This is a genomic window from Myxococcus sp. CA056 (assembly GCF_013336715.1).
GTDB classification, from domain to species: domain Bacteria; phylum Myxococcota; class Myxococcia; order Myxococcales; family Myxococcaceae; genus Myxococcus; species Myxococcus llanfairpwllgwyngyllgogerychwyrndrobwllllantysiliogogogochensis.
On record NZ_JABUMT010000004.1, the window covers coordinates 459,395 to 515,562 of the forward strand.

Below are 56,168 nucleotides of genomic sequence, written 5' to 3' on the forward strand. Positions count from 1 at the left end.
CAGGTCGCCAATCTTCGCGACGAGGGTGGACTTGTTCACCGTGTAGGGGATGGACGTGACGATGATCTGCGTGCCGCCGCGCTTGAGCTCCTCGGTGTCCCACTCGCCGCGGATGCGGACGCTGCCCTGGCCCGTCTCGTAGATGTCGCGCAGCTCCTTCTTGTCATTGAGGATCTGCCCGCCGGTGGGGAAGTCCGGGCCCTTGATCCACTTGAGCAGATCCTTGGTGAGCAGCGCCGGGTTCTCGATGAGCGCGACCAGCGCGTCCACCAGCTCGCCCAGGTGGTGGGGCGGGATGTTGGTGGCCATGCCCACGGCGATGCCCGTGGTGCCGTTCATCAGCAACTGCGGCACCCGCGAGGGGATGACGATGGGCTCGTTGCGCGTGCCGTCGTAGGTGGGCCGGAAGTCGACCGTCTTGCGCTCCAGCTCACCCAGCATCTCGGTGGCGAGCTTCTCCAGTCGGCACTCGGTGTAGCGGTAGGCGGCCGCGGAGTCGCCGTCGAGCGAGCCGAAGTTGCCGTGGCCGTCCACCAGCGGGTAGCGCAGGGAGAAGTCCTGCGCCATGCGCACGAGCGCGTCGTAGATGGAGGCGTCGCCGTGCGGGTGGTAGCGACCCATGATGGCGCCGACCACCTGCGCGCACTTCTGGTACTTCGTGTCGAACGACAGGTTCAGGTCGTTCCACATGCCGTACAGGATGCGGCGCTGCACGGGCTTGAGGCCGTCGCGCACGTCCGGCAGGGCGCGCGAGGTGATGACCGACAGGGCGTAGTTGATGTACCGGCGACGCGCCTCGTCAGCGAGCGAGGCGGGGATATATCCATCTCCACCACCCGCCGAGCCCGAGGCTCCACCCCCGCCACCCGCGCCTCCCTGCTTCTTTGGCGTCTTCTTTTCGGCTTCTGCGCGCATGCTCTTCAAACCCAGGTGAGAACGTCTCGTACCCGAACGCGGTGCGTGACTCGCGCACTCCGCGCCATGGAATCTGGAAGCTGTAACAAAGCGGCGGGACTACCATGGCCCCCTGACAATTGGAACGAATTCGGGGGGTTGCGTATCCTCGGAGGTATCCTACCTGAAAGCCCGTCCAGTTCGGTCCCAAGGTGAAACATCCCTGTAACCCCTCGGAATTCCGAGGGCGAGGGCCCGTAGGACTCACCTGGGGACGGGACGGTGGGTGCGGGTAGGAGAGGACGCCCTGTTGGCTCCTGGGAGGCCCTGGGCAGGTAGGACAGGGTGGGCTTGCTCCCTTGCCCGTGCCTCGACGCGGCGTGCTGGAGACGGGGGTATGAAGCGGGGCGAGCGATGACCCAGGTCCATTCCTTCTACCGTGCGCTCGCGCCTCCCGAGCCCCTGCGCCCGTTCATCCAGGCCTTCTGGCTGTACGACGGGTATCGGCCCGGGCATGGGCTGGAGCGGGTGCTGCCCACGGGAACGCTGGAGCTGGTGATTCCTTTGGCGGGGCAGCGACTGGAGTGGAGGGAGCTGGATGGTGAGGCGGGGGCGTGCGCGGAGGCGTTGGTCTCTGGTCCTCGGCGTGCCGCGTTCGACGTTCCCACGGCGCAGCAGTCCATGCTCGCGGGCGTCCACTTCCGCGCGGGGGGCGCCTGGCCCCTCTTGGGCGTTCCCCTGGATGCGCTGGCCGGGCGGCACGTGGAGCTGTCCTCGTTGTGGGGGCCTGTCGCGACGCGGTGGGTGGCGCGACTCTCCGAGGCGTCGAGTGACGAGGAGCGCTTCGCGCTTCTGGGCACGGCGTTCCTTGCCCGGCATGCGTCGCTCCGGTCCGTGCATGAGGCGGTGTGGACGGCGCTGGGGCGACTTCGAGCGAGTACGGCGGACGTGCCTGTCTCTTCGCTCGTCGCGGGCTCGGGCTTGAGTCACCGCAGGTTCATCGAGTTGTTCCGGCGCGAGGTGGGACTGACGCCGCGAGACTTCCTCCGGGTCCGCCGCTTCCAGCAGGCGCTCCAGCGCACGAGAGAGGACGCGACGGCGTCGCTCACCTGGCTGGCGCATGAAGCGGGGTACTGCGACCAGTCCCACTGGTTGCTTGAATGCCGGAAGCTCTCCGGATTGGCTCCGGGGGCCCTGTCAGCGGCCGCTCGCGGCGCCACGGCGCTGCCGCCCGAGGAGCGGGGTCAAATGCTTCCTATCGGGTGAGGCACTGGCGCGCGCATCTTGCCGCGCATGAACGTCATCCTGGGTGCAACGGGAGTGGTGGGAAGCGCGGTCCTCGACGAGCTCGTGAAGCGGGGGGGGCCCACGCGGGCGGCGTTTCGCTCGCGAGTACCGGACCCTCGCGCCACACAGCATGCGCGTGTCGACTTGAGCACGGGCGAAGGACTGGAGGCATGTCTGGACGGTGCGCGGACGGTGTTCCTCGCGACGGGGGACATGGTCGACCAGGTTGGCGCCGAGGTGCGAGTCATCGAGGCCGCGCGCCGCGCGGGGGTGAGCAGGTTGGTGAAGCTCTCGATTCTCTGTGCGGGGAGCGAGGCGTTCTTCCTGGCTCGTGTCCACGGCGCCATCGAGCGTGAGCTGGAGCGCTCGGGAATCCCGAACACCGTGCTCCGGCCCGGGGGCTTCATGCAGAACTTCGTCACGTACTACGGCCACGCGCTGAAAACCGAAGGGGTGCTGCGCCTGCCATGGGGCGATGGAGAGGAGAGTCCCATCGACGCGAGGGACATCGCCCGCGTGGCGGCGGTGTGTCTGACGTCCGAGTCCTTCACGGGGAGGCACCTGGACCTCTGCGGCCCCAAGGCGATGACATACCAAGAGATGACCCGCGTTCTCGGTCAGGCCGCGGGCCGCGAGCTCAGGTACGAGTCCATCCCTGACGGGGTGTTTCGCGAGGCGATGCTGCCGTATGCCGTGAGCCCCGCGCACGTCGAGGGGCTCATCGACATGTTCCGCTTCCACCGAGAGGGCCGGGCACCCAGGGCCAGCGACGCGGTGCTCGAAGTCACGGGCACTCCGCCGCGCTCCTTCGAAGACTTCGCTCGGGAGCATGCCGGGTCATGGCGCGAGGACTGAGGCCCGAGCCGAGGGAGGGCCTTGTCCACGGGCTTCGTTTCAGAGGCAGCCCCGCGCGCGGGTGGGTTCTCCCTTGGGTTGCTGTGGGGGCGCGGCGCTCCCCAGGTCCCAGTCGTCGAGCCGGTCGATGTCGGTGATGGCGCCCGCGAACAGGCCGAGGGCACCGCGGCTCTTTGCGCGAAAGGTGCCTCGCACGATGACATAGCGAGGAGGAGTGCGCTCCTTCGACTCCCACGCCTCGCCGAGCACGAGCCACACCGCGCTCATGGGAACGCCACGCTGATGGTCCTGGGGATTGAAGTAGAGGGCCGTGCCTTCATGTTCGAAGGTCCCATAGCCGACGACCTCGACGCGCTTGCCGTCGTAGGCCTCAGGGGCCGCGAGCAGTCGTACCACTGAGACGGACTCGACAGCCGGAGAGGGGGCGCTAGCGCCTGCGACGGCCAGGTAGGCGACGAATGCGATGGTGACGGGCTTCAGGGGGACTCTCCCGACTGGGTTGCCTCCCGCGTGGAACCATCAGCGTTCCGCGCGAGAGGAGAACGTCTCGGTCGTGATTCCGCTTCAGGGCCGAATCCGCGTGCGGATGGCAATCGGGTGGGGGTACCACCGCCCGATTTCAGCCCCGTTTGCGCGCGAGAGATAGAAGGTCCCTAGGGAACTCGACCACTTCACGCGCGGCGATTCGAGAGAGGAGCTGTGCCCCGTGGGCTCCGCGTCAGCTCAGGGCGTCGCCTTGGGCGCCTTGCCCCAGTTGCCGTCCTTGAAGATGCGCACGCCCCGACCACCGCCGCCGCCAATCATGCCGGGCACGGTGGCCTGGATGGGCTTGCCACCGGGTGGCTGATAGACGACCCGCGCCTTGCGCGCGGACGGAATGGACGCGTGGGTGGTGTCGATCAACAGGTAGACCGTCTTGCCGTCGGACTGGATGCGGTCGGTGTCGTGCTTGTGGCTGAGCTCGGCCAGCAGCTCGCCGTCATCCACGGTGCTCGCCTCGCTGCCCAGCAGTCGTACCTTCACTCGCAGCCACGTCTGGGCACTGCCGCCGCCCTCGGACGCATAGTCGCGCACGCCCTGGATGATGACGGCCAGGTCGGCGCCGTTGCCCGGGGCCCCCTGCGCGAGCCGCAGCCCTGTCTGCTTGCTGGAGTCCGTGTCGATCAACAACGTGGCGTTGGAGCAGCGGCTCTTGCACTCCTCGCCCCAGGGGTCCTTGTCGAAGCGCAACCGCATGGCGAAGTCGCTGCCCTGCGGCGCGATGACGGCGTCGACGATGACCGGCCGCTCCCCGTCCGCGGGCGCGGTGTACTTGAAGGTGGACCGTTCCTTGGCGACGACGCTCGAGCCGGCGAGGAGGGTGCAGACGAGCAACGGCAGAGAGCGCTTCACGGTGGGTGGACCTCCGAGAAAAAGACGCCCATTCAAGAGGGAAGAGGCCGTGGCGGCAAGTCTCAAGCGTTAGAGTCTTCCCGGGAGGTATGAGAGATGCGAATTCCCTACGTGCGTCAGCTCAAGCTGGGGCCCATGGACAACTTCGTCTACCTGGTCGGCGCGGCGGACTCTCCCGACGTCGTGGTGGTGGACCCGGCGTGGGATGTGGAGGCGATTGAGCGCGCGGTGGCGCAGGACGGCAAGCGCCTGGCCGGAGCCTTCGTCTCGCACTGCCACTTCGACCACATCAACGGTCTGCCGGATTTGCTGTCGCGGCATGACGTGCCCGTCTACGCGCAGCGCGCGGAGGTGGAGTTCTCCGCGGAGTTGCGCGAACTGAAGGACGCGCTGCGTCCGCTGGGGCCCGGGGACGCGGTGCCCGTGGGCGCCGAGGTCTTCCAGGCACTGCACACGCCAGGGCACACGCCGGGCTCCCACTGCCTGCTGGCCGGTGACGCGCTCGTGTCCGGGGACACGCTGTTCATCAACGGCTGCGGCCGGTGCGACATGAACGGGGGAGACCCGGAGGCGATGTACCGCTCACTGTCTCAGGTGCTGCTCAAGGTCCCGGACTCGACGCGGCTGTTGCCAGGGCACGACTACGCGGACGTGCCGGTGGCTCCCCTGGGTGACGTGCGTCAGAAGAACCCGTACTTCGCCTTCCCCGACGTGGCGTCGTTCGTCGCGTTCCGAATGCGCCCCCGGAAGTGAGCACTCCGTGAAGCGGGACCGGAGGGGACACGGCCCTCCGGTCCGCTCCGGTGCCGACTACGGACGCTGCTGGGCGAACATCCAGTCCCAGAAGCCCTGCAGGCCGTAGGTCTCGGACCAGCCCATGTGCGCCATGCCCGGGTACAGCACATAGCGAACGATGGAGCTTCCCGTGGAGGTGACGCCGGGTTGCGAGGTCCAGGTCTGCGTCGTCTTGCTGAACAGGTACGTCGTCGTCTGCGTGGATTGGACGAGGGGCGGGAACGCCCAGTAGTTGTAGTTCTTCGTCACGGGGAGCACCCAGGACTGCTCGCCCCACCGGTCCCCGTAGCTGCTGGCGGCCCACACGGGGACGTCCTTCATCTTCGTGAGCGTGTCACCCGGGGCGCCGATGTTGGAGGCGATGGTCGCCAGCGAAGATGAGCGCCTTCTTCTGGCCGTAGTACGTCTTCCATGTGGTGCTGTTGCGGATGTTCCGCAGCGCCCCGTTGCGCGTCACGACCTCGTAGAGCGCCGTCGGGTTCTGCGCGACGCCCAGCTCGCCGATTCCGTTCAGGTGGATGACGACCGGGTACGTCTCCGTCGAGGTGTTGTAGCCCGGAGGGATGTACTCGCCATAGGGAAGCGGCGAGCCCGCGGGACTCGGCATGTGCACCGAAATCTGGTCTTCGACAGGGGTGATGAGCGGGGCAGGGCGGGTATCGAGTTCCTGGGCGGGAGTCTCTTCCTGGCCCGGCCCGCAGGCCGTGAGGACCGCTACGAAGACGGCGAGCGCAACGCTTCTCATGAATCCACCTCGAGGTGTGGGAGGAGTGCGGCCCTGTCTGTCTATATCTGGATTCACAAGCCCACCAGTTTCTGTTGTTTCTTGAGTTGCAATTGCATGTCCGTGGATGGAGCGTTGACAGAGGCGCGAAGGGGCCGAGCGAGGAGGAGATGGCGTGCCCGACGCCCATGTCGTAAATGTCCTGTCTGGTCGAATCCTTGTGGCGCCACACGTCGGAGAGTTCTCGGACATGAGTGGGTTGACGGATGCGGAGTTCCTGCGCGACGCCTACATCCAAGAGGGCCTGAGCCCCGTTCCTGGGGTGGTCATCGCCGCATGCACGGTGGGGGATGACTACGACAACCCCGGCAATCGCATCGGCGTGCGCAGGGACGGCGCGTGGCTGGAGTTCGAAGTGTTCGGTGAGGCGGTCCTCTCCGTGGATGCCACGGAGGCGGGACTGGCGTACGTCCTCGGAGAGAACGGGACGGTGATTCGCTTCGACTGGAAGACGCCGAGGACACGGGATGCGCTGAAGGCCTCTCGCAAGGTGTTCAAGAACGCGGCCGTCGAGGACCTCGGGCCGCTGCGTCGACTCCGCGTGCTGGGGAACGACGTCGTCTGTGTGGGCTCGGTGGGGCAGGCCTACGTGCTGGGCAAGGCACGTTTCAGCACGCTGCCCCAGCTCACCATCGACGGGGAGGACGTCACCCTCGAAGCCCTCGCGGGCCACGGCCGCGACGACTTCATGGCCGCCACCTCCGAGGGGCATCTGGCGCACTTCGACGGAAAGCGCTGGCGCCGCATCTCGCTTCCGCTGGAGACGGGCTTCAATGGCGTATGCACGCTGAAGAGCGGCTATGCCCTCTGCGGTGGCGAAGGCGCCGTCCTGCTGGGAAGCGGCGACGACTGGCGCGTCATCCGGCCTCCCGACACCGAGCGCGACTACTACGGAATCGCGACGTTCCAGGACCACGTCTACGTGGCGCATCTGGGAGGCATCGACCGGGTGGTCGGCGACAGGCTGAAGCCCGTGGCCATTTCCAAGGCGGACTCGCTGCGCTTCACCGGGCTGCGCGGCGCCGGTGATGGCGTGTGGGCGCTCGCGGACCGGACCGTCGGCTGGATTCACGACGACCGGTGGCACACGGTGGCGGCCGAGCCTCCCTCCGAGTGAGCACGGTCCCGGTTCCTTGACGCGGGACCGGAGGCGACAGCGGCCTCCGGCCCACTCACGTCACCCTGCGACTACCAGTAGACGGCGACCGACGAGACGCGGTCGTTCCACGAGTGCCAGCGGCGGAACGGCCACCAGCCCGTGTACCAGCCGTAGCTGCCCATGTTGCCGACGGCCCAGGCGCGCGCGACCCAGAGTTGGTGACCGCCGAAATAATGGTGCTCGGTCATCACCGTCCAACGGCCACACTGGGTGCTCCACATGGAGGAGATGCGGTCGTTCCACCAGCCCAGCGTGTTGTAGCCCCAGCCCGGATAGACGGAGAAGTTGGCGCCGCCGTACCACGAGTGCTCGAAGAAGACCGACCAGGGGTTGCACGGCCCAAGCTCCGCGCCCGTGGGCTGCTCGGAGGGAAACTGGCCCGTCTGGTTGAAGTACTTCGTCACGTCCGCCGTGGTGCGGAAGCCCTGCACCACCGCCTGCTCGGCGGAGCGGGCGTCCAGCACGTAGTGCGACAGGTGGATGTCCTTCTCCTGGATCTGCTTCGCGGTGTACTTCACACCGTCGACCAGGATGGGGAGCTCCGGAAGGAAGCCCTCCACGGGGGCCTGCTCGATGTCCTCACGCGCCGAGTCCTTGAGCACCTTGCTCAACGGAACGCGCACCATCTCTCCATCCCTGCTGGGAATCTCGCCCGTCTCGTGCGGGGGCACCGGCTCGATGTTCTGGGCCACGGCCGTGCCACCGGTCAGCAGCGTCGCCAGCGTCAGCGAGCCAATCAACGTCTTGAGCTTCATGTCTGCTCCTGGGGGTATGGGATTGCCCGTAGCCGGAAATAGCTACATGGCCCGCACGTATAGTCCGTCTGTTTTGCACAAGACAAATCCGTGAAATTCCGTTTAGCGGATAAGTCTTGACCCACGTTCGGACGGACGCGGGTGCGTGCGGAATGGCAATCCCTCGCAACCTCCTGGCCCCTGGTGGAGGGCGACAGTCGCCACGGAGGATGACCGTCGCCTTGGAATGAGCAGGCCTTCGCTCAGGGGGTCAATTCAGGCGCGGATGGAAGAATCCAGCCTGTCTTTGCTGGGCGAACATCCAATCCCAGAAGGCGAGGTTCTCGTACGTGGGCGTGCCGAAGTCGGTGCCCTGGGGGTGCACGGTGAAGCGCAGGGGAGAGGTCCCCGCGCCATGGGCTCCCGTCTGGGTGGACCAGGTGTCGTTGGTGGCGTTGAACACGTACGTGAGCGTCGCGGCGGGCGCGGCGAAGGTCAGGTACTGGTCCCAGCCATACGCCTTCGTCAGGCCGCGCAACCAGGAGTGCTGGGCCGTCCACGCGTCGGCCGTCTGCCAGGCGTCCACCATCCACACAGGGACGTTGACCAACTGGGTGAGCGCGGGGCCGGGGCCGCCCAGGTTCGCGCCCACGGGCGCGAGCGCGGCGATGCGGTTGCCGTGGCTGTGGCCATAATTCCACGCACCGGAGCCGCCGAGGACGCGGCCCGTGACGTAGATGCGCGACGGGTCCACGCGGTAGTTGGCGATGAGGAAGTCGACGAGGGCGTTGAGCTGCGTGGCGTCCCAGTTCGCGGAGGCGCGCGGTGCGAAGACCATGGCCTGCTTCGTGCCGAAGTATGTCTTCCAGGTGGCGTTGTCGCGGATGAGCTTGAGCGGGCCGTAGCGGGACACCATCTCCACCAACTGGGCCTCGGTGCTCGTGGTGCCCATCTCCCCGGAGTCGTGGAGCTGGAGCACCAGCGGATAGGTCGTCGTCGGAGACGTCAGGTAGCCCGGAGGCAGGTACTCCGCGTAGGCGTACGGCGCGCCCGTGGCGCTCGTCAGCCGGCCGACGAGCTGGTCCTCGGTGGTGATGGGCAGGCCCGACGAGGACACGCGATAGGTCGCGGTGACGGTGGTGGCCGCCGCGGGCATCGTCAGGGTCGTGGTCGCGGACGTCAGGTTCGCCACCGTGGCCCCGGTCCACTGGTCGAACACGTAGCCAGAGGCCGGAGCGTCGGCGGTGAGGGTGACCTGCGTGCCGCTCGTGTACTGGCCGTCTCCCGAGCCGCTGTTGACGGTGAGGGTGTACTGCGTGGGCGAGGACACGCGGTAGGTCGCGGTGACGGTGGTGGCCGCCGCGGGCATCGTCAGGGTCGTGGTGGCGGACGTGGTGCTCGCCACCGTGGCACCGGTCCACTGGTCGAACACGTAGCCAGGGGCCGGAGCGTCGGCGGTGAGGGTGACCTGCGTGCCGCTCACATACTGGCCGTCACCCGCGCCGCTGTTGACGGTGAGCGTGTACTGGGTGGGTGGAGGCGGCGTCGTGCCGCGCTGCTGCGCCAGCATCCAGTCCCAGAACGCCTGCGTGCCGTAGGACTCCGACCAACCGGTGTGGTCCGAGCCGGGAATCACGATGAACCGGGCGATGGCCGTCCCCGTGCTCACGGCGCCCGCCTGCGACGTCCACTGCTTCGTCGTCTTGTCGAACAGGTACGTCAGCTTCTGCGAGGTGTTGGAGATGTTCACCACCTGCGACACGTCGTAGTTCTTGGTGTAGCTGACCAGCCAGGCCTGCTGCGCGGCGATTTCGTTGTAGCTGCTGGAGGCCCAGATGGGCACGTCCTTGAGCGTGGTGAGCGTGTTGCCCGGCGCTCCGATGTTGGTGGCGAAGGGGGCGATGGCCGCCAGCTCCGCGCCATACAGGTTCGCGTACCGCCACGTCCCCCAGCCGCCCATGCTCAGGCCCGTCAGGTACACGCGCGTGGGGTCCACCCGGTAGTTGGCGACGATGAACTGCACGAACGGACGAAGCTCCGTGGGCGAGTAGTTGTCCAGGCTCTGCGGCGTGAAGACCATCACCTGCTTGTTGCCGAAGTACGTCTTCCACGTGGCGCTCGCGCGGATGTTGGCGAGCGCGCCGTGCCTCGTGGTGATGGCGTACAGCTCCGCCTCCGTCGTCGCCCGACCCAGCTCCCCCATGCCGTTGAGGTGGATGATGACCGGGTAGCTCTGGGTCGACGTCAGATAGCCCGGAGGCAGGTACTCGGAATACCCGAGGGTGGCTCCCGAGGCGCTCGGCAGGCGGGTGACAATCTGGTCCTCCACGGTGATGTTGACCGCGGAGCGCTGGACGTCGAGCGCCTGGGCAGTCGTCTCTTCGGGGCCCGTGCCACACGCGGCCAGGAACGCCACGACGACGCTGAGTACGACGCTTCTCATGGAACACCTCTCGAGCGGGAGTACGACCCGACTCACTCTAGTAGGCGTTCTGTAATTGTTTCAATGTTGCGTTTGCCACGGAGTATGAAGTGGCGGCTCAGGCCCGGCGGGCCCGGGTGCCCACCGGGGGCATCTGGATGCCCCGGGGCCGAGCGTGGAGGGACCAGTACGCGGCGACGACCAGCAGGCCCACGGCCAGTAGCGTCCACAAGGCGGCCCACACGATGGAGGGCACGTAGGTGACGTCGGCGAGCAGCGCCGCGTCGCTCTGCGCGCGCACGGTGCTGTTCCAGAGGTCATCGCGAAGGTCGAACACCGCGTACAGCGCGGTGAAGGCGGCGATGAAGAGGTTCAGGAGGTCCACCGCGCCATCCGGCAGCCACTTCGCGCATGCGCCCATCACCACCGCGGTGCCCACGCAGAAGGCCAGGGTGAACATGTCGCCCGCGTACAGCAGGCCCATGATGACGAGCCACGCGGAGGCGGCCACGAGGACGCCCCGGCGGAGCTGGAACCGGAAGGTGGCAATCAGCAGCCCGGCCCCGGCCACCGCGCTCCCCAGGTAGCCTCCCGAGTACAGGACGACCTGTCGCAGCACGCCCGGTGGGAGGCGGGACATACACAGGCCCCCCTGGTCGGCCATCAGGTGGATGCGGTCCACGGACCCACCCAGCAGCAGGGTGGCGAGCGCGTGCCCGCTCTCGTGCATCATCACCACCAGCACCTTGAGGGGCCACAGGACGGGCGAGTCCCAGAAATACCAACCCACTCCCAGCATGGCGAGCAGGAGGGCCAGGCGGCCGAGGTCGAGCTTTGCTCCGCTGGCGGTCCTCATCGTTTTCCGGGCCTCCCCTCCATCAGACACCCCAACACTTAAGCTCGGTCCCTCTTCCCGGGAAACTCCTGGCTTGCCGCGAAGCGTCGGACCCTCCGAGGGGGTCGCCTCCGGGCGCCGGACGGGGTAGGGAGTTCTCCATGAAGAAAGCGCTGCTCCTGCTCTCGCTCGTGGCTGCCCCGGCTCTGGCCGGGGAAGGGAAGTGGACCCCCCAGCAGGTGCTGGACCTGGACCCGGCGTGGCTTCGCGCCCAGGGGCTCCAGGTCTCTCCCCGGAAGCTCTGGGACCCCAAGCGTGGCACCGGCCTGCTCGCGGGCGCGGTGAACGTGGGTGGGTGTACCGGCGCCTTCATCTCCTCCACGGGCCTGGTCATCACCAACCACCACTGTGCCTTCGGCGTCATTCAGGAGCACAGCACGCCCCAGAGGGACCTCATCACCCAGGGGTTCCTGGCCTCGGAGCGCAAGGACGAGCTGCCCGGAAAGGGCGCGCGGGTGCAGGTGCCCCGCAGCTTCACGGACGTGACGGCGCAGGTGCTCGCCGCGGTGCCCCAGGGCGCGGACGACCTGGTCCGCTACAAGGCCATCGAGCGCAAGCAGAAGGAGCTGGTGGCCGAGTGCGAGAAGCGCCCCGCCACGCGCTGCCAGGTGTCCACGTTCGACGGCGGCGTCAACTACACGCTGGTGGACGCGGTGGAGCTGGTGGACGTGCGGCTCGTCTACGCGCCGCCGCGCGCGGTGGGTGAGTACGGCGGCGAGGAGGACAACTGGATGTGGCCGCGCCACACTGGTGACTTCGCCATCGTCCGCGCGTACACCGCGCCGGATGGGGCCTCGGCGCCGTACAGCGAGAAGAACGTGCCGTTCAAGGCGGAGTTCTTCTTCCCGCTGGCCACCGAGGGCGTGAAGCCGGGCGACTTCGTGATGGTGCTCGGCTACCCGGGCCGCACCTACCGCGCGCTGCTCGCGGAGGAGATGGCGGAGCGCCAGTCGCGGCTCTACCCGCGCATGCGCGACGTGTTCGGCGAAGCCATCCGCATCCTGGAGGAAGAAGGTGACAAGGACCCGGCCGGGAAGATCGCCGTCGCGTCCACCGTCAAGAGCCTGCACAACGTGCACAAGAACGCGGGCGGGCAGCTCGCGGGTCTCAAGCGCGGGAAGCTGGTGGAGAAGCAGCACCAGTCCGAAGCGGACGTGGCGGCCTGGGCCGGCAAGAACAGCGCGAAGTGGGCGAGCGCCCTGACGGCCCGCGACGCGCTGCTGGCCGAGCAGAAGGCGAACACGAAGGTGTTCGAGCGCGAGTTCCTGCTCGGGTCGACTCCTCGGCTGGCCCGAGGCCCCGCGCTGGCGGTGACGCTGTCGCGGCTGGCCGCGGAGCGCGCGAAGCCGGACCTGGAGCGCCGCCCGGAGTACATGGAGCGCGAGCAGGCCCGCATCAAGGACCGCCTGGAGCGCGAGCAGAAGAACGTGTTCCTGCCCGCGGAGAAGCGGCTGCTCATGGCCTATGTGCGGCGCGCGCAGGCGCTGGGCGCGGACGAGCGCATCGCCGCCGTGGACAAGCACTTCGGCAAGGTGTTCGTGGAGAAGGACGTCGCCGCGAAGGTGGACGCGCTCTATGCCGTCACCCAGGTGCTGACGCTGTCCGAGCGCATGAAGATGGCGACGGAGACGGCCGCGCAGTTGGAGGCGCGCAAGGACCCGATGCTGGCGTTCGGCGCGGACCTGGCGCGGGAGCTGGAGGCGCTGGACGACGTGGGAGACCGTCGCCAGGGCATGTCGCTGCGGCTGCGTCCGGACTGGCGCAAGGCGGTGCTGGCGCATGCGGGCAAGCCCGTGGCGCCGGATGCGAACGGGACGCTGCGCGTGACGTTCGCCAAGGTGCAGGGCTACTCGCCGAGAGACGGCGCGGTGTACACGCCGCAAACGACGCTCGCGGGCATGCTCGCCAAGCACACCGGCGAGGAGCCCTTCGACGTGCCGGAGCGCGTGTCGAAGGTCGCCGAGTCCAAGCGGTTTGGCGCGTGGGCGGACAAGAAGCTGAAGGACGTGCCGGTGAACTTCCTGGCGGACGCGGACACGACGGGTGGCAACTCCGGCAGCCCCACGGTGAACGGCAAGGGGCAGTTGGTGGGCGTCAACTTCGACCGCGTCTGGGAGAACGTGGCCAACGACTTCGGCTACAACCCGGACGTGGCCCGCAACGTCAACGTGGACGTGCGGTATGTCTTGTGGATGTTGGACCAGGTGGAGAACGCGGACACGCTCTTGAGGGAGCTGGGCGTGCGCAAGGGCCCGCCCGTTGCGGGGGAGACGCGCTGATGACAGACCCGGCGGACGCCGCTCCGCCCCTGCCCACCTTCCGGCCGGAAGAGCAGGTGTGCGGCAACTGCAAGCTGTGGAGCCCTCACTCGGTGGATGAGCGCCGGGGCTGGGTGGGGCCGTGTCGGCTCCAGTCCTCGCGGGGCATGTTCCCTCCGTCCGCCCCCATCTGTGACAAGTACGCGCCCCGAGGCACGGCCGTGGCCCCGGCGGCGCATTCTCCTTCGCGCGAGCGGACCGCGCGCAGCGTGGCCCCGGTGGTCATTCGCCGCCGGGTGGACCCCAACGAAGTCGTGGACCTGGAAGGGCTGAACATGACGCGTGAAGAGTTGATGGACATCTTCCGGGAGGCGTCCGGCCTGACCGACGCGCCCCCGCTCGCTGGCAAGTGGGAGGGCGGCATGGTGCGCCTGGTTCCGGGCAACCCGGAGCTGCAGGCCAAGGACCTGCCCATCGACAGCCTGTTCCACAAGGTCGTCATGGTGCGCGACAGGCTTCGCGTGCTCGAGCAGAAGCTCAATGCCCACCCGAAGCTGTCCGATGCGGAGAAGGTGGAGATGCAGAGCTACATCACCCGCGTCTACGGCTCGCTCACCAACTTCAACGTCCTCTTCAAGGACAAGGGTGACCAGTTCGTCGGCGCGAAGGGTGACGAGTAGTCGAATAGTGTCGATTTGACACGAAGGTGGCGCCGGGTGTTGACTGGCGCCATGTCCTCGACTGGCAGACCGGCGGACCACGCGGAGCGGATGTCGCGAGCCCTGTTGTCGTTGGAGGGGCTCTCCGTGGGGGATGGCTTTGGCGAGCGGTTCTTCGCGGCGCGGAGCCTGGTGGCGGAGTGGGTGGAGGCGCGCAGGCCGCCTTCCCCTCCGTGGCCGTACACGGACGACACGGAGATGGCGCTCTCCATCGTCCAGGTGCTCGACGAGCATGGGCAGGTGGAGCAGGAGCGGCTCGCGCAGCTCTTCGGCAAGCGCTACCGCGCCAACCGCTACCGGGGTTATGGCGGCACGGCGCTGGATATCCTCGAGCGCATCCACCTGGGGATGCACTGGCTGCCCGCGTCGTCCCAGGTCTTCGACGGCACGGGGTCCAAGGGCAACGGCGCGGCGATGCGCGTGGCGCCGTTGGGTGCCTACTTCGCGGGCGACTTGCGGCGCGCGGCGGACGAGGCGCGGCTCTCCGCGGAGGTGACGCACTACCATCCGGATGGACATGCGGGCGCCGTGGCCGTCGCGGTGGCGGCGGCGTGGGCGTGTCAGGACGCGGCGACGCGCGGGCGTGCGCGCAACCTCTTCGACGTGGTGCTGGAGTACACGCCGAACGGTGCCACGCGGCGCGGGCTGGAGAAGGCTCGGGGCTGGTCTCTGGAGACGACGCCGACGGCGGCCGCGAAGGAGATGGGCAGTGGCTTCCAGGTGTTGTCGGAGGACACGGTGCCGTTCGTGGTGTGGTGCGCGGTGCGGCACCTGGAGCACTACGAGGACGCGTTGTGGTCCACGGTGTCCGGGCGGGGCGACATGGACACGACGTGCGCCATGGTGGGCGGCATCGTCGTGCTCGTCACGGGCAGGGCGGCGATTCCCGCGTCGTGGCTGGAGGCTCGGGAGAAGCTCCAGCTTCGGGCGCTGGAGTAGCGCCGTGGGCCTCAGGGGTGGTGGCCGCGCTCTTCCATGAGGCCGAAGGTGCGCTGCCGGGCGCGGTGCAGGGTGCTCTTCACGGTGCCTTCGGGGATGCGCAGCAGGCGGGCGATTTCGGGGTAGCTGAGGCCGCGCACCTCGCGCAGGTGGAGGACCTGGCGCTGCTGCTCGTTGATTTCCTGCATGGCGTCGGTGAAGTGGCGCTGCAGCTCCGCGCCCACGGCCTGGACTTCGGGCGTGAGGGGCTCGGATGGCTCCAGGCTGAGTCGCTCGCGGCGCTTGCGTGCGCGCAGCCAGTTGATGCTGCTGTTGACCATGACGCGGTGGAGCCACGTGGTCCAGGCCGCGCGTCCGCCGTAGCCAGGAGACTTCCAGGCGAGTCGGGCGAAGACGTCCTGCACCACGTCCTCCGCATCGTCCGCGTCGCCGACGATGCGGCGGGCGATGGCGAGGGCGCGGGCACGGTGCTCGTTGTAGAGCTGGGTCAGTGGCGGAAGGTCGATGACTGCGGCGTGCATCACGGGTGGGCTCCTGAACACCCCAGCGGGGACCTCCTTTGGAACGAACCGGTCGCGAAAAGGGTCTATCGGCCCGTGGCGGTGGGATTTTTCCACCGCGCATCTATCGGTACGGACAGGAGCCCGGCGCCGGGTTTCCGCTCGTACTTCAGGGCATGAAGGTGGGTAGGCTCACGGTGTCCTGGGGCCGCGTGGCGCGGGACGTGGGCGGGGTTCACGGGGGGGCTGACGGCCGGGTCGAACGCCGCCTGGCTCCGTGTCATCCACGGAGGAAGGTCGTGGATGGACAAGAAGATGAGGCTGGGTGGTGGGCGGGGACTCGTTCCGGATTCCGCCCCTCGAGGTCGATCTCGCGACGGCTTCGACGGACATCGTCATCGTCGCCGACTCGGGGTTGGGCGTCGTCAAACGGGAACGGTTCCACACGCACGTCGATGCGGCGCCGCGGTCCGAGCGATTCGCGGTGTTGATGCTCGACGGGCCCCGCGACACGGTGCGCCCGCCCTTCATGACGCCTGAAGGGCGGGGCTGTCGCGGGCGCTACTCCTGCTCGTCCTGCTTCGTCAGGCCCCAGTCCTTCAGGCGCTTGAACAGGGTGGAGCGAGCCACGCCCAGCTCGCGAGCCACGCGCTCGCGGTTGTTGTTGTACCGGCGCAGCGCGGCCTCGACGATCTGCCGCTCCAGCTTCTCCAGCATCTGCTCCAGCGTCATCCCAGGAGGCAGCTCCGGCACCGCGATGCCAGTCTCCTTGTTCATCTCCTGGTCGAACGTCAGGTCCGCCGCGTCGATGACCGGGCCCTTGCGGAACAACAACGCGCGGTGCACCACGTTGCGCAGCTCGCGGATGTTGCCCGGCCACATGTGTCCGCGGAGCCGCTCCACCGCCGCCGCCGAGAAGCTCACCGTCTGCCCTCGCGGCGCGTACACCTTCACGAAGTGCTCGGCCAGCGCGGGCAAATCACTCTTGCGGCTGCGCAGGGGCGGCAGGTGCAACGGAATCACGCAGAGGCGGTAGTACAAATCCTCGCGGAACTTGCCCTCGCGAGCCGCCGCCAGCAGGTCCAGGTTCGTCGCCGCCACCACCCGCACGTCCACGTGCATGGGCCGGCTGGCGCCCACGCGCTTGATTTCTCCGCTCTCCAGCGCGCGCAGCAGCTTCGCCTGCAGGTCCAGCGGCAGCTCGCCAATCTCGTCCAGGAAGAGGGTGCCGCCGTCGGCCTCCTCGAAGGCGCCCTTGCGCGCGTTCGCCGCGCCCGTGAAGGAGCCCTTCTCGTGGCCGAACAGCTCGCTCTCGATGAGCTCCTTGGAGATGGCCGCGCAGTTCACTGGCACCAGCGGCTTGTTCGCCCGCTGTGAGCACTGGTGGATGGCCTTCGCCACCAGCTCCTTGCCAGTGCCGGACTCGCCCAGAATCGTCACGGCCGCCGTGGAGGGCGCCACGCGCTCGATGAGGTCCGCCAGCCCCTTCACCGCCGTGTCGTTGCCGATGATGCCGTGGAAGGAGGCCACTTCCTTCTTGGACCCCGTCGCCGCCACCTCCAGCACCAGCTCCGTCTCGCCCACCCGCAGCGTGGTGGGCAGCGTGACTTCCGCCTCGAACAGCCGCACCGGCCCCAGCCACGTGCCGTTGGTGGAGCGCAGGTCCACGACGTGGAACGTGCCTTCCCGCCGCGTCACCTTCAGGTGCTTGCTGGAGGCGAACCGGTCCTGGAGGACCAGGTCACAGCCCGCGTCCTTGCCCGCCGTGAAGCTGTCCCCGGTGAGCCGGTGCACCGACTCGTTCAGGCCCTGCTTCACGCGCACCTGCGCCGGCTGCCAGCGCGGCACCTGCGCGTCCTTCTGGATGGACGTGGTGTGGCCCACCTCGGTGGCGACATCCGCGCCCTCGCCGCCGCCGCTCAGGCGGAACACCGCGCGCCACTGACCGAGCACCAGGTCGGCGCCGTCGGGCAGCTCGGCGTCGGTGACGGACGTGCCGCCCACCACGGTGCCCTTGCCGGAGAGGTCCTGCACCCGGCACCGCGTCCCGTCCCACAGCAGCGCCACCTGCTGACGGCTCACCTCCGGGTCCGGAATGGCGACGTCGCTCTGCTCGCCGCGCCCGAGCACCAACCGTGCCCGGTCCACGCCCACCCTCAACACCTCCTCGCCACGACGAAAAAACACCAGCTCCGGCATCCACGACCCTCCTGTGCGCCCGCGCTTTACACGTCCCGGCGCGCTGACTTCAACCCCACGCGTCGGGTTGGGCGCGCCCCCAGGTGCCGCGTGCTACCGACGGGGCAGGAAGGTGGGCCGGTTGAGGAAGCCGCCGAGCCTGGCCGCCCGGAAGCTCGGGTCCTTCTTGTCCGGGGGGAAGATGGTGATTCCCGCCGCCAGGAGGCCCAGCCGCTTCTGCGCTTCCGGGTCCAGCCGGAGATTCACATCCATGGCGGGCTCGCTGTACTCCAGCCGCTTGCCCAGCTTCAGCGTGCCGGTGGCCAGCGCCTCCACGTCCTCGCCCTTCAGCCGCAGCTCCTGCACCGTGCCCAGGCCCTTCTCGAAGTTGATGCGGCCCACCAGCGCGCCGAGCGCCACCTGCGGCAGCTCCATGGGCATCGAGTTGCCACCGCCCATGGGGATGGACGCCTTGCCGCCCTTGATGATGAGCCCCTGTGAGTCGAGCGTCAGCTCGCCGTTCGCCTGGGACAGGTCCGGCTCCGGGCTCTTGCCCTTGGGCAGCGTCAGCGCCAGCACGCCATTGAGCTCGCCATCCAGGTCCATCCCGAGGAAGGCCGGCAGGTTGCCACCACTGGCCTTGAGCCCGTCCAGCTCCGCGCGGACCTTCATGTCGCCCAGCCAGCCCATGGAGCCCGCCACCGTTCCACCCAGTGCGTTGGCGCGAATGGCCAGCCCCGGCGGGAAGAGGGTGGGGCGCACCGCCACGCTGTCGATGACCACCGCCTCGCCCAGCTCCGCGGCGCCCGGCAGGGTGCCCTCGCCGCTGACGAGCATCGCCAGCGTCTCCGCGCTCAGCGGCTGGGGCGGCTTGCTCACCCGCACGTTGGTGGCGGTGACACCCGCCAGCCCCGGCCTCAACGAGCCGATGCGCACGGCGAGCCCCGCCTGCGCGGCCTCCGAGACGAGGCGCGTGCGCACCGTGTCGTACGGGAAGGTGATGAGCAGGCAGAGGATGAAGGCCACGAGCGCGAACGCGCCGTAGCCCAGGATGATCTTCCAGCGCGCGAGCTTGGTGTCAGAGGACATGGGTTATTGCTTCATCCGGTAGGTGGCCACGGTGGTCCACGCCGTCAGCGTGTCGTTCGGCCTCGGTTCGATGCGCAGGTACTTCACCTTCACCACGCCAGGACCGCTCTCCACCGTGCGCATGAAGTCCGTGAGCTTGCGCAGGTCCACGTCGGAGAACGTCAGCTCCACGGAGCTCTCCATGATCTTCCCGTCACCCACGCCCACGTCGCCCTTGGGCGTCATGTTGGGCACCTGGAGCCCGGCCGCCGTGGCCTTGTCCTCGATGTAGGTGATGAGCTGCACGTTGCTGGACGTCAGCTGCGTCTCCACCGCCTGCCGCGACGCCTGCGCCTCGCGATAGCTGGCCGCCAGCGCCTGCACCTCCTGCAGCTTCGCCAGCTTGTCCTGCGTGCGCTTGCGGTAGCCGGACGCGGTGTTGGCGAACGTCATCAGCACCGCGAACACGACGAACACCGCCACCGCCGCGCCGGCGATGGACACCATCCGCCGCTCACGGTCACTCAACCGCTCGAACCACGTCTGCACCGGCGCGAGCACTTCCTGAAGCCTGGCCATGACTAGCTCTCCCCCCCTTCCGCACCAGGGCACTGCACCTGCACGTCCAGGCGGAACGTCACCTTCTGCCCGTCGCGGGTGCGCTCCACCTTGCCCTGCTTCACTTCCTTGAAACACGCGTGGTTCTTGAGCGCGTTGGACAGCGTATCCACCTGCTTGGAGGAGTCCGTCTCTCCCTGCAGGATGACGCGGTCCGTGTCGATCTGGATTCGGTCGAACTTCACCGGCAGGTCCGTGGGCACCTTCTGCGTCACCTCCGCGAGCAGGTTCACCGCGGACATCCGGGGCAGCGCCGCCGCCGGGCTCTCCACGCCCTTGAGCAGGTTCAGCGCGCGGTTGTAGTCCTTCTCACACTTGCCGAGGATGCGCTGGGTCGTCTCGCACAGCGCCGCGTCCACCTGCGCCTCGCGCCGCGACAGCACGGAGTTGCGCACCACGCCGAAGGCGATGAGCAGGAGCAGCAGCGTGGCGGCGAAGGACGCCAGCAGGCCCAGCTTGTCCTTCACGTAGTCAAAGTCGCCCTTGAAGGCGAGGTCGTCGCGTCGGTAGTTGAAGCGCGGCGCACGCGCGCCCGTGGCGTTGCCTCGCAGCGCCAGCGCGTAGGCCTGCGCGGCGGACGGCTGCTCCGCGGAGGGAACCGCTTCCGAGGTGTCCGCGGGAAGCGCCAGCACTCGCACCGGCAGGTTCAAGTCCCGGGAGAGCTGCTCCGCCAGGCCCGGCATCCGCGCCGAGCCGCCACACAGCACCAGCGCGCCCACCTGCTGGCGACTGCGCGCCGTGTAGGCCTTCAGGGTGGGGCGCAGCTCGCGCAGCACCGGCTGGAGCCCGCGCACGAAGGCCGCCGCCGCGCGCTCCGCGTCCGGCCCCTGCGCCGCGCTGGCCATGGCCCCGTGCTGCTCCTTCCAGTGATGCGCTTCGGTGAGCGAGGTCTGGAACTCCGTCGCCAGCGCCTTGCTCAAGTCCTTGCCGCCGCCCGCGAAGGTGCGCGCGAACTGCACGCCCGTGCCCGGCCGGCCAATGGCCACCGAGGTGCGCTCGTGGCCCATGTCCACCACGGCCACCACGCCGCCCTCGCCGCTGCCCTCGAAGAGGCTGGCGGCCTGCTGGAGCATGTTCTGGTAGGCCAGCGCCGGGTGCGTGACGATGCGCGGGTCCACCTTCAGCTCGCCCAGCAGGTCGAGCAGCGACTTCAGCTCCGCCCTGCGCACCACGCCCACCAGCAGGTCGCTGGCCTTCTCCTTGCCGTCCGTCTCCTTCTGGCCCACGACCTGGTAGTCGTAGACGACGTCGGAGATGTCGAACGGGAGCAGGCTGCCAATCTCGAAGGGCAGCGTCGCTTCAATCCGCTTCCCGTCGGAGAACGGCAGGCTCAGCGAGTGGGTGATGAGCGCGGGGCCGGGCAGGGCGACCACGACCTGGTCGGCGTGACCCGGTGGCAGCTTGCCAATCAGCTCCTGCACCGCGGCGCGCAGCGTGTCGGCGCGCTCGCCCTCCTGGGCGCGGCGCACCTCCACGTAGCTCCGGGTGGCGTGTCCTTTCGTCCGCGCCTCCAGCACCACGCCCTTCACGGAGTGGCTGCCCAAGTCGAGGCCAAGAATGCGGGCCATGCTATTCCTCTCTCCAGTACAGGAGCCTGCCCAGCGTGTCGTCCAGCCGGACCACTGCGGTCAGCGTCTTCTGCACGTTGCCCGCCTCTCCCACGGATTTGATGGTGAACGTCTGACTCTTGTCGCCGATGAGGCGATTGCCCGCCACGTTGGACTTCACGGCGGGATTGACCACGATGCCCGCGCTCTCCACCACGGCGACGAAGTCCTGCACGCCCATGCCGAAGAAGCTGAACATGCGCGCGCTGCGGATGCGGGTGATGAGCTCGTTGAGGAACACCGGGTCCTTCAATCGCGGGTCCGGCCGGGCCGGGTCCGCCACGGACATGATGGCCAGCCCCATCATCACCGGGTCATCCGTGTTGATGTTGGGCCGGGAGTTGATGTCCGGGTACACCGTGAGCCTGTCACGGAACGCCGACATGAACTGGTCATTCACCCCGTGCACCCGGTACAGCTCGTCGATGCTGTCGAAGCGCGCGTTCTTCGGCTCGTAGCTCGGCTCGTAGCGACTGTAGGGCGAGCCCTCATCGGAGAATCCGGAGGGCATGGGGTTGACGGGGTCCGCCGGGTTGATGGTGGAGCCCGTCTCGTCGTCGTCCGCCCAGTCCTTGATGGCCAGCATCACTTCCCGCGGATTGCCGCGGACCTTGTTCGCGTCGTCGCGCTCCCAGAGGAACTCGAAGCGCTTGTCTTCGAGCATGTCCAACATCCGCAGCGCCGTGGGAAGCGCGTCGCCCGCGCCCGCCACCAGCCGGTGCACGTTGAGCTTCTCCTCCTCGTCGGAGATGGTGGACAGGAAGCAGCCCTCGAAGCCGCCGAACGAGCGGCGCGTCATCTGCTGCGACATCTCCCGCGACGCCGGGTCCTCGCCGTCCTTCATGTCGAAGTTCGGGTCGTCCTCGTCCACGGGGGCCAGCGGCGGAGCATCGTTTTCGGGCTCCAGGCCCTCGCTCTTCACCATGCCCTTGAGCATGTGGCAGTCCACCCGCGCCATCTTCCAGAGCTGGAGGTTGAGCGACGTCGGCTGCGGGGTGTTGCCCTGATTGCCCTGGTTGCCCATCAGGCTGCCCAGCAGCGACGCGGGGTTGGGGATGGGCGTCTGGTCCACCTGCTTCTGGAAGCGAAGCAGGAGCCGCGACAGCGCCACTCCCGAGCGCGCCATGTAATACGCGCGCACCTCGTCCCGCTGATTGGCCGCGAGTTGGAGATCGACCCGGCTGTTGTAGGCGAACTCGGTGGCGATGACCGTCAGGAGCGCGATGGAGACCACCGCGATGATGAGCGCCACGCCACGCGGGCGCCGCTCCCCACCAGGGCCGCGCGCGGCTCCGGACGTGGGCGGACTGGGACGGCGCCGCCGGGGCGTCTGCTGGAAGAAGGGCAGGGGCATCAGTACCTCGGCAGCTCGGTGTTCAACATGATGCGCGCCTGGGTGGAGTAGCGCGCCTCCTTGCCCGTCTCGTCCACGGCGGTAATCGACATCCGCACGCGCGTGGGCAGGATGGTCTTCTGCTCCGTGCGGCGGGTGTCCCACTCGTCATCCCATTCCTTCTTCTCGGAGTTCCAGTACTCGAACTCCAGCTTCTTGGCGCCCTCGAACAGCACGTCCGTCGTGCCGCCCCGGTCCATGCGGTCATCCACGTTGGGATTCACGCGGCGCTTGAGGTCCACGCGGCCCTTGGCGGCCCGGTCGTCGGAGGCCTCCAGGAAGTACTCCACCACCGCCTGGTCGGACTCCTTCACGTCCGTGTACAGCCGCTGGTGGGCGAACGTGGTGAACAGCAGTCGGTCGCTTTCGCCCACGAAGTTGGTGGGGCGGTCCTGCTGGTCGCGGAAGCGCTTCAGGTCGAACCTGTCGCTCACGTACGCGGAGCCAATCTCCCGGGCCATCCGGTTCATCGCCACCCGGACCTGCCGGTAGCGGTCCGCGTCCTCCTCCACAGACTCCTTCGCCGTCAGGCCCGTCTGGAAGGCCATGGCCACCACCGTGCCCATCAGGGCGGTGATGGCCACCGCCACCATGACCTCCATCAGCGTGAAGCCGCGCGCGCGCCCGGTCCTCATCGGTCGTTCCTCTGCTGCATGCCGGGGAAGTTCGGAATCGACGGACGACCGCCTCCGAAGATGCCGCCGCCCGGGGTGGGAACGACGCCGCCGTTACCGCCGCCTCGCTGCGGCTGGCTGCCGCCATTGGCGCGCTGCAGCCACTCCGAGCGGCGCATCAGCGGCTTGCGCGTCTCCGGATGGAGCATGGTGCCGTTGGGGCCGGGGATGGGGTTCTGCACGATCATCCCCGGGCTGTCGGGGTCCACCCACTGGTTGTCGGCGCCCGGCGTGGTGCCCTGCGTGGCCGTGAAGCCGCCGTTGCGGTCCGAGCCCGGCCCGAGCGACACCACGTGCGTCACCAGGTCGATGCTCTCCAACTGGGTGCCCTCCTGCCAGTACACGGTGAGGTGCACCTCGCGCACCGTCTGGGTGAGCTGCTGCACCATCTGCGTGAACATGGGCTGCGCCATGCCCATGGCCGCGCCCCCCAGGCCTCCGCCCGCGGGCTGCGGTCCACCAGAGGCGCCGTCCTTGCCGCCACCGGCACCTCCGCCGAACAGGCTGGCGATGCCGCTCATCGGGTCATCCGAGTCCCCGCCGCCGATGGGCAGGTTGAAGAGGGCGCCGATGAGCTGGTCCGGCGACACGCCGTCCAGCTTCGGGGCGATGATGCGCGCCTTCCACTTGAACTGGGACCAGCCCTCGTCGGAGAAGTCGCCGGACTCCTCGTCGTCGTCGGGCGAGAAGCCGTCGTCGTAGAGCTTCTGCTCCACGTCCGTCATCTTCGCGCGCGCCAGGAGCGAGGCCACCGTGAGGCGCTTGGTGTAGACGTGGTTGGACACCGCGCCCGCGTTCAGGTCGAAGATGGCCATCAACGCGAGGCCCAGGATGGCCAGCGCCACGACGACTTCCAGCAGCGTGAAGCCCGAGGAGCGCCTCATCGCGGCACCTCCAGCACGTCGTTCGCGATGGTCACCTTGCCGGTGAGCGGGGACACGTCCAGCGTCCAGGCGTTGTCGCCCTGGCTCACGTACACGTACGCCTTCTCCGTGTACCCCTGCGGGAAGAAGTAGAGGTACGCCACGCCGTTGTCGACGGCCTCCTTCTGCTGGCGCGTCCACACCGACACGCGCACGTCCGCGGGCAGGTCCCTGGCCGGCACTTCCTCCGAGGTGAACGAGGAGAAACGCGCCGCGTTCTGCACGCGCTCCTTCTCTCCGTCCATCAGCTCCTGCGCGCTGGGCGCGTCTCCGCCCGAGGCCACGTAGCTGCGGCGCTCCTCGTTGCCCTGGGTATTGCCCCGGTTGGAGCGCCGGGCCTGCTCGCGCTCGCGGTTCTCGTCGCGCAGGGCGGTGTCGCGGTCCCTGGCCGTCGTCACCGCGCTCTCCGCGCACTCGGCATGGTAGCGCGTGGCCTTCTCCTCCTTGGGGTCCGGAATCTCGAAGACGAGCCGGCACGTCTTGCCGCGCAGGGCCGCCGAGTCGTAGAGCGAGCGGATGGTGCCCGCAAGCTCCCCCGCGGCGCCCTTGGCCTTGGCGCCCGTGAGCGAGCCGATGCCCATCACCGCCGCGGAGAACAGCATCGCGACGATGATGATGGCGATGGAGATCTCGATGAGCGTCAGGCCGCGCTGGGCTCGGTGGAGCGTGCGCCGCCCGGTCGCTGTCCTGACACGCGTCATGGTTGCCCCCAGTCCGTCAGCACGCCCCCGCTGCTCAGGTCAGCGTCCGTCCCCACGCCGCCCTTCTTGCCGTCCGCCCCGTAGGAGATGACGGCGCCATTCCTGCCATCCATCCAGTAGACGTACGGGTGACCCCACGGGTCCAACGGCACGGAGTCGATGAGCTTCGCCTCGATGAGCGGCGTGAAGCCCTGCTCCTTCGACGGGAAGCGCCCCATCAGCCGGTTGTGCGCCTTGAACAGGCCCTCCAGCTTGCGAATCTCTCCGCGCGCCCGGCGCTGCTCCGGCACCAGCGAGCGGTCGTCCGTCACGTAGACGAGGACGAACGCCAGCACGGTGGCCACCAGGAAGATGGCCGCCAGCAGCAGCCGCCCCTTCGTCTGGGGGCGCAGGGCCCCCGCGGGCGAGGGCATCTGGGATGGAAGTGAGGTTTGCACGTTCATACCCGAAGCCCTGTCAACACGCGGGGTGCGCTACTTCTTCACTTGTTCTTGGCGGAGGCGCCGTCCGCGGAGGAGATGTCCGCGTCGTTGCCCTCGCCGCCGGCGGTGCCGTCCGCGCCGTAGGAGATGATGACGGGCTTGCCGCCTTCGTTCAGGTACACGTAGTCGTTGTTCCACGGATCCTTGGGCATCTGCTCCAGCGACTGGGTCTCCACCAGCGCGTTGAGGCCCGAGGACGTGTCCGGGTACTTCCCCTTCTTCGTGTAATAGAGCTTCAGCGCGCCCTGGATGCTCTTGATGTCCAGGGAGGCCCTGTCCCTTCGGGCCGCCTCGAGCTGCGGAATCACCGCCACGCCGACGGCGGCGGCGATGAGGCCGAGGATGGTGATGACCACCATGATTTCGATGAGGGTCATGCCGCGGCGGTTGCGGCGGCGGCGCTGCTGCGAGTGGGTGTTCTGGCTCATGTCTGCTCTCACCTCGGGGTGACTTTCTGGCAAGCCACCGCATCGTGTTCAGGACTTCCTGTCAGGGTGCCCGGGGCCCGTCCACCACCCCTGCGGGCGGCACGGGGGCTCGGGGCCCGTAGAGTCGGGCCCCCACCGTCACCAGCGCCGCCGCGAGGGCAATCATCGCCGCGAGCGTCGCGCGCTGAATCCAACGGTCGAGCGTGTCATTCGTCATGTCCCTGGCACCTCACCGGATGGCCGAGTTCACCTGGAGAATCGGCAACAGGATGGAGAGGGCGACGAATGCAATCACCGCGCCCATCACCACGATGAGCAGGGGCTCGAGGAGCGAGGTGAGTGCGCCAATGCGCACGTTCACCTGCGTCTCGTAGTTGTCCGCGACGTTGGTGAGCATGTCCTCCAGCTGTCCGGAGCGCTCTCCAATGGCGACCATGTGGTACACCAGCGGCGGAAACTCCCCGGAGCGCTTGAGCGGAGTGGCGATGCTCTCGCCCTCGCGGATGGAGTCGCGGGCCTTTTCGATGACTTCGGCCAGCACGGTATTCGTCATGATGGCCTTGACGATGTCCATGGCCGCCAGCAGCGGGACGCCGCTCTTGAGCAGCGTGGACAGCGTGCGGGCGAAGCGGGAGATGGACAGCAGGCGGACGAGGCTGCCGACGACGGGCGCCTTCAGCACGAAGCGGTCCCACTTCGGCTTGCCCTTGGGGCTCTTCGTCCAGCGCATGAAGAGCCACACGCCCAGGGCCATCATCGGCACGGCGACGAACCACCAGTTCTGGAAGAAGTTGCTCGTGGCGATCAGGATGCGCGTGCTCAACGGCAGCGTCGCCTTCATCGTCTCGAAGATCTTGGTGACCTTCGGCACCACGAACACCATCAGCGCCACGAGGATGCCGCCGCCCACCACCATCATGATGGCGGGGTAGAGCATGGTGCTGAGGATCTTCTGCTGCAGCCGGGCCTGGTTCTCCGTGAAGTCGGCCAGGCGCGTGAGCACCGCGTCCAGCGCGCCGGACGCCTCGCCCGCGCGCACCATGTTCACGTAGATGTTGGGGAAGATTTTCGGGTGCTGAGCGAGCGCGTCCGCCAGCGTCGAACCCTCGTTGACGCGCTGCTTGATGTCGGAGAGGGCGCGCTTGAAGCGCTCCTTCTCCACCTGGTCGACCAGGGCGGTGAGCGACTCCACCAGCGTGACGCCGGCGCCCAGCAGCGTGGACAGCTGCCGGGTGAAGATGGCGACGTCGTCGGTGTTGACGCGGCCCCGGCCCAGCTTGCGCAGGTCGATGTCGCGCGACACCTGCGCCGCGTTGGCGCCCTTGGACACCGCGCCCCGGCTGCCTTCCGCCTGGGCCAGCACGTCCGTGAGGAACACGCCGTCGGCGCGCAGCTTGGAGCGCAGCGTCTTGGGCGAGTCGGCTTCCAACAGGCCCTTGATCTGCTTGCCCGCGGAATTGAGACCTCTGTACTCGAAGACCGGCATGGCTCGATGACCCCGGCCCCTCCCAGGGAGGAGCTGTCGGTTACATGTCCTCCTGGGTGATGCTCAGCACTTCGGCGATGGTCGTCTCGCCCAGCGAAATCTTCCGCGCGCCGTCTTCCAGCAGGGTGATCATCCCCTTGCTCGTGGCGGACTTCTTGATGGTGGAGGCGTCCACGTTCTTCAGCACCAACTGGCGCACGTCGTCGTCCACGGGCAGGAACTCGTAGATGCCCGTGCGGCCGCGGTAGCCGTTGCGGTTGCACGTGGGGCAGCCCACGGCCTTGTAGATGCGGTCCGTCCCGTAGCGCGCCTTGAACGAGGCGAGCGAGTGCCCCAGCTCCTTCAGCTCCACGTCCGTGGGCTGGTAGGCCACGCGGCAGTCGGGACACACCCGGCGCACCAGTCGCTGGGCGAGGATGCCGGTGAGCGACGAGGCCACCAGGAAGGGCTCCACGCCCATGTCCACCAGACGGGTGACGGCGCCCGCGGCGTCGTTGGTGTGCACCGTGGAGAGCACCAGGTGACCCGTGAGGGAGGCCTGGATGGCGATCTCCGCGGTGTCCTTGTCGCGAATCTCGCCCACCATGATGACGTCCGGGTCCTGGCGGAGGAACGAGCGCAGGCCCTGGGAGAAGGTGAGGCCGATCTTCGGGTTGATGGCCATCTGGCCAATGCCCTTGAGCTGGTACTCGACCGGGTCCTCGACGGTGAGGATGTTCAGGTCGGAGGTATTGATCTTCGACAGGGCGCCGTAGAGCGTCGTCGTCTTGCCGGAGCCCGTGGGGCCGGTGACGAGGACGATGCCGTGCGAGCGCTTGATGACCGCCTCCATCGCGTGGAGCGTCACCTGGCTCATGCCAATCTCCGCCAGGTCCAGGAGCGTCGCCGTCTTGTCCAACAGACGCATGACGATGCGCTCCCCGTTCGTGGTGGGGATGGTGGACAGACGGATGTCGATGTCGCGGCCGGCCAGCTTGATGCGGATGCGGCCGTCCTGCGGAAGGCGCTTCTCCGCGATGTTGAGCTGCCCCATCACCTTCACGCGGCTGACGATGGCGTTCTGGTAGCGCTTGGGCGGCTTGATGACTTCCTGGAGCACACCGTCCACGCGGAAGCGCACGAGCAGCTCGCGCTCCATGGGCTCGATGTGGATATCGCTCGCGCGCTCCTTGGCGGCGCGGAAGAGCACGGAGTTCACCAGCCGGATGACCGGTGCCTCGTCGTCCGTGTCCAGGAGGTCCTGCGGCTCGTCCAGCTCGTGGGCGAGCGCGTCCAGGTCCTGCGTCTCCATCTCGTCGACCAGCTGCTCGGCCTCGTTGATGGAGCGGTCATAGACGCTGTTGATGGCGTCGGTGATGGTGGAGGCCAGCGCGAGCCGGGGGCTGATGCTCTGCCCCAACAGCAGCCGCGCGTGGTCCATGGTGGACGTGTCCAGCGGGTCCGCCACCGCCAGCACCACCGCGTCACCCTCCACGGACAGCGGGAGGATGTGCGACTGCTTGGCGAAGTTGATGGGGATGCGCTTGACCAGCTCCGCGTCCACCTCCTCCGTGAAGATGCGCGCCAGGTAGGGCAGGTCCAACTGGTGCCCCAGGGCCTTGACGACGTCCTCCTCGGAGACCGCCTTGAGGCCCACCAGCACCTCACCGATGCGCCCACCCTTCTCCTCCTGGGCGGCGAGCGCCTCGTGGAGCTTCTCCTCGGTGAGCGAGGGGACGAGCGCGCGAAGGATTTCCCCCAGGGGCCTTCCGCAGAGGAAGGCCTGCCCGTGGGCGACGACCTGGGTGGAGTCGTTCCGGGCGGTGGCCGCGCCGGGCGCGGCGGTGGCGAGGGTGGGGTCGGCGGTCACGTTCATGGGCTCTTAGTTCCCCGATTCAGGCTGGATGCGCAGGCGCTCTGGCGACGCGTCTCCGGAGGACTCCGGAGACGGCGCTTCGGGCGTCGGGGCCGCGGGGGCTGACTCTTCGGAACCCGCGGGGGGCGGAGCCACTTCCCGCACCTCCGGCTCAGGCGACGGGGCAGGCGTGGGCCGCGTGGACGGCGCGGAGTCCTGGCGAGCAGGCGAGGAGGAGCTCGGACCGATGACCTTCTCCCCGTGGAGCCCGGGGCCGCCGTTCTCCGCGCGGTTGCGCTCCCGGATGACGGCCTGGTTCATCCGCGACAGCGGACCGGGCTTGCGGCTGAAGTCCACCGCCACGTCGTAGCCCGGCACCTGGCCGTAGAACTGCTCCACGAACTGCTGCCGCTCCTTCATCTTGCGCTCGAAGATGGTGCGGAAGTCCTCCGGGCCCCGGATGATGTAGGGCGTCAGGAACAGCAGCAGGTTCGTCTTCGTCTTCTTGCGCGACGTCTCCCGGAAGAAGTTGCCGATGATGGGGATGTCGCCGAGCACCGGGACCTTGGTGACGGACTCGATGGTGCGGTCCTGCATGATGCCGCCCAGCACCACCGTCTCCTGGTCCTTGGCGATGACCGTCGTCTTCGCGCTGCGCTTGCTCGTCGTCGGACCGAGCACCGGGTCATTGGAGGCGATTTCCTCCGTCTGCTCCGTGATGACCATGCGGATGTAGTCGCTGTCGTTGATCTGCGGTTTGACGGTCAGCTTCAGCTCCACGTTCTGGCGCTGGATGGGCGCGTACAGCGAGCCCAGACCGCCCAGACCGGCGAGCAGCGACGGATTGAGGCCACCCGCCGCCCCGCCAGCGCCGCCCACCTGGGAGCCCAGCGAGGAGGGCGAGAAGCCGGACTGGAAGGGCACGTTCTGGCCCACCGTGATTTCCGCCTCCTCGTTGTCGCTGGTGAGGATGTGCGGCGTGGAGAGCACGTTGACGTCGGAGCTCTGCTGCATCGCGTGCAGCACCACGCCGAAGGCGGGGATGTCCAGGCCCAGCTTCTCCAGCGCCGGAATCACCGGACCCTGAAGGCCCGCGAGGAAGCCGCCGAAGGACGCCAGGTTCGCCAGGCTCAGCGAGGGCGGAAGGCCCTGGCCGCCGTTGTTGGTGCCAATCAGGCCGGGCGCCGCGCCGCGGTCCGTCTGGAGCGCGAAGCCGCTGTGCAGGTTGACGCCGAACTCGGCGTTGCGGTCCAGGTTCACCTCCATGATGACGGCCTCGACGAACACCTGGCGGCGCGGCGTGTCGAGCTGCTGGATGACCTGGACGATGTTCTTGTAGTCCGTCTGGCTGGCGACGATGACCAGCGAGTTGGTGCCCTTGTCGGCCGAAATCTTCACCTCGCCGCTGAACAGCTCCGCGGCCTGGGTGGTGCCGGCGGGACGCGGGGCGCCCTGCGGCATGTTCGGCATCGGCGAGCGCGGGCGGTTCGCGGTGCCCTGGGCCAGCGACTGGAGCGTGCTGGCCAGCTCCTCCGCGTTGGCGTTCTCCAGGTAGTAGACGTTGATGCGACCGCCCGTGCCGGAGGGGATGTCGATCTGCGTGACGATGTCCTGGATGCGCTCGAACGCGGCGGGGCTGGCCACGATGATGAGCTTGTTGGTGCGCTCGTCCGGGATGATCTGCGACAGCGTCACCGGTCCGGCGGACGCCTCCTGGCCGCCCGAGGCGGGCTGGGCAATCACCTCACCACCGGGCTGTCCGGCGGGCGGCACGCCCTGCGTGAAGGTGCCGGGCCGCTGACCGGGACGGGCGCCCTTGGCCTCGAAGAGGCGCTGCACCGTGGTGGCCACGTCCTGCGCGGAGGCGTACTGCACCTGGATGACCCGCAGCTCGTCGCTGGCCGCGCGCGTGTCCAACTGGTCGATGAGGCGCTCCAGTCGGTGGATGTTGGAGCCCACGTCGTTGACGATGATGGTGTCCGGCGGATACGGGATGGTGTCGCCGTCCTTGGAGACCAGCTGCTGCAGTACCCCGCGCAGGGGCTCCACCTCCACGTTGCGGATGCGGAACAGCTTGGTGATCATCTGCTCGTTGGTCGTGTACGGCTGGCCATCCTCGACGATGGTGGGGATGGGGTTCTGCTTCGCCGAGCGCTTGTCGACGATCTTCATGAACCGGCCGTACTGGTACGCGGCGAGCCCGTTGGCGTCGAGTGAGGCCAGGAAGGCGGAGTAGAACGCGTCGGCGTCCACTTCGACGCGGCCGTTCTCCGGGCCGATGATGGAAATCTTTCCGCGCACGTTCTCCGGAAGGATGAACGTGCGGCAGGTGGCGTCGGCGACCGTCTGGACGAGCTTTTCGATCTCCACCTTGTCGAAGTAGATGCCGTAGCGCGCGTTGCGCCGGGCCTCTTCGCACGTGGGCGTACGCCGGGAACCCTGATTGGACTCGTCGGCGCCCGGGGGCGACGACTGGGGAGTGATGGTCCGCTCACCCGGCGCTGAAGGCGCGGAGGTGCCGGGCGGAGGGGGGCGGCGCTGCGCCTGCGCGGGGACGGCGAGCGCGAGGCACAGGCAGAGCATCCAGGACGGGAGCGTCTTCATGGAGGAGCGGGCGCGGCGTGGGGTTTAACGGACGTTGTAGGACTTGCGGATCGGCGCGCCGTTGCGCTCGATCTCGATTTCAATGCGGGATGAGTCCTTCATCTTCGAATACACCTCGAGCGCCTTCTCGGGGCTGTTGAGGTCGAATCCGTTGATGCGGCGGATGACGTCGCCGTTCTGGACTCCAATCTTCGAGTAGATGGAGTCCGGGCGGATGGAGAAGAGCTTGAACCCCACGGCCTGGCCGTCCTTGAAGGCGGGAACGATGCGCGCCTGCATGGCCACGTCGTTGAGGTTGTTGAGCGTCTTGTCGATCTCCGCGCGAGGCACTTCGTACTCGTTGTCGCTGACGGCGCGGATGCCACTGGTGGACGCGGTGTTCGCCTGCGCCACCGGAGGCGTGGGCGGCGTGAAGGCCTGAGCGCCGTCGCCCGGGTTGCCGTCGATGAACTCCTTGCGGCCGCCATTGAGGACGATGACGCGCTCACGCTCGATTTCGAGCACGGTGGCGCCCTGCAGGGCATTGCCCACCATGTACGTCTGCGAGCGCTGCGTCACCATGTCCTGGATGGAGGCGAAGGACCAGTCGGGGTTGCCCGCGACGAGCGTGCCCAGGAGCTTCACGCGCAGGCCGCTCTTCACGGGGGCCGCGTTGGGGTCGACCTGAGGCGCGGTGGGTTCCGCCACCGGGACCTCCGGCTCCGGAATCTTGATGCCAGTCACCCGGGACAGCTGCTCCATGTCCGGCAGCGCCAGTGCGGACTGGGCTGGCCGGGCGTTGGCGGGCGCGCGCGCGGCGGCCCCCGACGTGGGCACCGGGGAGATGGCGGACTCGACGAACAGGTTCACCGTCTTCGCCGCCAGCAGCGCGACGAGGAGGACGAACAGCAGGTTCACCGTCCAAAAGTATTTTCGAAAGAAGAGTTCCATCACGCTTCCGAGAGAAAGCCGAACCCGTGGAGAGCAAGCCAGGTGCCACCGCGGGCCAGTGGGGCCAATCAAGGGGGACGGCCAAGCGCTCGAAATTATTCCGGAATGAGGGACAGCTCCGGGCGACTGAGCGAGCTGCCCCGAGCCTTGGGACAAATTGTCAAAGCCAGGTGGGGGCCTTTGTGACGGCCTGTCAGTCCTCGCTTCCGGCGGGGGGCTCGCCGCCGTTGGACTGCTCGCGCTCCAGCTTGCGGTAGATGGTGCGGGCCGCGATGCCCAGCAGCCGGGCGGCCAGCGTCTTGTCGCCCTTGGTGTGGCGCAAGGTCTCGTGGATCACCCGGCGCTCCACCTCTTCCATGGGCGTTCCAATGGGAATGACCAGCTGGGAGGCGGCGCCGAGCGGGCCCTTGCGCACCGACTCGGGCAGGTCGCTGGCCTCCAGCACCTCGCCTCGCGCGAGCACCACCGCGCGCTCGACGGCGTGCTCCAGCTCTCGCACGTTGCCGGGCCAGGCGTAGTTCTCCAGCGTCTGGAGCGCCTCCGGAGAGAAGCCGCGCAGCACCTTGCCGTTCTTGGCGGCGAAGCGGCGCAGGAACGCGTCCGCCAGCAGGGGGATGTCCTCCCGGCGCGAGGCCAGCGCGGGGACGCGGATCTCCACCACGTTGAGGCGGTAGTAGAGGTCCTCGCGGAAGCGGCCCTCTGCCACCTCCTTCTGGAGGTCCTTGTTGGTGGCGGCCACCAACCGCACGTCCACCTTCACGATCTGCGTGCCGCCCAGCCGCTCGATTTCGCCCTCGGCCAGCGCGCGCAGGAGCTTCACCTGGGCGGGCAGCGGCATCTCACCGACTTCGTCCAGGAAGAGGGTGCCACCATGGGCGCGCTCGAAGCGGCCCTCGCGCCGGGCCACCGCGCCGGTGAAGGCGCCGCGCTCCACGCCGAACAGCTCCGCCTCCAGGATGTTCTCCGGCAGCGCGCCGCAGTTGACGGCGACGAAGGCGCCCTTGGCCCGGCTGGAGTACTCGTGCACCGAGCGCGCGGCCAGCTCCTTGCCGGTGCCGGACTCGCCCAGCAGCAGCACCGTGGCGGTGGAGGGCGCCGCCTGGCGGATGGTGTCCAGCATGGCGCGGAAGGCGGGGGACTGGCCCACCATGGTGCGCCCGCCCGCGGCGCTCATCTCCGCCAGCTTCGCCTTGAGCGTCTGGTTCTCCGAGACGAGGGCCCGCTTCTCCAGCGCCTTCTGTACGGCCTTCACCAGCGCGTGGCGCTTGAGGGGCTTGGTGATGAAGTCGTAGGCGCCGTCCTTCATCGCCGCCACGGCCGTCTCCACCGTTCCGTAGGCGGTCATCAGCACCACCTCCACGTCGGGGCGGATGGTGCGCGCCGCGCGGAGCAGCTCCTGCCCGTCCATGCCGGGCATCATCAAATCCGTCACCATCACCGTGACTTCCGGACGGCGCAGCATCTCCAGCGCCTCCGTCCCGTTGGCGGCGGACAGCGTGGCCATGTTCTCCCGCTGGAAGATGCGCGTCACGGAGTCGAGGTTGGCGCGGTCGTCGTCGACGACGAGAACGGTGGAGGTGGTCATGATGGGCGCCGCTTCTTGCAATCCCCGTTCCCTACGCGTGCTCGTCGTCCGACTCGACAGGGCCACCGCCCATCCGGCCGATGTCCTCGCGCTTGACGGACTCCAGGTTGAACTTGAGCGCGCTGGCCAGCATCCGGTCCAGCGTTTCGTCGAAGTCGGGCTTGCCGCCGTTCTTGCGGAAGCGCAGGAAGTTGATGCGCGCGACGACGAAGTTCTTGAGGTAGGGGCTCTGCAGGCCCCGCTCCTTGAGGCCGTTGACGACGGCCACCACGGCGTCGTCCAGCTCCAGGAGCCGGTCCGCCCGGGCCTCTCTCAGGGCGAGCGCGGCCCCGAGCGGCTTGTCGAGGAAGTCCTCCACCACCTTGACGAAGGGGTGGTAGGCGCCCGCGGAGAAGCGGGGGCGCTTCTCGTACGCGGCGCCAAGCGTGACGAAGGAAGGCTCCTCGAACAGGTGCGCGAAGGCGGTCTCCTTGCCCTCGCGGCCCGCGCCGACGAGGCCCCGGTACATGCGGACCACCTCCAGCGAGCGCTCCTTGAGGTTGTGGGCCTTCTCCGTGTTGAGGGCGAGGATTTGGTAGGCCACGTCCTCGTCGGGGAGCAGCAGGGCGATGATGGACTTGGCGCCCAGAAGCTTGCTCGCGTGCAGGCGGTGGTTGCCGTTGGGCGTCCAGTACTTGCCGTCCTTGCGCACGGCGATGACGGGGTCCAGGAAACGGTCCAACCGCTCCATGGCGCTGGCGAGCCGCTTCACGTGGGGCTCGGACAAGTCCCGCTGGTAGGGCGTGGGCTCCACCTTGTCGATGGGCAGCACCGCGAGCACCACGGGGTGGCCACCCAGGGGCTCGCGGTAGACGCCGAGCACCTCTCCGCCGTCGGTGCGCACGGCCTCGAGGATGTCGATGGGGTACTCCACCGAGTCGCTGGCCACGTCCGCGGGCGTCAGGCCCCGGGACTTGGGGTCCGCCTTCTTGCGACGGGGCTTGCGAGGGGTGGTGGCCGGCTTCGCCTTCGCGGCGGCGGCCGTCTTTTTTCGTGCGGACTTCGCTGCCATGGGTGCGCCCTCCTGCGCTGCGGACGAAAGGTGTAGCCGGAGGCCCTGACATTCGCCTCCCCCAACACGTGGGGGAGGGGGCCTCCCGCGTCGCCCACGCTAGGGGGACGCGGGAGGTAGGGCTACTCTCCCGAGAGGGTGAGCTGCCGGAAGCGGACAGTGGGCGCGCCCACGGTGCCGCCTCGGAACTGCAAATCGTTGCCGACGCCGTCCATGTCCTGGAGCATCTTCAGGACGTTGCCGGCCACGGTGACTTCCTGCACCGCGTGCGTCAGCTCGCCGTTTTCAATCCACAGGCCGTTGGCACCCGCGGACAGCTCTCCCGTCACGGGGTTTGCCCCATGGCCGAGCAGCGACGTGACGTAGAAGCCCCGGTCCACCTCGCGGATGAGCTGCTCGGGCGGCGTGGTGCCCGCCTCCAGATACAGGTTGCTGGTACCGATGGTGGGCAGCGCGTTGTAGCCGCGCTTGGCGTTGCCCGTGGGCCGCGCCTTCGCCTTGCGCGCGGTGAAGGCGTCATAGAGGAAGTTCGACATCACGCCCCGGTCGATGATGGGGGTGCGCCGGGTGGGCACGCCCTCGCCGTCGAAGGGCGCGGTGGCCAGGCCTCGCGACAGGAGCCCGTTGTCCACCAGCGTGACGTGCTCGCTCGCGAGCCGCTTGCCCTGGAGCGACGCCAGCATGCTGGCCTGCTGGTGCACGGCGTTGCCGCTGGCCGCCCTGGCCACGCCCGACATGAAGGACGCGGTGACGAGCGGGTCGAAGAGCACGGGCACCTGCTGCGTCTTCACACGCTTCGCGCCCAGCATCCGCACCGCGCGCCGCGTCGCCTCGCGGCCGATGGACTCCGGCGACTCCAGGTCCGCGAGGAAGCGCTTGTAGTCCAGCCAGTAGCCCTTCTGGAGCTGGCCGTCCGCGGCGGCCACCGGCAGCGCGTACAGGTACACGTACGTGCCCGAGTAGCCTCCGGCCATCCCTTCCGACGACGCGACGTACACCTCGGACACGAAGTCCCCGGCGCCCACCGCGTTGAACGTCGTGACGCGCGAGTCCTCCGCGCGGCCCGCCTTCTCCATCTCCAGCGCGGCCTTCACCTTCCAGTCGCCGGGCAGGTTCGCCACGGCCGGGTCATACAAATCGCCCGTGTCTCCGTAGCGGCCCAGCTCCTTCGCGCCGGGCAGGCCGTTGAGCTTGCTGGGCGCGGCGGCCTCGGCCAGCTTCAGCGCCTGGTCCACGAGGAGCTCCAGCCCCGAGGGCTCGAAGTCCGACGTGAAGGCGAAGCCGAGCCGGCCCTTCACGACGACGCGCAGTCCCACGCCCTTGGACGTGGACTGGGTGAGGTCTTCAATCTGTCCTTCGCGCACGCGCACGTTGCTCTGGCGGCTCACCTCCAGGAAGGCTTCTGCCTGGTGGGCGCCCTTCTTCGTGGCGCGCTGGACGATCTTCTTCGCGAGCTTCTGGTAGTCCATGGTGTCTGGCGCTCTCTCTCAACCGACCTGGGTTCCGCCCACGGTGACGTTGTCGATGCGCAGCGTGGGCAGGCCCACGCCCACCGGCATCGACTGCCCGTTCTTCCCACACACGCCCATGCCCGGGTCCGGCTGCGGGTCGCACCCCACGCGGGACACGTTCTTCAGCGCCTCCGGCCCCACGCCGATGAGGATGGCGTTCTTCACCGGGCGGCCCAGCTTGCCGTCTTCAATCTGGTACGCCTCGCTCACCTCGAAGACGAAGTTGCCGTTGCTGATGTCCACCTGCCCGCCACCGAAGGTCGCGCAGTACAGCCCGCGCTTCACTTCCTTCAGGATGTCGTCGGGGTGGTGGTTGCCCGGCGCGAGGAACGTGTTCGTCATGCGGGGGATGGGCAGGTGCCGGAAGGACTCGCGCCGCCCGCTGCCCGTGGAGCGCTGCCCCATCAGCTTCGCGTTGAGGTTGTCGTAGAGGTAGCCCTTGAGCACGCCGTTCTCGATGAGGACCTTGCGCTCGCCCGGCGTCCCCTCGTCGTCGATGTTGATGGAGCCTCGGCCGCTGGCCACCGTGCCGTCGTCGATGACGGTGACCAGCTCGGAGGCCACCCTCTCTCCCAGCTTGCCGGCGAACAGCGACGTGCCCTTGCGGATGAAGTCCGCCTCCAGGCCGTGGCCCACCGCCTCATGCAGGAGGATGCCGCTCCAGCCGGGCGCCAGCACCACCGTCTGCGGGCCCGCGGCGCAGTCCACCGCGCCCAGCGTGGCCACCGCCTGTCGCGCCGCCTCACGGGCCACCTCCTCCGGGGGGAAGGTGGCCCAGTGGGTGAACGGCACCCGGCCGCCCCCGCCGTACATGCCCGTGCGCCGCTCGTTCTTCTTGCCCTGCACCACCACCTGCACGGAGATGCGGCACAAGTCCTGGGTGTCCTCGGTGTAGCGCCCCTCCGTGTTGGCCACCGCGAGGCGCCGCGTCTGGTCCGCGTAGGCGCCATTGACCTGCGTCACCCGCGAGTCGAACGCGCGCGCCGCCTGGTCCGCGCGCGTCAGCAGGGACGCCTTGAGCGACACCTCCACGTCCGACAGCGGGGTGGGGACCCGGTAGTGGCTGGGCACCGCGACGCGGGAGACGGGGAAGGCGCGCTCGGAGCCCTGGCCCTGGGCAATCATCGCCGCCGTGGAGGCCGCCCGCAGCAGCGCGGGCTCGTCCCAGTCGTCGGAGAAGGCGTACCCCACCTTTCCTCCGGAGATGACCCGCACCCCCACGCCCTGGACCAGGCCCGTCTGGGCGCTTTTGATGCGCGACTCCTCCAGCACCACGCTGGTGCTGTGGGTGCGCTCCACGTAGACCTCCGCGAAGTCACCCCCGCGCTCCATGGCCACCGCCAGCAGTCGCTCGAGCAGCGGCTGGGGCAGCAGGGGAGCGGGCGAGGGCCGCCGGGCCGCCAGGGGGGCGAGCTGGGAAGAAGGGGCGCGTCGGGTCGGCGCGGACGCTCGGGGCATTCAGGAACTCCCTCGGTGAAGCGGTGGGGGGTGTGGAAACCTACATAGGAGGGGAAATCTCCGGGAGCAACGGACAATGGCCGCCCTTCTTTCCCCGCGGGCTGGCCTGTCGCATTCCCACCGTGGGGGCCGGCGCTTTAAGATGGCCGACGTTTCGGAACCTGGACCCCACCCCATGCCTGCTCGTCCTCCATCCTCTCCTCGCGCTGGCGCCGGCCGTTCCGGCGGTGACGCGGGGGCGGACTCTCCATCGGCGAAGCCGTCAGCCCGGGCTCGCCCTCCGCGCGAGGCGTCACCCGCCGACGAGGATTTCGCCGCACCCCTCTCCGGGGAAGAAGGCTATCCCGACGGCCCCGCGAACCCGGAGCTGTACGGTGACGCGCAACCTCCCCGCTCCCGCACGGATGAGACGCGCGTGGGCGCCGTGCCGGAGTCGCGCGAGGACGCGGTGCGCCGCGACGACGACGACGACAACTCCGAGTCCACGCGCGCGGGTCCGCCCGTGCAGATGCTGGTGCTGGCCGGACCGGACCGGGGGCGCAAGAAGCGCTTCCAGGGCGTGCGGATGGTGGTGGGGCGCGGCAAGGACTGCGACTTCGTGTTGGACGACCAGTCGGTGTCGCGCCGGCACCTGGAGCTCGTCTACGGCCAGACCGGCGTGGCGATGCGAGACCTGGGCAGCATCTCCGGCACCCAGGTGAATGATCAGCGCGTGGACGAGTGTCTGCTCAAGCACGGCGATGAAATCGCCATGGGCAAGACGCGCCTTCGCTTCGTGGACGAGGCGGAGCAGATCAAGGAGATGCGCGCGCAGGCGGAGGCTCGCGAGGCCGAGGAGAAGCGCGAGCGCGAGGAGGCCGCCAAGGAGAAGGACGAGGCCCGGAAGGCCGCGGGCGCCGCTCGTGGTTCGGACGTGGATCCGAATGATCCCCGGCTGAACGAGATGACCAACGCCAACTACCGGGTGCCGGACGGGTTCCAGGACAAGGCGCAGAACAAGGGCAAGGGCGCCATCGCCATCCCCCGTCCCCGTCCGCCCCCCAGGAGCGCCGTCACGGGTGGAGGGCCGAACTCGAAGACGAAGCTGCTCATCGCCGTGGGTGGCGGTGTGGTGGTGCTGCTGATGCTGGGCCTGTTGTTCATCCCCTCCGGGCCGCCGCCTCCGCCGCCGGTGGATCCGAACATCGAGCGCTCGAAGCTGCTGATGCAGAAGGCGCGCGAGGCGGTGCGCGCGGACGACTACGCCACCGCGGTGCGGCTCGTCGAGGAGGCGGAGAAGCTGCGGCCGGGCGTCGACGAGGAGGGCCTGGGCAAGGCGGCGAGCAAGCAGCTGGAGGTGGTGCAGTCCTTCGAGTCCGTGCGCGCGCTGATGGTCGCCCAGCAGTTCGAGGAGGCGCGCACGAAGCTCGCGGCCACGCCGCAGGGCACGGCCAAGATGGACGACATCCGGCGCAAGCTGGAGACGGAGCTGGAGGAGAAGGACGCCGCGTTCCGCATCCAGCAGATGGAAGACGCGCTCGCGGCCCGGGACCCGGAGGCGGCGCGTCCGCTGCTGGACCGCGTGCCGGACCTGAACAAGCCGGCCTATGCGCAGAAGCTCCAGGACCTGGAGGCGGAGCTGGCGAAGGAGTCCGCGGACGGTGCGCGAAGGGACCGCGCCAACCGCGAGCGCGCCGCGCTGAACGCCAAGGAGGAGCGCAAGCTCTTCCTCGAGGAGGCCTTCACCGACGTGGAGCGGCGCTTCAACGGCGGCGACTATCAGCGCGCGGTGCTGGAGTGCGACCGCGTCACGGAGAAGTACAAGGCGGAGAAGGACGTGAAGGAGCGGGCGCGCCAGTTGAAGACGCTCATTCCCCAGTTCCAGCGCTCGCTGGACGACGCGCAGAAGAAGCTGGCGTCCAACGCGCTGGAGTCGGCGTCGAAGCCGCTGCGCCGGGCGGCGGAGCTGTACCGGCAGATTGGCTTCCAGGGCTCGCTGGGCAACACGCTGGACGAGCAGCTGGCGTCGGCGGCCCTGGCGGCGGGACAGGCGGCGCTGAAGAAGGGGGACCTGGCGGCGGCGGGGCTCAACTTCCGCGAGGCCCTGCGCCTCAACCCGGGGGACCGCCGGGCGCGTGACGGCCTGGACGACCTGCAGAAGAAGGTGGAGGAGCTCTACATGCGCGCCTATATCGAGCGCGACAGGGACCCCCAGTCCGCGGCGGTGAAGTTCAAGATTGTCATCGAGACAGCGCCCGAGGGCTCGGATACGAAGCGCAAGGCGGAGATGTACCTGAGCGAGCTCCAGCCGTGAGCGGCGCTGCTGCAACAACGAAGGTTCGTGGAGACATGGGATGAGCGAGTCGTCGCTGCGTGAACTCGGAATGGACCTCATCGAGGAGCGCCAGTTCGAGCGCGCCCTCGCCGTGTTCGCGGAGGCCGTACGTCGCGTCCCCGCGGACCACCGCTCGCGGATGATGGCGGCCCGGTGTCTGGCGGAGCTGGGCGAGCGCGAACGCGCCGTCACGTCGTACCACGCGTGCGCGGAGGGACTCCTGCGCCGCGACTACCTGCTGTCCGCCATGGCCGCGTGCAAGCTGGCCCTGGAGCTGGCCCCCAACGAGCGACGCCTGAAGGACACGCTCATCCGCGTCCACTCGCGCGCGGTGCGCAGCGCGCCGGGCCGAGCCGCGGTGCCCCCGCCGTTGCCGCCGGAGACGCTGTACGACGGCAAGGTGGAGACGGACCTGATGGGCCTGGTGGGCGAGGAGCTCTCCAACCGCGCCATCGAGGTGCTGGCCGCGCCGGACCCGGGCGGCTCCGCGGACCCCAACAGCCGGCCTCCGCTGCCGCTGTTCGCGGAGCTGGACCGGGAGGCCTTCATCGACCTGGTGGGCCGCATGGCCTGGCGTCGGGTGAGGCCGGAGGAAGTGGTGAGCCGAGAGGGCGAGCCGGCCGACCACCTCTACGTGCTCGTCGCGGGCAAGGCGGAGGTGACGCGGCAGATGGACGGCGAGGCGAAGACGCTGGGCTTCCTCGGCGGTGGCTCCATCTTCGGCGAGATTGCCCTGTTGACGGGCGCGCCTCCCACCGCGACGGTGTCCGCGGTGTCGGACACGGAGGTCTTCGAGATTCGCCGCGAGCACCTCAACGCCGTGGCCAAGAATCACCCGGCCGTGCCGCAGGTGCTGGCGGACTTCGCGCAGCAGCGCATGGCGCGAAACCTGATGGCGACTTCGCCCATGTTCCAGACGCTGCCGGAGTCGGAGCGCGGAGCCATGCTGCAGCGCTTCGCCTTCCGCGCGCTCCAGGGGCACGAGAAGGTGCTGGTGGAGGGTGAGCACTCGCCAGGGCTGTTCCTCGTGCTGGCCGGAGAGCTGGTGGTGCAGAAGGAGGACCCGGCGGGCGGCACCGTGACGCTGGGCGTGCTGCGCGAGGGTGACGTGGCGGGGGAAATCTCCCTGCTGACGGGCCTGCGTGCGTCGGCCACCGTGGCGGCCACGCGCAAGACGGCGGCGGCCTTCCTGGAGCGCAACGCGTTCCACGAACTGGTGCGAGTCTTCCCGCACATCCGCACGTACCTGGAGCAGCTGTCGGACCGTCGCCTGAAGCAGATTGGCGAGGCGCTGCGGCCCCTGGAAATCATCGACGCGGACGAGCTGGTGCTCGAGCCCGAGGCGGCGTGAGGAGCGAATGGTGATGTTGTCGCGCTCGAAGGTGGTGGGGGTGGCGCTGGCCCTCATGGCGGCCGGTGCGGTGCTCTACTTCTGGCCGCGTCGGGAGCCGGGTGTCCCGGAGGCCATCACCCGGCAGGTCATCACCATGACGCGCGCCGCGGAGCAGAAGGACATCTCCGGGGTGATGGAGGGCGTGTCCGAGCGCTTCAAGACGGACGGTGGCTGGGACAACCGGCAGGTCCGGGGCGTGCTGACGGGCCAGGTGCTGCGCGGCCAGTGGGTCCGCATCTTCACGACGAACCTGGAGGTGCACGAAGTGTCTCCCACGCAGGGCGACTTCCAGGCCCGCTTCATCTTCGGTCGCTCCCAGGCGGAGAACCTGAAGGACCTGGCGGCGGACAGCGTGCTCAACGCCTACCTCATCGAGGGGACGTTTGAGAAGGAGACCGACGGTGAGTGGCGCATCATCCGCGCCAAGTACCGTCCGCTGGAGGCATCGGAGTTGCTGTAGACGCGCGGGCGCTCGGCCTCACTGGAGCAGGGCGCCCGTCTCGTTCATCCACGCCTTGGCCATGGGGCCCTGGCCCGCGGACTCCAGGCCCTTCTTCACGGAGTCGATGCGGGCGGCCAGCTCATCGCGCGACGTCCCCTGTGAGCGGGCCCGCACGAGGCCAAAGTAGTAGTGCTGGCAGCCCGCCGCGTACGCGCTCTGCGCGAAGAGCAGGTCGCCCATGGCGGTATATGCCTCCGGCAGCGTGCCCGCGCCCGTGTCCGGGGCCACGGTGGCCAGCAGGGCCTTCGCACCCTCATAGTCCTTGCGGAGCACCAGCAGCGCGCCCTTGGCGTACTGGGCCCGCGCCAGCCCGACGCCCTTCGCGGCGATGGCCTTGTCGTAGGCGGTGAGCGCGTCGTCCTGTTGGCCCGCGGCCTCCAGCAGCCCGCCCCGCGCCAGCCAGTAGCGGCCGTCCTGCTCCAGGAGGCTGACCTTCTTGCCGTCGGCGGTGGCCACCTGGATGGCGCCGAAGGTGCCCTCGTATGCGTCCAGCAGCGCCAGCGCTCCGGTGTTGTCGCCTGACGCCTGGAGGCTGCGCGCGCCATCCAGGTAGAGCAGGGGGGCGGTGCGCCGTTTCGCCACCGCGGCCTCGAAGGCTGCGCGCGCCTCCGGGCCCTTCCGCGCCGACAGGGCCCGGGCCCGGGCGAAGAGGGCGTAGACGTCATCCGGCACCGTCTTCAGCGCGGCGTCCGCTTCCTGGAGCGCCTCGTCCGTCGCGCCCCGCGTCAGCGCCAGCTCCGCCTTCAGGGCTCCCATGCGGGAGCGCAGCGAGGGCGTCAGCTCGGCGTCTTTCTCGGAGGCCGTGGCGAGCGCGCGCTGCGCCTCCTCCAGCTTCTTGCCCTGGTACGCATACGCGAGCCCCGCGCCCAGCCGCGCCATGAGGTGGTCCGGGTTGACGCTGGTGGTCTTCTCGAAGACCTCCACCGCCTGGGCGTGCTGGCCTTCGTCGAGCAGGGCCTCCGCGTACGCGGTGGTGAAGCGCGTGTCCCGGTAGGCCCCCTCGGCGGCGCGGGCGAACGCCTGACGGGCGCCGGGCAGGTCTCCCTTCGCCTGGAGCGTCAGGGCCAGGGCCAGCGTGAGTCGCGGGCTGTTGGCGCCCTGGGCCTGGAGGTCCGCGAGGTACTTCTCCGCCTCGGCCGTCTTGCCCTCCGCGAGCAGATGCAGGGCGCGCGCGCTGTAGCGCTCGCCGGAGCGGGAGTCGAGCGCTTCGGCGCGGGACAGGTACTCGCGCGCCTTGGCATCGGCACCGGGTTGGTGGTGCTCCAGCCACAGCACCGTCTGGATGTCGGCGGCCAGGGCCTGGCCGTCGCGGGCCTCGGCGTCCACCTGGAAGAGCGTCTCCAGCTCCGCCATGGCGCGGGTCAGGTCCGCGGGATTGCCCCGGAGGGCCGCCGAGCGGGCCGCGCGCATGCGCTCCTCTGTCTCCTTTCGCACCGCGCCCCGGTGGACGAAGTAGGTGACGGCGCCCGCGAGCACCACGGCCACCACGGCCACCTGCACCAGCGCGCTCTTCCAGCTCTCGCGCCGCTTCCAGTCGCCCTGAACCTCGGTGCCCATGGACCTGTCTCCCCGCGCTGGAGTTGGATGCTATTAGGTACGCCCCTCCCAGGTGTCAATGGAGCGGGCCCCGAGCATGGGAGGAGTGAGCAATGGCGGTTCACACGGCGCTGTCCCCCGAGGTCTTCACTCGCGTCGCCGACATTTTCGGACTGGGGAGTGTGCGGAGCGTGACGCCCATTCCCCAGGGCTCCATCAACACCAACCACCGGCTGGAGACGGACACCGGCCGCTACTTCGTTCGCCACACGACGGTGCGCTCGTCGGATGACCTGCGCTTCGAGTCCGCGCTGCTCGCCCACCTGGCCGCGTACCATTTCCCCTCGCCCGTGCAGCTCACCACGCGCGACGGAGCGACGTTCGTCGAACTCGAGGGCGGGCGCGTCAGCGTCTTCCGCTGGCTGCCGGGCGAGGAGCTGCGCCATCCGAACCTCACCTCCGAGCACCTGGAGCGGCTGGGCACGGAGCTGGGCAAGCTGCACCGCGACACGCAGTCCTTCAGCGGCTCGCGCACCAACCCGTACTCACCGGACGTCGTGCGCGGATGGCTGGCGGAGCTGTCGCGTCACCCGGATGCGACGCTGGCCACCATCGCCGGGGAACTGGAGCGCCTGCTCGACACGGCCGAGTCACAACGCCTGGGCCTGGAGCCGCTCGGCGTCATCCACGCGGACCTCTTCACCGACAACGTGAAGTGGCTGGGCGGTAGCGTGGGGGCCTTCTTCGACTTCGAGATGGCCTGCCGCGAGGCGTACGGGTTGGATCTGGTCATCACCCTGAACGCCTGGTGTTTCGATGGCGGCGGGTATCTGCCGGAGCTGTGCGAGGCGCTGGTGCGCGGCTACCAGGACATCCGGCCGCTGTCTGCCGTGGAGCGGGCCAACCTCTTCGGCCACGCGCTCTTCGGGGCGGTGCGATTCACGGCCAGCCGCATCCGCGACTACCACCTGTCCCCGCTGCCGGCGGACAAGCTGGTGCGCAAGGACTACCGCACCTATCTCGCCCGGGCGCGCGCGCTGTCGGCCATGGGGCCTTCGGGCTACGCGACGCTCCTGGGCTTGTGAGCCACCGGGGCGCCATGACGCGCCCCGGAGTCGACGCGGCTTCAGATGCCGGAGAGGATCTTCCAGCGGCCATCCTCGAGCCGGAACACCATCTGCTCCAACTCCGCCTCCTTCTGGGGGCGGGGGGTGAGGCTGGGCATGCGCCAGCTCACCTTCCAGTAATAGATGGCGGTGGCCATGTCCTTGCCCACCTGCACCCGGCGCACGTCGAGCTCCACCTTGGGCGACTGGAGCTGCGGGAAGAGCGTCTCCAGGTAAGGCACGAGGTTGGCCGTGTTCAGGTCATCCTCGGGGTCCCCCGGCGTGCCGCCATCCTCGCGGAAGTCCTTGGACACCAGGGCCTGGATGCCCTTCGCGTCGCGTGCCTCAATGGCAGACCGGTACTGCTCCATCACTGACAAAATGGCCCGCGTGTCGGAGGTGTCGTCGATTTCGGTGCCGGGGATGCGCTTCGGAGCGCAGGCGGCCAGGAGGGTCAGGGCGCAGAGAGCGAGGAAGCGGATGAGCATGGCGGGGCCTTACGAAGACAATGGATGAGAAGTCAACCCATTCCCCCGGCCCCACCTGCACTCCGCGTGCCTCAGCCCTTGCGGATGACCTCGGAGATGAACCGGTTGAGCACCGGAATCTCGTTGTCGAGAATCTTGAGGCCCTCGCCCTGGATGATTTTCTCGCCGATGAGCGCCAGCGGCTTCATCAGGAAGGGCAGCTTGAGGGAGATTTCGCCGTCCATCGACCGCTCCGTCTGCCCGGCGCCCAAGTCACGGAAGCGCATGGTGCCGGTGTTCACCAGCATCTTGGAGATGGTGCCCGACGTGGGCGTGTTGGTGAACGTGAGCTCCTTACGGCGCTTGTCGTAGGTGGACGTCTCGATGAAGGCGAACCACTCGGGAGGCACGCGCTTGGGGCCGATGCTCTCGATGACCGGCTTGGGGCGGTAGCGCACCTTGCGCTTCACCAGGTCTCCCTCGGTCTTCACTTCAATCGGCGCCAGCTCCAGCAAGACGCCGTGGTACTTGAGGAGGAACTCGAAGTACCGCTCGTCGAGGAGCGCGCGCTCCACCTCGTCCACCGTCCCCTGGATTCGCTGCCTCGTCTCGAACCGCATCGCTTCCCTCCTGATGGGCTGGCTCGTCGCCGCTGTGTGGGCTGCCTGCCTAGCGGAAAGCGCGGCTAGCGGAAAGCCTGTCGTGGCACCAGGGGCCCCTGGAAGGTCTTCTCCTCGAAATCACACCGCTCCCGCCACTCCTGGGCGGTGGCCTTGAAGGCCGTTCCGAAGTCTGGAAGGACCCCGACCTCGTGGCGCACCGCGCCGCAGTCCCCGGCGAGGTAGGCGGCCTCCACCTTCACGCGCAGGGCCTCCCGGCGGAGGGCCTCCGGCAGCGAACCGTCCGCCAGCGCACGTTGGAGGTATTCGCCGGCGAGGACGGGCGAGCCCACCTGCTGGAGTCGGCGGCCCAGAAGGTAGTTGAGGTACGCGTCCTGGGGCACGGCCTGGAGGGCGCGCGTCAGCATCAGCAGGCGCAGCTCCTCACGCGTCGACTGGAAGTACGCGTCGATGGCCTCGCGTCGCGCGGTGGAGTCCAGCGCCGCGAGCTTCACCTGGGCGGTGCGCGTCAGCTCGGGCGTGGCGTCCAGGGAGAGGACCTCGTCCAGGTAGCGTCGGGCCTGCTCGGGCTGCTGGCGTCGGGCCTCCACGTCCGCGCGGGCCATGGCGACCTCGGCCGCGGTGACGGCCTGGGCCTTGACCTGATGGGCGAGCGTGGCGAGCACGGTGGTGGCCTCGTCGTAGCGCTCCAGCGCGGACAGCGCGGCGGCTTCGCCCAGGCGGAACGAGGGCTCCTCCGGCTGGAGCGAGGCGGCGCGGGTGTAGCGCTCCAGCGCATCCGCGGGGTCTCCCACCAGCGAGGCGCGCGCGGACTCGGTGAGTCGGGCGACTTCGCGGGCGCAGGCGCGGCTGAACAGGCTGCCGGCGCGAAAGCGCGCGAAGGCGCGGGCGATGGCCGTGTCGTCGAGGGGCAGGGCGTCCACGTGGCGTTCCCACTCGGAGACCAGCTCGTCCAGAGGGCGCCCGTAGGCGTCGTCGAAGTCCGCGTGGGCGTAGAGCGCGCGCAGCTTGTCCGCGCCGTAGGTCTCCGCGAGGTAGAGCAGGAAGGAGCCGGCCACGGTGTACGCGCGAGCGGGAGCGGATTGGTAGAAGCCCTGCGGCCCCATCAGCTTGCGCATGTCCGGGGCCAGCTTCTGGCGGCGCATGCCCGCGGCCCACTGGTGCAGGGTGAGGTCGCCCTGGGCGGGGCCGTCGGCGGCGACGGCGAACCCTTCGATGACGCCCATGAGGGGCCAGAGTCCCAGGCGCGTGGTGACTCGGAACGGGCCGCTGCCGGCGGGGGCGGCCATGACGTGCGCCAATTCGTGGTGCAGGGTGGAGTGGGGGAAGGGCTTGTCCTGGATGTGCAGCTCGTACCGCCAGGGCTTGGCGTACTGGGTGCGGCCGGCGCCCACCAGGCGCTGCTTCTCCTCTTCGTTGCGATAGAGCCACACGCGGATGCGCTCGGTGGGGGCCACTCCGAGGAAGCGCTGCACCTGCATCCACCGGAACTCCATGTCACGGGCGAGGCGGTCCACGTCCTCGCGCGACTTGCCCCGGGGGTAGTGGAGGCGGAAGTGCTCCGTGTCGCGCACGCCGCCCAGGGTGTCCGCGAGGTAGGCGTCCGTCATCCGCGTGCGCAGCTGGGGGCCCTTCACCTCCAGGAAGAGGATGGCGGACATGGGGAGCGCGAGCGCCACCAGGCTCCAGGGGCGCACGCTCGCGCGGCGCAGGGTGCCGGCGCCGAGGTCCAGCATCGCGGCGGCGAGCCCCGCCAGGACCCAGGCCCACAGCAGGGTCTCCAGGCGGAACCAGCCCAGCGCGGGCGTCATCACCAGGGCCTCGTCGTAGAGGGGGCCGGGCAGGTGTCCCAGGAAGTGGTTGAAGGCGAAGACCTGGGGACCGGCGACGATGGGCCACACGGTGGGGACGAGCGACAGCAGGACGAGCAGCACGTGCAGTGCCACCCCCCGGGAGGGCCGCCGGGCCTTGAAGCCGCAGAGGACTCCCGACGCCGAGGCCAGCACGGCCGAGGGGAGGGTGAGCATGGGATAGAAACCCACCAGCTCGAAGGGGTCGCACGAGGTGCGCAGCCAGGCGAAGACGGTGGAGGCGAGAAAGGGGGGGATGAGCGCGCCGACGTTGAGGACGAGGGCGGCGCCCAGGGCTCGACCCACCGCGGCGCCGGGGCTCTGGGGGACGGCGGCGGCCGGGGGCCTGGGGTCCTGGCCCAGAATGATGCGGCGCTCCTGGAAGGCGGCGGCGACGCCTGGACCCCCGCCGAGCAGGCCCACGGCGATGGCCAGGGCGAGGCTCAATTCGAAGCCGGGGACCCCGAAGAGGGGGAGGAGGACGAGGGCCGAGCCGCCGCCCGCCAGCAGGAGCAGGGGGGCCAGGACGGCCGGGCGGCGCGACAGAGCGCGGGCACGGGTGAGGACTTGCTCCATGGCCTCACCTATACTCCCCAGCCGCATGTCCGAACAGAAGACAGGTCCCGAGCACCGCCAGCACGGGCGCGCGCCCATCGAGCTGAAGGTCGACTACAAGAAGCTCAACTCGTTCTTCGCGGACTACACGAAGAACATCAGCAAGGGTGGCACGTTCATCAAGACGAAGAAGCCGCTGCCCATCGGCACGCGCTTCCTCTTCAAGCTGACGGTGCCGCACCGGGAGGCGCCCTTCGAGTTGTTGGGCGAGGTGGTGTGGTCCAAGGCGGACGGCGACGAGCCGGGCATGGGCATCCGCTTCATCTACAGCAGTGATTCGCAGCGGGTGGAGTTCGAGACGGTGGTGGAGCGGCTGATGTCCGACAGTCTCGGGCCGGAGCTCACCGAGAAGTTGCTCAACAAGCCGCTGCATCCCCAGCATCCATGAAGACGCCTCGTTGGCTCGCGCCCCTGCTCCTTCCGCTGCTGCTGGGCGCCTGCCAGCAGGAAGCGCAGGGCCAACAGCCTTCCACGCCTCCGGCCCCCGTGCGACCGCCTGTCACCGACGTCACCTCGAAGGACTATGTGAGCCCGCCGTTGCCGCGTGCGCATGTGCGGCTCAAGGACGCCTTTGGCGGGGTGCATCGGGTGGAGGTGGAGGTCGCCGCCACGCCGGATTCGCGTCAGCGCGGGTTGATGTGGCGCACGGACCTGGCGGAGGGGAAGGGCATGTTGTTCCTCTTCCCGTCGCAGGAGATGCAGGGCTTCTGGATGCGCAACACGCTCATCTCCCTGGACATCATCTTCATCACCTCGGACCTGCACATCGCGGGGGTGGTGTCGCGCGCGGTGCCGAAGACGCTCGACTCGCGTTCGGTGGGTGCGCCCAGTCAGTACGTGCTGGAGGTGCCCGCGGGCTGGGCGGAGAAGAAGGGCGTGCGCAAGGGCGCGCAGGTGGAGTTCGAGGGCGTGTCGACCATCAGCATCGCCCCCTGACTTCGGTGCTCGTTGCGCGTGCGTGACGTTGCGCGCGCGTGACGTGATGAAGAAGTGACGCACTGAACAAGCCGCTGCCACATGGCCTCCTCAGGATGCGCTCGCGCCCGGACACGCTCGTGTCGGGCGCGAAACCCCTGGAGGAAGTGCTTCATGTCTTCACGACTGCTGCGGCTCGCGACCGGCGCGATGCTTCTGGGTAGCACCCTGTCCATCACCGCTTGCGAAGGTGACACGGGCCCCGCCGGTCCCGCTGGCTCGAATGGCCAGGACGGCTCGGATGGACAGCCCGGCACCCCTGGTGACGATGGCGACCCCGGCGAGAACGGTGGGCCCGGCCCCGCGGGCCCCGGTTCCCAGGGACAGCCTGGCCCCGGTGCCGTGACGCGCGCCCCCGGTGTGGAGGCCGGCACTCCACTGTCTTCCGTCATCGCGCTTACGTTCCGTGGAGACCTGGGCACCGGTGCGACGAACCTCGCGGAGTACGTGAAGGCTCGCGTGGACCAGTTCGTCGCTGGCTCGCTGCCGACGCCGCTCGTCTTCCCCTTGCCTCCCGCGTCGACCGACTCGGTGCGCACGGTGCCGGGCCTGTTCTCCTCCACGGTCATCAAGTGGATGGACCCCATCACCTTCAGCAAGACGGGCGCTCGTTTCGGCGCCAACGTCGACTACATCGCGTTCTTCGGTGACGGCTGGTCCGCCCAGGGTAACGCGCCCCAGTTCAAGGGGAGCGGCTCGGCGGGATGGATGTGGATCAACCACGAGTACATCTCCGGCACGAAGCCCCGCGTCGGCACCGCGCCCATCGGCCAGCACCTGGACTTCGCGCGCTTCCTGCGCAACAGCGGGACGTTGTCCAACTCGGTGACGGATGGCACCACATGGCAGGACGACGCGCTCATCGCCTACAACAAGGAATGGAAGAAGCAGGTGGGCGGCACCTGGATTCGCGTGGTGCAGGACCCGGCCACCGGCGAGTGGGCCGTGGACCGCAACGCGGGCAACCTGCGCTACGACGCCTCCAGCACGACGCTGGCGAAAGTCGTCGGCATGACGCTGTCCGGCGTGGACCGTGACGACTCCGGCGCCGACCTGGCCTCGGGCGTGGTCGCCGGCACGCACTCCAACTGCTCCGGCGGACAGACGCCGTGGGGCACCATCTTCACGGGCGAGGAGAACGTGCAGGGCGTCTACGGCGATCCGGAAGGCGGCCTGTGGACCGGGAAGAACGACTGGATTCCCAACGCGCCGGGCATGGTGACGGGGGCTCCGCTCGCGCCCGACTTCTCGTCCCCCACGTCGGGCGACATGATCAGCTCCGACTCTCGCTCGTCGCACCGGAAGGACGGCTACGGCTTCCTCACCGAAATCGACCCGGGCCAGCCGGCGGACCTCTGGTACGGCAAGGACGCGTCGAAGCCCGGCGCGGGCCACCGCAAGCTCGGTGTCATGGGCCGCGCCCACTGGGAGAACGCGGCCTTCGTCGTCGACGCGAACTGGAAACTGCTCGTCGACCAGCCCATCGTCATCTACGGCGGCGATGACCGCCGAGGCGGGCGCATCTTCAAGTTCGTCTCCAGCCGTCCGTACACGGCGGGCATGACGAAGGCGGAGATTCGCGCGCTGCTCGACCAGGGCACGCTCTACGCCGCGCACTTCGCCGGCCTGGACAACGGCACGGGGGACACGCTGGTGGGCGGTGTCATCCCCACCGAGCAGGCGCCAGGACAGGGGCGCTGGGTGGCGCTGAGCCTGGACAGCGCGGACCTCGCGCCGAACGGCGAGGCGCTCGGGCAGCCGACGATGACGGTGGGCACCGCGCTGCGCGACGTCAGCTACAACGCCATCGGCGGCTTCACGGACGACGACCAGGTGCGCAAGCTGCTGTGGACGGCGGCGAACAAGGTCGGCGTCATGGAACTCAACCGTCCCGAGGACCTCGAGTGGAACCCGAAGGACCCCGGCGGCACGCCGCTGCTGTACGTGGCCTTCACCGAGCACGGCGACCCGACGGCGCTGGACCAGCAGGGCCGTGTCGCCACCGCCACGCGAGGGCCTGATGGGGCCTGGGTGACGAAGGCGCGCGGCGCCACGGACAACCGGGCGACGGACCGGGTGGGCTCCATCTTCGGCATGCGCGAGGCCAACCCGGCGGCACCGGGCGGCTCGCGGACGTTCACCTTCTTCCGCGTGTGGAAGGGCGAGACGGCGGCGACGAGCGCCACGCCGGAGTTCTCCGCGGCCAAGCCGGACAACCTCGCCATCGACCGTGACGGCGGGGTGTGGTTCGGCACCGACGGCAACTTCGGCGTCAACAAGGTGGCCGACGGCATCTACTACCTGAACCAGAGCCCGGCGCATCGGGACAGCGCGTACTTCCGCAAGGCCTTCCGCGTGCTGTCCATGCCGAGCGACGCGGAGGCCACCGGCCCCGCGTTCAGCGCGGACATGAAGACCCTGTTCGTCAGCGTCCAGCATCCGGGCGAGGACAGCTACAGCGTCTGGCCGTAGTCGCGCGCCCGTCCAGGAGAACGACACCCATGCCCATCATGTCGAAGGGAGGCGCCAGAGGCGTCCTCGTCCTGTGCCTCGCGCTGGGAAGCCTGCTCGCCTCCGCGGGGGTGTGGAGGCAGCGTGGTTCCACGCGCATCCCCGAGCCTCCCTTCGACCCGCTCGCGCAAGCCCTGGCGAGCGGGAGCACCGTGGCCAACCGCGAGGCCCCCATTCCGTCCATGTGTTACACGAAGACGGAAGGTGTCTCGAACCCCTGCTGGACGTGCCACACCGGGGGCGTCGGCTTCAACGTCATGGACGACGAGTCCCTGCAGGCCGAGTACGCCTTCAGCGACGTGGGCCTGCTGAACCAGTGGAGCAACCTCTTCGTCGACCGTACCGCCGCGCTCGCGGACATCTCCGACGACGAGGTGCTGAAGTACATCCGCGAGGACAACTACGCGTCACTGCGCGAGTCATTGCTCCAGCGTCCCGGTGGCTTCAAGGGCTGGGTGCCGGACCTGAACCTCTCGCGAGGCTTCGACGCGGAGGGCTTCGCGCTCGACGGAAGCGGCTGGCGAGCCGTCCGCTACAAGCCGTTTCTCGGCACGTTCTGGCCGACGAATGGAAACACGGACGACGTCTTCATCCGGCTCCCGGAGGTGTTCCAGCGCGACGCCGACGGAAGGCTCTCGCGAGACGTGTACCGGCTCAACCTCGCCATCCTCGAAGCGGCGATGACGGTGGACCCCGGGCTGCTGGAGGTGGCGGCGGCGCGGCGACGGGTGGAGCCGGTGGACGAGCGCTCGGGAGGCGTGGATGTGAATGGGGACGGCGTGTTGACCTCCGGTGTCGAGGAGGTGCGCGGCCTGCCGAAGACCTACGCGGGAGGCGCCGCGAAAATCGCCGTGCGCCGGGACTTCTATCCGCGCGGCGTCGAGTTCCTCCACACCGTGCGGTACGTGGACCCGGATGCGCCCACGTTGTTGTCGGCGCGCATGAAGGAGGTCCGCTACTCGCGCAAGGACGAGGAGTACGCGGGAGACCAGGTGATGGCCTTCTATGCGGCGGAGCAGGAGAAGAAGATGCGCAACCGGCTGCCCGCGTTTCCTGGCACGCCCGAGCTGGGGCTCATCAACGAGTTCGGCTGGCGCCTCCAGGGCTTCATCGAGGACGCGAAGGGCCGCCTGCGGGTGCAGACGTTGGAGGAGCACGCGTTCTGCATGGGCTGTCACACCAACCTGGGCGTGACGGTGGACCAGACCTTCGGATTCCCGCGCAAGGTGCCGGGCAGGGAAGGGTGGCGGCATCAAGACCTGCGCGGCATCCCCGACGTGCCACAGGTGGGCCACGCGAAGCCGGAGGTGCTCACGTACTTCGAGCGGGTGAAGGGCGGCGACGAGTTCCGCGCGAACGAGGAGCTGCTCACGCGCTTCTTTCCGAAAGGCACGGTGGATGAGACGTCCGTGCGCCGGGCCGCGCGGGGAGGGGACAAGGACCTGGCATGGCTGCTGACGCCGTCGCGCGAGCGGGCCGTGGCCCTGGGCCGCGCGTACATGGTGCTGGTGCGCGAGCAGGGCTTCACGAAGGGCCGCGACACGCTGCTGGCGCCTCCGAGGAACGTGCTGCCCCAGGTGGAGAACGGCTCCACGGGACTGGAAGACGCGGGCCTCATCTTCGAGGACGGTCGCCTGCACCTCGCGTGGGAGTGAGCCGGGCCTACTTCGCCGTGTGGCGCTCCACGAGCTCGGTGGCGCGCAGCAGCAACTGCTTCATGGTGACGGTGCCCAGGAACTCGCCCTGTGCATCCGTCACCACCACGGGGTCGTAGACGGCCTCCGGCGCGCGCGCCATCGCCAGTCCGACGAGCGCCGTCACCGCCATCTGGTCCTCGACCACCAGCGGAAGCTCTTGCCGCCCGCCGCCCGCCGCGAGGCTCCGCCGTGTCACCAGCGTCTGGGGCCGCGCGCCGTCCAGCACCACCACGTGGTCCACCTGCGGCGCATCGCGGAAGAGGTTCGTCACCGCCTCTGACGTCGCCGTCGCATCGGCCGTGGCCCGGCGAATGACGAGACCTCCCACCGTGCTGTCATCCGCGCGCTCGCGCAGGAGCAGCGCGCGCATGGCCACGCGACGTCGCGCCTCGAAGGCTTCGGTGGGACGTCCGGGAATCGGCGCGGGACGGGCGAGCAGATATCCCTGCGCGTGACGGATGCCCAGCCGCAGCAGCACCGTCATCTCCTCCCACGTCTCCACGCCCTCGGCGATGAGGATGGCGTCGACGCTGGAGGAGAACGCCACCAGCGACTTCACCAGGTGCTGCCGGTAGTCGTGCAGGTGGATGTCCCGCACCAGGGCCTGGTCCAGCTTGATGAAGCGCGGCACGCAGTGCACCAGCGTCACCAGTCCGGAGTGTCCCGCGCCGAAGTCATCCAGCGCGAGCCCGAAGCCCTGCTCCGAGCACTCACGCGTCAGGCGCTGCAGCAGCGCGCCATCCTCGATGACCGCCTTCTCGGTGAGCTCCAGCACCAGATGCCGGGGCCCCAGCCCGTGCCGCTCCAGGAGCGCCAGCGTGGAGCCATCCCCGAAGCGCGGGTCGCTCAACACGTCCGGACTCACGTTGAAGAAGAAGGGCGCGCGCCGCTGGTCCTCCGGCAACGTGGAGATGCGGCGCAGCGCGGACGTCCAGCACGCGCGCTCCAGCTCCCACGTGTAGCCCGACATCCTCGCGTGCGTGAACAGCTCGTGCGGTGACTCGAGCGTTCCCTGTCCGCGCGACAGCACCTCGTGTCCGATGACCTCGCCATCTCGCAAGTCGACGATGGGCTGGAAGGCGGAAGTCACCCCGGGCTCGGAGCCGTTCCACAACCAGAGAGGAATCGGACCGGGCTGTCGGACGAGGGGGTGGGTCATGACGGGGCAAATGTTACCTGACGGTACCCACGTCTACAGTTCATGCCTGCGCACTACCGTCACAACTCTTACTCAGCGTACGAGCCGACGGCCTCCCACCGGCTCGATTGGCCCTGACATCCGGGGAATCCTGCTCATGGGACGCGAATTCGAGAATCCGCGCCTGCTTCGGAGGGCCCCTCCTCGACGGGTTGGACCGGGTTGACAGCCGAGGGCGACTCCGTCCGGACGGGCTCGGGGACCTGGGCCAGCGTCGCCTGGGTGGCCACCGCGTCCAGGCTCTGACCTTCTTCCCACTGCACGGAGGACAGCGCGCGGAACCGACGCGCGAGCGATGACAACTCCGCGGCCTTGAGCTGGGCCTGTCCACTGCGCAGCGACAGCAGTGCCACGCGCGCGCGCTCCAGCAGGGCGACTTCCGCGCGCAGCCTCGCGAGGATTCGCTCGCGTCGCAGCTTGAGTTCTCCCAGCCGCTCGACCTCTTCCGCCAGCGACGCGGCCGCGGACTCCAACTGTCGACGCGCCACCGCATCCGTGCTGGCCTTGGCGCTGCGTTCCAGCTCCGCGCGCTCGGCCTGCAGCTCCGCCTGGGCGCGCTCCTCGAGCTGCGCTTCCACGCCGGCCCACTCGGAGGCCAGCTCCACCGCGTCGCGAGTGATGCGCGCCAGCGTGCGGGCCAGCTCCTCTCGCGCGGGCTCTCGCGGCAACAACGCGAGCGACTGACCGCACTGGCGATACAGCGCGAGCGCGCGCTCACACTGCGTCCGGAAGTCACCGGCCAGTCGGGGAATCAGCTCCTCGGCGCGGGCCTCCACGGGGTCCGCGGTGAGGGCCAGGTGCGCGGCCACCGAACTCAGCCCCACGAAGAGTCCCAGGATGGCGCCCGTTGCTCCCGCCGCGAGCAGCGCGGGCGTGGCCAGGTCCGCCAGCCGCGCGGAGAACACGCGGGCAATCTCCACGCCGCCCAGCGTGAGCCCCGCGCTCAGCAGCGCGCCGAGTCCCAGGTGCACGAGGGTGGGGCGCGCCTCCGCCACCTGTCCCTCCACGCCCTTTTCGCTCAGCCGCGCGCGCACCAGCAGAGAGCCCGCCGCCGCCGCGCTGCACGCCACCGTCCAGGCGGGCGCCATTCCCAGCGCATACGGCACCGCCGTCAGCACCACACCCAGTCCCCCCAGGAGGATGCGGTCCCAGCGGTCTCCCTGGGCACACGCCAGCACCACGGCGGCGGGCACGAGCCAGGCCAGCGGCAAGGGCAGTCC

The 56,168-nt window shown here is 68.9% G+C and carries 49 protein-coding genes (2 of these 49 running past the window's edge); 15 read left to right on the forward strand and 34 right to left on the reverse strand.

The genetic code is table 11. From position 1 onward, the window contains the following. Nucleotides 1–915, reverse strand: the 5' end (the start) of a protein-coding gene (locus HUA76_RS20245) for a DNA topoisomerase (ATP-hydrolyzing) subunit A (protein ID WP_141643843.1). The gene continues 1,458 nt to the left of window position 1, outside the view; the window shows 915 of its 2,373 coding nt (coding positions 1–915); its start codon is at nt 913–915; the stop codon falls past the left edge of the window. A gap of 393 nt (nt 916–1,308) precedes the next feature. Between HUA76_RS20245 and HUA76_RS20250 the strand changes: the two genes are divergently transcribed. Next, a complete protein-coding gene (locus HUA76_RS20250; RefSeq protein WP_174457173.1) occupies nt 1,309–2,160 on the forward strand; it encodes a helix-turn-helix domain-containing protein in 852 nt (283 codons plus the stop codon). 27 nt (nt 2,161–2,187) lie between these two features. Then, entirely contained in the window at nt 2,188–3,036 is an 849-nt protein-coding gene (locus tag HUA76_RS20255; protein ID WP_174457291.1) for an NAD(P)H-binding protein, read from the forward strand. 39 nt (nt 3,037–3,075) lie between these two features. Here HUA76_RS20255 and HUA76_RS20260 read toward each other — a convergent pair whose 3' ends face one another. After that, the gene (locus HUA76_RS20260; protein WP_174461820.1) at nt 3,076–3,432 is read right to left on the reverse strand and encodes a hypothetical protein; all 357 of its coding nucleotides are present in this window, start codon (nt 3,430–3,432) and stop codon (nt 3,076–3,078) included. Between the two features lie 327 nt (nt 3,433–3,759). Further along, a complete protein-coding gene (locus HUA76_RS20265; protein WP_174457172.1) occupies nt 3,760–4,428 on the reverse strand; it encodes a hypothetical protein in 669 nt (222 codons plus the stop codon). Between the two features lie 96 nt (nt 4,429–4,524). On the opposite strand from HUA76_RS20265, the gene HUA76_RS20270 reads away from it, so the two are divergent. Further along, entirely contained in the window at nt 4,525–5,181 is a 657-nt protein-coding gene (locus tag HUA76_RS20270; RefSeq protein ID WP_141643851.1) for an MBL fold metallo-hydrolase, read from the forward strand. 57 nt (nt 5,182–5,238) lie between these two features. Here HUA76_RS20270 and HUA76_RS20275 read toward each other — a convergent pair whose 3' ends face one another. Together HUA76_RS20275 and HUA76_RS20280 are read right to left on the reverse strand one after the other, a co-directional pair. Then, a complete protein-coding gene (locus tag HUA76_RS20275) occupies nt 5,239–5,544 on the reverse strand; it encodes a hypothetical protein (protein ID WP_174461821.1) in 306 nt (101 codons plus the stop codon). Nucleotides 5,545–5,557: 13 nt separating this feature from the next. After that, nucleotides 5,558–5,968 carry a hypothetical protein gene (locus tag HUA76_RS20280; protein ID WP_174461822.1) on the reverse strand — a complete coding sequence of 137 codons (411 nt, stop codon included), beginning with the start codon at nt 5,966–5,968 and terminating at the stop codon, nt 5,558–5,560. A 229-nt stretch (nt 5,969–6,197) separates the two neighbouring features. On the opposite strand from HUA76_RS20280, the gene HUA76_RS20285 reads away from it, so the two are divergent. Further along, nucleotides 6,198–7,124 (forward strand): hypothetical protein, encoded by a 927-nt coding sequence (locus HUA76_RS20285; protein WP_174461823.1) that lies wholly within the window; start codon nt 6,198–6,200, stop codon nt 7,122–7,124. A gap of 71 nt (nt 7,125–7,195) precedes the next feature. Here HUA76_RS20285 and HUA76_RS20290 read toward each other — a convergent pair whose 3' ends face one another. From HUA76_RS20290 to HUA76_RS20300, 3 genes are all read right to left on the reverse strand, one after another. After that, on the reverse strand, nt 7,196–7,921 hold the full coding sequence (locus HUA76_RS20290) for a hypothetical protein (RefSeq protein WP_141643854.1): 726 nt from the start codon (nt 7,919–7,921) through the stop codon (nt 7,196–7,198). 250 nt (nt 7,922–8,171) lie between these two features. Beyond that, nucleotides 8,172–10,343 carry a PHB depolymerase family esterase gene (locus HUA76_RS20295; RefSeq protein WP_174461824.1) on the reverse strand — a complete coding sequence of 724 codons (2,172 nt, stop codon included), beginning with the start codon at nt 10,341–10,343 and terminating at the stop codon, nt 8,172–8,174. A 97-nt stretch (nt 10,344–10,440) separates the two neighbouring features. Continuing rightward, nucleotides 10,441–11,178: a M50 family metallopeptidase gene (locus HUA76_RS20300; RefSeq protein ID WP_141643856.1), complete on the reverse strand. Its 738-nt coding sequence runs from the start codon at nt 11,176–11,178 to the stop codon at nt 10,441–10,443. Nucleotides 11,179–11,318: 140 nt separating this feature from the next. Here HUA76_RS20300 and HUA76_RS20305 point away from each other — a divergent pair, with 140 nt between their 5' ends. From HUA76_RS20305 to HUA76_RS20315, 3 genes are read left to right on the forward strand one after another with little or no spacing between them, the layout of a single operon-like run. Then, nucleotides 11,319–13,496 (forward strand): S46 family peptidase, encoded by a 2,178-nt coding sequence (locus HUA76_RS20305; RefSeq protein WP_174461825.1) that lies wholly within the window; start codon nt 11,319–11,321, stop codon nt 13,494–13,496. After that, on the forward strand, nt 13,496–14,155 hold the full coding sequence (locus HUA76_RS20310; RefSeq protein ID WP_174461826.1) for a hypothetical protein: 660 nt from the start codon (nt 13,496–13,498) through the stop codon (nt 14,153–14,155). Before HUA76_RS20305 ends, HUA76_RS20310 begins: the two co-directional genes overlap by 1 nt. Nucleotides 14,156–14,206: 51 nt before the next feature. Next, nucleotides 14,207–15,133 (forward strand): ADP-ribosylglycohydrolase family protein, encoded by a 927-nt coding sequence (locus HUA76_RS20315; protein WP_217439892.1) that lies wholly within the window; start codon nt 14,207–14,209, stop codon nt 15,131–15,133. 11 nt (nt 15,134–15,144) lie between these two features. Here the strand turns inward: HUA76_RS20315 and HUA76_RS20320 are convergent, their stop codons facing one another. The 20 genes from HUA76_RS20320 to HUA76_RS20415 form a co-directional block, all read right to left on the reverse strand. Next, complete coding sequence (locus tag HUA76_RS20320) at nt 15,145–15,654, reverse strand: RNA polymerase sigma factor (protein WP_174462007.1); 510 nt, start codon at nt 15,652–15,654, stop codon at nt 15,145–15,147. Nucleotides 15,655–16,194: 540 nt separating this feature from the next. After that, nucleotides 16,195–17,832 carry a sigma 54-interacting transcriptional regulator gene (locus HUA76_RS20325; protein ID WP_141643860.1) on the reverse strand — a complete coding sequence of 546 codons (1,638 nt, stop codon included), beginning with the start codon at nt 17,830–17,832 and terminating at the stop codon, nt 16,195–16,197. Nucleotides 17,833–17,925: 93 nt separating this feature from the next. Next, a complete protein-coding gene (gene gspN / locus HUA76_RS20330) occupies nt 17,926–18,900 on the reverse strand; it encodes a type II secretion system protein GspN (RefSeq protein WP_141643861.1) in 975 nt (324 codons plus the stop codon). A 3-nt stretch (nt 18,901–18,903) separates the two neighbouring features. Then, nucleotides 18,904–19,458 (reverse strand): type II secretion system protein GspM, encoded by a 555-nt coding sequence (gene gspM, locus HUA76_RS20335; protein ID WP_141643862.1) that lies wholly within the window; start codon nt 19,456–19,458, stop codon nt 18,904–18,906. Nucleotides 19,459–19,460: 2 nt separating this feature from the next. Continuing rightward, on the reverse strand, nt 19,461–21,065 hold the full coding sequence (pilM, locus tag HUA76_RS20340) for a pilus assembly protein PilM (RefSeq protein ID WP_174457163.1): 1,605 nt from the start codon (nt 21,063–21,065) through the stop codon (nt 19,461–19,463). A gap of 1 nt (nt 21,066) precedes the next feature. Next, nucleotides 21,067–22,458: a general secretion pathway protein GspK gene (locus HUA76_RS20345; protein ID WP_141643864.1), complete on the reverse strand. Its 1,392-nt coding sequence runs from the start codon at nt 22,456–22,458 to the stop codon at nt 21,067–21,069. Next, nucleotides 22,458–23,132 carry a type II secretion system protein J gene (locus tag HUA76_RS20350; RefSeq protein ID WP_141643865.1) on the reverse strand — a complete coding sequence of 225 codons (675 nt, stop codon included), beginning with the start codon at nt 23,130–23,132 and terminating at the stop codon, nt 22,458–22,460. Before HUA76_RS20350 ends, HUA76_RS20345 begins: the two co-directional genes overlap by 1 nt. Beyond that, on the reverse strand, nt 23,129–24,055 hold the full coding sequence (locus tag HUA76_RS20355; RefSeq protein WP_174457162.1) for a prepilin-type N-terminal cleavage/methylation domain-containing protein: 927 nt from the start codon (nt 24,053–24,055) through the stop codon (nt 23,129–23,131). The genes HUA76_RS20350 and HUA76_RS20355 overlap by 4 nt, the downstream gene beginning before the upstream one ends. Further along, nucleotides 24,052–24,795: a prepilin-type N-terminal cleavage/methylation domain-containing protein gene (locus HUA76_RS20360; protein WP_174457161.1), complete on the reverse strand. Its 744-nt coding sequence runs from the start codon at nt 24,793–24,795 to the stop codon at nt 24,052–24,054. The genes HUA76_RS20355 and HUA76_RS20360 overlap by 4 nt, the downstream gene beginning before the upstream one ends. Next, a complete protein-coding gene (locus tag HUA76_RS20365) occupies nt 24,792–25,208 on the reverse strand; it encodes a type II secretion system protein GspG (protein WP_254614350.1) in 417 nt (138 codons plus the stop codon). Before HUA76_RS20365 ends, HUA76_RS20360 begins: the two co-directional genes overlap by 4 nt. A gap of 68 nt (nt 25,209–25,276) precedes the next feature. After that, nucleotides 25,277–25,705 (reverse strand): type II secretion system major pseudopilin GspG, encoded by a 429-nt coding sequence (gene gspG / locus HUA76_RS20370; RefSeq protein ID WP_141643869.1) that lies wholly within the window; start codon nt 25,703–25,705, stop codon nt 25,277–25,279. A gap of 61 nt (nt 25,706–25,766) precedes the next feature. Continuing rightward, a complete protein-coding gene (locus HUA76_RS20375) occupies nt 25,767–25,922 on the reverse strand; it encodes a hypothetical protein (RefSeq protein WP_174457160.1) in 156 nt (51 codons plus the stop codon). A gap of 12 nt (nt 25,923–25,934) precedes the next feature. Further along, nucleotides 25,935–27,191, reverse strand: a complete 1,257-nt coding sequence (gene gspF, locus HUA76_RS20380; protein ID WP_141643870.1) for a type II secretion system inner membrane protein GspF — start codon at nt 27,189–27,191, stop codon at nt 25,935–25,937. 40 nt (nt 27,192–27,231) lie between these two features. Then, complete coding sequence (gene gspE / locus HUA76_RS20385; RefSeq protein ID WP_141643871.1) at nt 27,232–29,046, reverse strand: type II secretion system ATPase GspE; 1,815 nt, start codon at nt 29,044–29,046, stop codon at nt 27,232–27,234. A gap of 6 nt (nt 29,047–29,052) precedes the next feature. After that, complete coding sequence (gspD, locus tag HUA76_RS20390) at nt 29,053–31,629, reverse strand: type II secretion system secretin GspD (RefSeq protein ID WP_174457159.1); 2,577 nt, start codon at nt 31,627–31,629, stop codon at nt 29,053–29,055. 24 nt (nt 31,630–31,653) lie between these two features. Beyond that, on the reverse strand, nt 31,654–32,559 hold the full coding sequence (gspC, locus tag HUA76_RS20395) for a type II secretion system protein GspC (RefSeq protein WP_174457158.1): 906 nt from the start codon (nt 32,557–32,559) through the stop codon (nt 31,654–31,656). A gap of 193 nt (nt 32,560–32,752) precedes the next feature. Continuing rightward, nucleotides 32,753–34,144, reverse strand: coding sequence for a sigma-54 dependent transcriptional regulator (locus HUA76_RS20400; RefSeq protein ID WP_141647404.1), 1,392 nt, complete (start codon nt 34,142–34,144; stop codon nt 32,753–32,755). Between the two features lie 31 nt (nt 34,145–34,175). Next, entirely contained in the window at nt 34,176–35,195 is a 1,020-nt protein-coding gene (locus HUA76_RS20405) for a ParB/RepB/Spo0J family partition protein (RefSeq protein WP_174457157.1), read from the reverse strand. Nucleotides 35,196–35,317: 122 nt separating this feature from the next. Then, nucleotides 35,318–36,664, reverse strand: a complete 1,347-nt coding sequence (locus tag HUA76_RS20410) for a TldD/PmbA family protein (protein ID WP_174461827.1) — start codon at nt 36,662–36,664, stop codon at nt 35,318–35,320. Nucleotides 36,665–36,682: 18 nt separating this feature from the next. After that, the gene (locus HUA76_RS20415; RefSeq protein WP_174461828.1) at nt 36,683–38,164 is read right to left on the reverse strand and encodes a TldD/PmbA family protein; all 1,482 of its coding nucleotides are present in this window, start codon (nt 38,162–38,164) and stop codon (nt 36,683–36,685) included. Nucleotides 38,165–38,339: 175 nt separating this feature from the next. Here HUA76_RS20415 and HUA76_RS20420 point away from each other — a divergent pair, with 175 nt between their 5' ends. The 3 genes from HUA76_RS20420 to HUA76_RS20430 are packed head-to-tail and all read left to right on the forward strand — an operon-like array spanning nt 38,340 to nt 42,331. After that, a complete protein-coding gene (locus HUA76_RS20420) occupies nt 38,340–40,457 on the forward strand; it encodes an FHA domain-containing protein (protein WP_174457154.1) in 2,118 nt (705 codons plus the stop codon). A gap of 40 nt (nt 40,458–40,497) precedes the next feature. Next, nucleotides 40,498–41,829 (forward strand): cyclic nucleotide-binding domain-containing protein, encoded by a 1,332-nt coding sequence (locus tag HUA76_RS20425; protein WP_141647399.1) that lies wholly within the window; start codon nt 40,498–40,500, stop codon nt 41,827–41,829. Nucleotides 41,830–41,836: 7 nt separating this feature from the next. Beyond that, nucleotides 41,837–42,331 (forward strand): hypothetical protein, encoded by a 495-nt coding sequence (locus HUA76_RS20430; RefSeq protein WP_174457153.1) that lies wholly within the window; start codon nt 41,837–41,839, stop codon nt 42,329–42,331. A gap of 18 nt (nt 42,332–42,349) precedes the next feature. Here HUA76_RS20430 and HUA76_RS20435 read toward each other — a convergent pair whose 3' ends face one another. After that, nucleotides 42,350–43,930, reverse strand: coding sequence for a tetratricopeptide repeat protein (locus HUA76_RS20435; protein WP_174461829.1), 1,581 nt, complete (start codon nt 43,928–43,930; stop codon nt 42,350–42,352). A 92-nt stretch (nt 43,931–44,022) separates the two neighbouring features. On the opposite strand from HUA76_RS20435, the gene HUA76_RS20440 reads away from it, so the two are divergent. Beyond that, a complete protein-coding gene (locus HUA76_RS20440) occupies nt 44,023–44,994 on the forward strand; it encodes a homoserine kinase (RefSeq protein WP_141647396.1) in 972 nt (323 codons plus the stop codon). A 41-nt stretch (nt 44,995–45,035) separates the two neighbouring features. On the opposite strand, the gene HUA76_RS20445 is transcribed toward HUA76_RS20440, so the two are convergent. The 3 genes from HUA76_RS20445 to HUA76_RS20455 form a co-directional block, all read right to left on the reverse strand. After that, nucleotides 45,036–45,503, reverse strand: coding sequence for a nuclear transport factor 2 family protein (locus HUA76_RS20445; RefSeq protein ID WP_141647395.1), 468 nt, complete (start codon nt 45,501–45,503; stop codon nt 45,036–45,038). A gap of 71 nt (nt 45,504–45,574) precedes the next feature. Continuing rightward, the gene (locus tag HUA76_RS20450; RefSeq protein WP_141647394.1) at nt 45,575–46,102 is read right to left on the reverse strand and encodes a hypothetical protein; all 528 of its coding nucleotides are present in this window, start codon (nt 46,100–46,102) and stop codon (nt 45,575–45,577) included. A 65-nt stretch (nt 46,103–46,167) separates the two neighbouring features. After that, complete coding sequence (locus tag HUA76_RS20455; RefSeq protein WP_174461830.1) at nt 46,168–48,528, reverse strand: tetratricopeptide repeat protein; 2,361 nt, start codon at nt 48,526–48,528, stop codon at nt 46,168–46,170. A gap of 25 nt (nt 48,529–48,553) precedes the next feature. Between HUA76_RS20455 and plpQ the strand changes: the two genes are divergently transcribed. From plpQ to HUA76_RS20475, 4 genes are all read left to right on the forward strand, one after another. Beyond that, nucleotides 48,554–48,955, forward strand: coding sequence for a motility regulator PlpA (plpQ, locus tag HUA76_RS20460; RefSeq protein WP_141647970.1), 402 nt, complete (start codon nt 48,554–48,556; stop codon nt 48,953–48,955). Beyond that, nucleotides 48,952–49,503: a DUF192 domain-containing protein gene (locus tag HUA76_RS20465; RefSeq protein ID WP_174461831.1), complete on the forward strand. Its 552-nt coding sequence runs from the start codon at nt 48,952–48,954 to the stop codon at nt 49,501–49,503. Before plpQ ends, HUA76_RS20465 begins: the two co-directional genes overlap by 4 nt. A gap of 153 nt (nt 49,504–49,656) precedes the next feature. Next, on the forward strand, nt 49,657–52,014 hold the full coding sequence (locus tag HUA76_RS20470) for an alkaline phosphatase PhoX (RefSeq protein WP_174461832.1): 2,358 nt from the start codon (nt 49,657–49,659) through the stop codon (nt 52,012–52,014). A gap of 29 nt (nt 52,015–52,043) precedes the next feature. Then, entirely contained in the window at nt 52,044–53,708 is a 1,665-nt protein-coding gene (locus HUA76_RS20475; protein ID WP_174461833.1) for a hypothetical protein, read from the forward strand. A 7-nt stretch (nt 53,709–53,715) separates the two neighbouring features. Here HUA76_RS20475 and HUA76_RS20480 read toward each other — a convergent pair whose 3' ends face one another. Both HUA76_RS20480 and HUA76_RS20485 read right to left on the reverse strand, forming a co-directional pair. Further along, a complete protein-coding gene (locus HUA76_RS20480; RefSeq protein WP_141647974.1) occupies nt 53,716–54,909 on the reverse strand; it encodes an EAL domain-containing protein in 1,194 nt (397 codons plus the stop codon). 134 nt (nt 54,910–55,043) lie between these two features. Continuing rightward, nucleotides 55,044–56,168, reverse strand: the 3' portion of a protein-coding gene (locus tag HUA76_RS20485) for a hypothetical protein (protein ID WP_174461834.1). The gene runs 114 nt beyond the window's last position; 1,125 of the gene's 1,239 nt are visible here — the last part of the coding sequence; the start codon falls outside the window, past its right edge; its stop codon occupies nt 55,044–55,046.

Coding starts and splice junctions, on each gene's coding strand:
- HUA76_RS20250 (WP_174457173.1), top strand. CDS start 1,309: ATGACCCAGGTCCATTCCTTCTACCGTGCGCTCGCGCCTCCCGAGCCC.
- HUA76_RS20255 (WP_174457291.1), top strand. CDS start 2,188: ATGAACGTCATCCTGGGTGCAACGGGAGTGGTGGGAAGCGCGGTCCTC.
- HUA76_RS20270 (WP_141643851.1), top strand. CDS start 4,525: ATGCGAATTCCCTACGTGCGTCAGCTCAAGCTGGGGCCCATGGACAAC.
- HUA76_RS20275 (WP_174461821.1), bottom strand. CDS start 5,544: ATGAAGGACGTCCCCGTGTGGGCCGCCAGCAGCTACGGGGACCGGTGG.
- HUA76_RS20280 (WP_174461822.1), bottom strand. CDS start 5,968: ATGAGAAGCGTTGCGCTCGCCGTCTTCGTAGCGGTCCTCACGGCCTGC.
- HUA76_RS20285 (WP_174461823.1), top strand. CDS start 6,198: ATGAGTGGGTTGACGGATGCGGAGTTCCTGCGCGACGCCTACATCCAA.
- HUA76_RS20290 (WP_141643854.1), bottom strand. CDS start 7,921: ATGAAGCTCAAGACGTTGATTGGCTCGCTGACGCTGGCGACGCTGCTG.
- HUA76_RS20295 (WP_174461824.1), bottom strand. CDS start 10,343: ATGAGAAGCGTCGTACTCAGCGTCGTCGTGGCGTTCCTGGCCGCGTGT.
- HUA76_RS20300 (WP_141643856.1), bottom strand. CDS start 11,178: ATGAGGACCGCCAGCGGAGCAAAGCTCGACCTCGGCCGCCTGGCCCTC.
- HUA76_RS20305 (WP_174461825.1), top strand. CDS start 11,319: ATGAAGAAAGCGCTGCTCCTGCTCTCGCTCGTGGCTGCCCCGGCTCTG.
- HUA76_RS20310 (WP_174461826.1), top strand. CDS start 13,496: ATGACAGACCCGGCGGACGCCGCTCCGCCCCTGCCCACCTTCCGGCCG.
- HUA76_RS20315 (WP_217439892.1), top strand. CDS start 14,207: ATGTCCTCGACTGGCAGACCGGCGGACCACGCGGAGCGGATGTCGCGA.
- HUA76_RS20320 (WP_174462007.1), bottom strand. CDS start 15,654: ATGCACGCCGCAGTCATCGACCTTCCGCCACTGACCCAGCTCTACAAC.
- HUA76_RS20325 (WP_141643860.1), bottom strand. CDS start 17,832: ATGCCGGAGCTGGTGTTTTTTCGTCGTGGCGAGGAGGTGTTGAGGGTG.
- gspN (WP_141643861.1), bottom strand. CDS start 18,900: ATGTCCTCTGACACCAAGCTCGCGCGCTGGAAGATCATCCTGGGCTAC.
- gspM (WP_141643862.1), bottom strand. CDS start 19,458: ATGGCCAGGCTTCAGGAAGTGCTCGCGCCGGTGCAGACGTGGTTCGAG.
- pilM (WP_174457163.1), bottom strand. CDS start 21,065: ATGGCCCGCATTCTTGGCCTCGACTTGGGCAGCCACTCCGTGAAGGGC.
- HUA76_RS20345 (WP_141643864.1), bottom strand. CDS start 22,458: ATGCCCCTGCCCTTCTTCCAGCAGACGCCCCGGCGGCGCCGTCCCAGT.
- HUA76_RS20350 (WP_141643865.1), bottom strand. CDS start 23,132: ATGAGGACCGGGCGCGCGCGCGGCTTCACGCTGATGGAGGTCATGGTG.
- HUA76_RS20355 (WP_174457162.1), bottom strand. CDS start 24,055: ATGAGGCGCTCCTCGGGCTTCACGCTGCTGGAAGTCGTCGTGGCGCTG.
- HUA76_RS20360 (WP_174457161.1), bottom strand. CDS start 24,795: ATGACGCGTGTCAGGACAGCGACCGGGCGGCGCACGCTCCACCGAGCC.
- HUA76_RS20365 (WP_254614350.1), bottom strand. CDS start 25,208: ATGCCCTCGCCCGCGGGGGCCCTGCGCCCCCAGACGAAGGGGCGGCTG.
- gspG (WP_141643869.1), bottom strand. CDS start 25,705: ATGAGCCAGAACACCCACTCGCAGCAGCGCCGCCGCCGCAACCGCCGC.
- HUA76_RS20375 (WP_174457160.1), bottom strand. CDS start 25,922: ATGACGAATGACACGCTCGACCGTTGGATTCAGCGCGCGACGCTCGCG.
- gspF (WP_141643870.1), bottom strand. CDS start 27,191: ATGCCGGTCTTCGAGTACAGAGGTCTCAATTCCGCGGGCAAGCAGATC.
- gspE (WP_141643871.1), bottom strand. CDS start 29,046: ATGAACGTGACCGCCGACCCCACCCTCGCCACCGCCGCGCCCGGCGCG.
- gspD (WP_174457159.1), bottom strand. CDS start 31,629: ATGAAGACGCTCCCGTCCTGGATGCTCTGCCTGTGCCTCGCGCTCGCC.
- gspC (WP_174457158.1), bottom strand. CDS start 32,559: ATGGAACTCTTCTTTCGAAAATACTTTTGGACGGTGAACCTGCTGTTC.
- HUA76_RS20400 (WP_141647404.1), bottom strand. CDS start 34,144: ATGACCACCTCCACCGTTCTCGTCGTCGACGACGACCGCGCCAACCTC.
- HUA76_RS20405 (WP_174457157.1), bottom strand. CDS start 35,195: ATGGCAGCGAAGTCCGCACGAAAAAAGACGGCCGCCGCCGCGAAGGCG.
- HUA76_RS20410 (WP_174461827.1), bottom strand. CDS start 36,664: ATGGACTACCAGAAGCTCGCGAAGAAGATCGTCCAGCGCGCCACGAAG.
- HUA76_RS20415 (WP_174461828.1), bottom strand. CDS start 38,164: ATGCCCCGAGCGTCCGCGCCGACCCGACGCGCCCCTTCTTCCCAGCTC.
- HUA76_RS20420 (WP_174457154.1), top strand. CDS start 38,340: ATGCCTGCTCGTCCTCCATCCTCTCCTCGCGCTGGCGCCGGCCGTTCC.
- HUA76_RS20425 (WP_141647399.1), top strand. CDS start 40,498: ATGAGCGAGTCGTCGCTGCGTGAACTCGGAATGGACCTCATCGAGGAG.
- HUA76_RS20430 (WP_174457153.1), top strand. CDS start 41,837: ATGGTGATGTTGTCGCGCTCGAAGGTGGTGGGGGTGGCGCTGGCCCTC.
- HUA76_RS20435 (WP_174461829.1), bottom strand. CDS start 43,930: ATGGGCACCGAGGTTCAGGGCGACTGGAAGCGGCGCGAGAGCTGGAAG.
- HUA76_RS20440 (WP_141647396.1), top strand. CDS start 44,023: ATGGCGGTTCACACGGCGCTGTCCCCCGAGGTCTTCACTCGCGTCGCC.
- HUA76_RS20445 (WP_141647395.1), bottom strand. CDS start 45,503: ATGCTCATCCGCTTCCTCGCTCTCTGCGCCCTGACCCTCCTGGCCGCC.
- HUA76_RS20450 (WP_141647394.1), bottom strand. CDS start 46,102: ATGCGGTTCGAGACGAGGCAGCGAATCCAGGGGACGGTGGACGAGGTG.
- HUA76_RS20455 (WP_174461830.1), bottom strand. CDS start 48,528: ATGGAGCAAGTCCTCACCCGTGCCCGCGCTCTGTCGCGCCGCCCGGCC.
- plpQ (WP_141647970.1), top strand. CDS start 48,554: ATGTCCGAACAGAAGACAGGTCCCGAGCACCGCCAGCACGGGCGCGCG.
- HUA76_RS20465 (WP_174461831.1), top strand. CDS start 48,952: ATGAAGACGCCTCGTTGGCTCGCGCCCCTGCTCCTTCCGCTGCTGCTG.
- HUA76_RS20470 (WP_174461832.1), top strand. CDS start 49,657: ATGTCTTCACGACTGCTGCGGCTCGCGACCGGCGCGATGCTTCTGGGT.
- HUA76_RS20475 (WP_174461833.1), top strand. CDS start 52,044: ATGCCCATCATGTCGAAGGGAGGCGCCAGAGGCGTCCTCGTCCTGTGC.
- HUA76_RS20480 (WP_141647974.1), bottom strand. CDS start 54,909: ATGACCCACCCCCTCGTCCGACAGCCCGGTCCGATTCCTCTCTGGTTG.